Below are 56816 nucleotides of genomic sequence, written 5' to 3'. Positions count from 1 at the left end.
TGCGCAGCCCCCGGCCGGGCCCCGCGCCCCGATGAGCACAAGGGTGACCACCGCGACCATCAGCGGACCGGCAGAGATCCGCCCACATGGCACCTCGAAATCGACGTGGTTATTCTTGGTCTGGGAAAACCGAATTCGGACCGTACCTACTCCGGCGACCGCCTCGAAGATGCCGTTGTATCCGCGAACCGAGCTGAACAAGGGCGGCCGCTGATCCCGGCGGGGTGAATTCACGGCACCACTCCGTGGCCCTGCCACTGGTCCATACACAGTTGCCCGGGAAGCAGGGGATGGTGACTCCCGGTGACGCTTGACGGGCCATGACGTCCCCACTTCCGGGAGCCCTCATGTCTCTACGCCGATCCCGTCTGCGAGCGGCATCCGTCCTCGCGGTCTGCCTCACCGCACTGGCCCCGGCGACGGCCGGTGCCGCCGACGACCCGCCGAGCGACCGGGCACTTCAGCGTCAGCTCGACGCCTTCGTGCACCGCACAGGCGGACCGCCCGGAGTGATCGCCGTCCTGCGGACCGAGAAGGGGACCCGCGTCGTGCGCGCCGGAGTCGCCGACGTGGGCGCGGACCGCCCGCCCGGCACCGACGACCACATGCGCATCGCGAGCACCGCCAAGGCGTTCAGCGGGGCCGTGGCCCTCACCCTGGTCGACCACCGCGCGCTGCGCCTGGACGACACCCTGGGTCAGCGGCTTCCCCAACTCCCGGACGCCTGGCAATCAGTGACGCTTCGTCAACTCCTCAGCCACACCAGCGGTCTGCCGGACTACTCCCGGAGCGACGGGTTCCTCGACGAACTGCGAGCCGACCCCCGCCATCACTTCGACTCCCGGCGCCTGCTCGACTACATCGCCGACGAACCCCTGCTGTTCAAGCCGGGCACGCAGTACCGCTACTCGAACTCGGACAACATCGCCGTAGCGCTCATGGCGGAGGCGGCGACCCACAGGCCGTACGAGGACCTTCTGCGCGAGTTCGTCTACGCGCCGCTCCGGCTGCGCTCCACCAGCCTCCCGCAGGGCTACCGGATGCCGAAGCCCTACCTGCACGGCTACGACGTGAGCCAGGGCGCGGCCCCGGAGGACGTCAGCGAGGTCATCGGCATGTCGGGCGTCTGGGCCTCCGGAGGCATCGTCTCCACGCCGGCCGACATGACCCGCTTCGTCCGGGGCTATGCCGGCGGACGGCTGTACGGCGGGCCGGCCGGGCCGGTCGTCGCGCAGCAGCGGCAGTGGGTCGAGGGCGCGTCCGAGCCGGCCGGGCCGGGCCGCAACTCCGCGGGCCTGGCGATCTTCCGGTACGAGACGCGATGCGGTGTCGTCCTCGGGCACACCGGAAACACGCTCGGATATACCCAGTTGATCGCGGCCACCCCCGACGGCCGCCGTTCGCTGACCTTCTCGGTCACCGCCCAGATCACCCAGTCCGCCGACGCGGACGGGCTGCGGAAAATGCGCGCACTTCAGGAGAACTTCGTCTGCGCGTTGTTGCGCGGCAAGAATTAGTACCCGTTTCCCGGAGTCATTCGCTTTTCAACTCAGCTTTCAACTCAGCACGATTTCCCAGGTGTCGACGGCGTAATGCACCGACATTCCGTGGCGCGCGTACAACGCGGGGGCCCCGGTGGCGTTCTCGGTGTCCACGCCGAGCCCCACGGTCTCCCGCCCGCGGGCCGCGAACGCCGCGAAGGCCTGCCGCAGCAGCAGTCCGCCGAGGCTGCGGCCGCGGGCCTCGGCGACGACTCCCAGGCTGCGGATCCATCCCATGGCCTCGCGGTCGTCGCGGGCGATGAGGAAGCCGGCGTCCCCGAGGCCCTCGGTGGAGACGAGCCACACCAGGGACCAGTCGAGCCGGTCCGCGTGGATGTCGGCCAGCCACTGCTCGTAGGTGCGCGGCTGGAAGTCGAAGTGCTCGGCGAAGGAGGCCTGGTAGAGGGCGTGCACCTGTTTCCGGTCCGCCTCGTCGGCACAGGCCCGCACCCGGACACCCGCGGGCGGCTCGGGCGGCAGGTCCTCGCCGGCCCGCAGCGTCCGCTCCAGCACGTGGTAGCGGCGTACGACCGACCAGCCCCGCGCCCGTATCAGCGCGAGGTCGGTCGTGGGTGCCGCGTTGAGGTGCAGGTGGAGCACGGCCTTGGAGGCGCCGTTCGCCCGGGCCCTCTCCAGCGCCCTGGTCTCGACGGCCTCCAGGAGGAGTTCACCGGCCCGCTGGTGGTCGGGCAGGACGTAGTGGTCGGCGTCGACGCGCTCGCCCTTCGAGTCGTCCCACACCAGGGCGTACGCCACCAGGCGCGGTCCGTCGAAGGCCAACCAGGAGTCATGGGCGAGGTCGACCTCGGGGTGGGCCAGGTCGGACTCCACCGTGTGCAGATCGGTCTCGGGCCGCCCGATCTCGATCCGGTCGATCTCGTTGAGCAACTCGGTGACGGCCGACGCGTCGGTGGGCGCGGCAGCGCGCAGGAGATAGGGCATGGGGCCAGGTTCGAGGTCGCGGGCGGCAGCCGCAAACGAGTTTTGCGTGAGCGGGGGGAAAGCGTTCTCACGGCCTTGGTACGCTGCGGCTCCTGATCATGGACGAGCGGCCGGAACAGGGGATCCCATGCGGCCACCACCGCGGCGACCGCCGCCCTGAGCCGTCCGCCGGCCGGCGCCGCCGTCGGGTACGGGGCCGGAGCGGGGGCGGTGCCGACCACATCCTCGGTCCGCTGACAGCGGCCTGCGGCCTTTGCGGGTTCTTTGTGCAGAGTCGTCAAGTGTGGCGCTTGGTACGCCTGTTGACACTGTGGCGACTGATAAGATCATTACACTTTTCAGTAGGCTGATGACGCGTCATACGCGCGTACGGGGGACAGCCAAAACGGCCCCATCGTGAAGGAGTGACGGTTGGTCCGCCGGTAAGGTCCGCGCCGCACGGCGGGCATTTCCGGGGTCCCATGCACAGTCAGTCTCCCGACGCGAGGCGACTTGAAGAGAGTCTCATGACGTCATTGTTCGAAGATCCACTCCTGTGGATCCTGCTCGTGGTACTCATCGCTGCGATATTCGCAGTGATGCGCGCACGGAGAACCAACATCCAACTCCGCGCGAACAACAACAAACTGCACGGCGACATGGCGAGTGTGCGAGGTCAGCTCGCCGAGCTCCAGACGACCTACTCGTCGGTGAGCGCGCGGCACGCCGCGGATCTGGAAGAGGTGCGCAAGGACGCCGAGTCGGCGACCAAGGCGACCCTGAAGTCGGCCGTCGGCACCCTGGCGACCCTCGCCGAGGAGCAGCTCTCCCTGCTCGACGGACTCCAGCAGAAGTACGGCGACGACCACGCGGTCCTCGCCGACCTGATGCTGGTCGACCACACCGGCAGCCAGTTCAGCCGCCGTACCAAGGGCATCTCCGTGCTCTGCGGCGGGTGGCTCGGCCGGCGCGACCGGGACGCCTCGGTGTACGACGTCGCCCGCAGCGCCCAGGGGCGGATCCGTGACTTCGAGCGGGTCAAGGTCCACTCCCAGGCCAACGTCGCGATCACCAGCCGGGCGGTCGAGCCGGTCGCCATGGTCCTGGCCGAACTGCTGGACAACGCCACCAAGTACAGCGCCCCCGGCACCCCCGTCGAGATCAACATCCAGGCCGTCCCCACCGGGATCTGCCTGATCGTCGACGACGCCGGTCTCGGCATGGACCAGGAGACCAAGGCGCGCGCCGCGTCCCTGCTGACCACCGGTGGAGCCGTGGACATCACGAGCCTGGGCGACCCGCCCAAGTTCGGCTTCGCGCTCTCCGGCAAGCTCGCCGCCCACTACGGGTTCCACGTCTCCGTCGACGCGGTCTCCCCCTACGGCGGTGTGCGTGCCGTGATCCGGGTGCCCGAGAACCTCCTGACGGCGGACGTGCCCGCACCGGCACCCGTCGAACTCGACGACCACGAGGGCGAGCCCGTGGCGGCCAAGCCGACCCCGGTCGCCTCCCTCGTCGTAGGACAGACGGCCGGAGGCCTGCCGAAGCGCCGGCGGCGGCGCAACGGCGCCGTCTCCGTGGTCGCCACGCCCAGCGCGCAGGTGCCCGACCTGGACGCGGCCGGCGAGGAGACCGCCTCGCGGCTCAAGGCATTCGCTCGCGGAACCATGCTCGGGCGGGACTCAGACAACACGGAAGGACCTCAGAACCAGTGAATCCCGACCTGTCGTGGGTGTTGAACGACGTGCTCGAGGTACGCGGAGCCCGCCACGCCATCCTCGTCTCCGCGGACGGCCTGCTGATGCAGCGGTCCGACGGCATCGTCCGTGACGACGCCGAGCGGAACGCCGCCGCGATGAGCTCGCTGCAGTCCCTGTGCCGTAGCGTCGCCCCCTTCGTGGGCGGCGGCAAGGGCCTGTGGAAGCAGACACTGATCGAGTTCGACGGCGGATGGATCTTCCTCATAGCCGGGGGCAGCGGCTCCTACCTGGCCGTCTCGACCGCCCTGGACGTCGACATGGAGGCCATGTCGATCCGGATGCAGAAGACGGTGGGCGCGCTGACCAAGGCGATGAGCGCCACGCCACGCCAGCACACCGGCGCGGACGCATGACCTGGCCAGGCGAGGACGCTCCGGTCACCAGCGACTTCGTCCGCTCCTACGTCATCACGGGCGGCCGTCGTCTCCCCTCCGACGACGATCTGGCCCTGCACACCCTGGTGTGCATCGCCCCCGACCGGACGCTGCCGCTCGGGGCCGGCCCCGAGGTCCGGGCCATCTGGGAGCTGTGTTCGGGCGGCTACCTGTCCGTCGCCGAAGTCGCCGGCCATCTGGGCCTGCCCGTCGGCGTCGCCCGGCTGCTGCTGTCGGATTTATTCGAGCAGGGGCACCTCATGCGCCGCGCCGAACCGGCCCCCGCCCAGCACGTTCCCCGAGCGATACTCGAGAAGGTTCTGCATGGACTCGAAACCCTCAACATCGGCTGACCCCGGGGCGAACGGCTCCATCTACGTCTCCGCCGAGGTGACCACCGCCGCGAAGATCCTGGTGGTCGGACACTTCGCCGTGGGCAAGACGACCTTCATCGGGTCCCTGTCGGAGATCACTCCTCTGCGCACCGAGGAGAAGATGACGCAGGCGTCCATGCACGTCGACGACCTGCGCGGGGCGCCGGAGAAGGCGACCACCACCGTGGCGCTGGACTTCGGCCGACTGACCCTGAGCGACGAGCTGGTGCTGTACCTGTTCGGCACCCCCGGACAGCAGCGCTTCATGCAGCTCTGGGAGGACATGGCCCGCGGCGCGCTCGGCGCCCTGCTCCTCGTCGACCCCTCGCGACTGGAGGAGACGTTCCCGGTCATCGACCTGATCGACGAGTACGGCCTCGAGTACGCGATCGCCGTCAACACCTTCTCGCAGACCAGCCACTTCGAGGAGGAGGAGATCCGCGAAGCCCTCGACCTGCTTCCGGACACCCCCGTCATCTACTGCGACGCCCGCGACCGGCGCTCCTCAGCCCGCGCCCTGATCGCCCTCGTGCGGCACCTCCTCGACCGCGCCGCCTGAACCACCACCCCCCGCCCGGACCGCACGGTCCGGGCCACCAAAGGACACAGACATGGACGTTCACGACACGGCCGCCACCGGTGCGGCCAGATGCCCCATGTACGACGGCTCCTTCGCCGCCGACCCGCAGAAGGTCTACGACTACCTCCGGGCGCACGGCCCCGCCGGCCCCGTCGAACTGGCCCCCGGCGTCGACGCCACCCTGGTCGTCGGCCACGAGACGGCCCTGCGCGTGCTCCAGAACCCGAACCTGTTCGCCCGCGACGGCCGCCGCTGGACCGCCCTCAACGACGGCCGGGTCCCCCTCGACAGCCCCGTCCTGCCGATGATGGCCTACCGGCCCAACTGCCTGTTCACCGACGGTGCCCAGCACCTGAGGCTGCGCAAGGCGGTCACCGAGAGCCTCGACCGCCTCAACGTCACCCGCATCCGCCGCGACGTCGAGCCGATCGCCGCCTACCTCATCGACCAGTTCAGCGAGCGGGGCCGGGCGGACCTGATCAACGACTACGCCAAGCTGCTGCCGATGCTGATGATCAACAAGCTCTTCGGCTGCCCCGCGGCCATCGGCGACCGGGTCACCAGCGCGATGGCCGACATGTTCGACGGCAAGGACGCGCTGAAGGCCAGCGACGAACTGACCGCCTGCTTCATGGAGCTGGTCTCCCTCAAGCGCCGCGAACCCGGCGACGACATCACCTCCTGGCTCGTCCAGCACCCCGCCGGCCTCAGCGACGAGGAGCTGAAGGACCAGCTCGTGATGCTGATCGGCGCCGGCGTGGAGCCCGAGCGCAACCTCATCGCCAACTCCCTGCTCCTGCTCCTGGACCGGGACGGCGAGGACGGGCCGAGCATGCAGATCGAGGACGCCCTCGACCACGTCCTGATCAACAACCCGCCCATCGCCAACTACGCGACACACTTCCCGCTCCAGGACGTCGACCTCGGCGGAGTCGTGGTTCAGGCGAACTCGCCCCTGGTCATCAGCTTCGCCGGAGCCAACAGCGACCCCGCGCTCACCTCCTCGGGCCAGGCCCACAGCCGCGGCGCCCACCTCGCCTGGGGTGCCGGCCCGCACGCCTGCCCGGCCAAGAGCCCGGCCCAGGTCATCGCGGTCACCGCCATCGAGCTGATCCTCAACGCGCTGCCCGACCTGACCCTGAGCGTCCCGGCCCAGGAACTGCAGTGGCGTCCCGGCCCCTTCCACCGGGCCCTGGCCACCCTCCCCGTGCAGTTCAGCCCCACCCCGGCCACCCGGATGGCCTCGGCGTACGGCGTGCCCACCGCGCCCCGCCCGACCGTCGTCCAGCAGCCCCAGCAGGCGGCGCGCGTCCCCGCGCCCGCGGCGCAGAAGCCGGCCAAGAAGGGCTTCTGGAGCAGCTTCCTCGAGATCTTCCGTGTGTGACGGCTTAGCGCCGCCCGGCCGGTGCCGGAGAGAGGACTGACGGCTCCACAAGTCCCCTCTCCGGCACCTGCGTTCGTTCGGGGGACAGATCGCCTCCCACGCGCCCGAATGGCCCTTCTTCGGGCAGAATCGTCTCCCGTGCAGCACAGCGCGCAGTGCGAGGAGCGGCGTATGGAGTACTTCGACCTCGGCTCCCACGGCCGACCCGTCACCACCGACTCCGCCGAGGCCCAACTCTGGTTCGACCGCGGCCTGGTGTGGACCTACGCCTTCCACCACGAGGAGGCCGTGAACTGCTTCGAGAAGGCGGTCGCCGCCGACCCGGACTGCGCCATGGCCCACTGGGGCATCGCCTACGCGCTCGGCCCCAACTACAACAAGCCCTGGGACTTCTTCGACGACCGGGACCTGGCCCGGACCGTGGAACGTACCCATACGGCCGTCGAGTCGGCGCACCAGAGGGCGGCCGTCCGGGCCACCGCGGTGGAGCGGGCCCTGATCGGCGCCCTGCGCTCCCGCTATCCGCAGGCCGAGCCCGCCGAGGACTGCGCGGTGTGGAACGTGCCGTACGCCGACAGCATGCGCGCCGTCCACGAACTCGCCCCCGACGACGCGGACGTGGCCGCCCTGTACGCGGACGCCCTGATGAACCTGACGCCCTGGCAGCTCTGGGACCTGCGCACCGGCGAGCCCGCCGCAGGCGCCCGCACCCGCGAGGCGCGAGCCGTCCTGGAACGGTCGCTCGCCGCCGCCGGCCGCACCCACCCGGGCGTCCTGCACCTGTACGTCCACCTCATGGAGATGTCACCCACGCCCGAACTGGCGCTGCCCGTCGCGGACCGGCTGCGCGGCCTGGTGCCCGACGCCGGGCATCTCCTGCACATGCCCTCGCACCTGGAGGTGCTGTGCGGGGACTACCGGCGCGTGGTGGCGGACAACAGTGCCGCGATCGCCGCGGACGAGAAGGCACTCGCCCGGGCCGGAGCGATGAACTTCTACACCCTCTACCGCTCGCACAACTACCACTTCAAGATCTACGGCGCGATGTTCCTGGGCCAGTCGCAGACCGCCCTGGAGACCGCCGCGCAACTGGAGGAATCCATCCCGGAGGAGCTGCTGCGGGTGGAGAGCCCGCCCATGGCCGACTGGCTGGAGGCCTTCCTCGCAATGCGCGTCCACGTCCTGATCCGCTTCGGCCGCTGGACCGACATCCTGGACCTCCCGCTGCCCGCCGACCCCCGCCTGTACTGCGTGACGACCGCGATGCTCCACTACGCCCGCGGTGTCGCCTGCTCCGCCCTCGGCCGCGTCACCGAGGCGGAGCGCGAACGCGCCTTGTTCCACGAGGCGGTCGGCCAGGTCCCCGAGACCCGGATGCTCTTCAACAACACGTGCGCCGACATCCTGGCGATCGCCTCGGCGATGCTGGACGGCGAACTCGCCTACCGCAAGGGCGAGTTCGACACAGCCTTCGCGGCCCTGGAACGGTCGGTCGAACTGGACGACAACCTCCCCTACGACGAACCGTGGGGCTGGATGCAGCCCACCCGCCACGCCTACGGCGCCCTCCTGCTCGAACAGGGGCGCGTCGCCGAGGCCGAGGCCGTCTACCGCGCCGACCTCGGCCTCGACGACACCCTCCCGCGGCCGCTCCAGCACCCGGGCAACGTGTGGGCGCTGCACGGCCTCCACGAGTGCCTGGTCCGCGGGAAGAAGGATGGGGAGGCGCGGATCGTCGCCCGGCAACTGCGGGTCGCCGCCGCGCTGGCCGACGTACCGGTCGAGACGTCCTGCTTCTGCCGGCTGGACACCGGTGGGCCGGACTGCTGCGGATAGGCTTCGTCAACCGGGCGACGGAAGCGGGGAGTTGCATGCGGAACACGGGCGAGTTCATCGCGGACGCCTACGGCCTCGGCGCGGGAACCTGGACGGTGACGCCCGTCGCCCGCGGCGCCCTGGGACAGATCTGGAAGCTGTCCGGCAACGGCACCGCGTGGGCCGTGAAGGAGCTGCTCTTCGAGAAGGACGAGCCCGACGTCGGCGCCGAGTCCGCACTGCGCGACGCGGCGGAGACGCTGGGCATCTCAGCCCCCCGTCTCCTGCCCGACCGCACCGGCGCCCATGTCGTACGGCTCCCCGAAGGGTCCTGGGTGAAGCTGTACGACTGGGTCGACGGCACCCCGGCCGATCCGTCGGACGCGGAGATCCTGAACTGGTGCGGCCGTACGCTCGCCCTCCTGCACAAGGCGGGCGAGGGAGCGGGCGGGACACCGGCCGACTGGTACGAGCGGTGCAACCCGGCCTCCGACTGGGCCGCACTGCTCGGGAAGGTGGAGCGGGCCGGGCTGCCCTGGGCGGCGGAGCTGGGCCGGTTCGTCGCCACGACGGCCGTGGAACTGGCCCGGCACGTCTCGCCGTCGTCCCCCGGTGACGTGTTGACTTCCCATCTCGACATGCGGCCGCAGAACGTCCTGGTCGGCCCGGACGGCCCGGTCCTGCTCGACTGGGACAACGCCGGCCCCGTCTCGGCGGAGCGGGAACTGGCCCGCGCCGTCTATGTGTGGTCGGGCGGCAACCGTTTCGACGCCGAGGCGGCACGGCGCCTGGTGCGCGCCTACCGGGACGCCGGAGGCCGCGCGGTCGTCAAGGACGTGGACGCCTTCTCGATGCTCTTCGCCACGGACCTCAACTACGTGTACGTCCAGGCCGCGTGCGCGGTCGACCCGACGGTGACCGCCGAGCAGCGGGCCTTCGGGAGCCGTGCGGCCGTGGCCACGCTGCGCGGCCTGCCCGATGTCGGTGCCGTCGCGCGGCTGACACAGGCGCTGGAAGGCGAGTGGTGACGCCGGGACTTCGGCGAGATCGTCCCGGGCCCGGGGGCCCCACCTGGCACTAATGTCCTCCCCATGAGCGAAAACTCCGCGCGGTCCGTCACCGTCGAGCGCACGAGCACCGGTCACTTCGTCGCCACCAACACCCGAGGCGGCACGATCAGCTTCGGCACCGGCTCCGACAGCGAGTTCACCCCGGTCGAGCTCCTGCTCGCCGCGCTCGGCGGCTGCACCGCGGTGGACGTCGACGTCGCCACCAGCCGTCACGCCGAGCCCGACACCTTCACCGTCGAGGTGAGCGGCAACAAGGTCAACGACGAGCTCGGCAACCGGCTGACCGACCTCGCGGTCACCTTCACCGTGACCTTCCCCGACGGCGAGGGCGCGGACCGGGCCCGCACGATCCTGCCCCGGGCGGTGCAGACCTCCCACGACCGGCTGTGCACGGTCAGCCGCACGGTCGAGATCGGCACGCCCGTCACCGCGACCGTCGAGGACGCCTGACCTCTGCGTAGCCTGTCCCCGTGTCCGCCTCCCGCCTTCGCCGCGTCGCCGTTCTCGTCCTCGAAGGCGCCAAGCCCCTGGACGTCGGCATCCCCGCGCAGGTGTTCACCACGCGCGCGAGCATGCCGTACGAGGTACGACTGTGCGGCGCGGCACCCGGGCTCGTGAGCGGCGGGGACGGGCTGTCGTACCACGTCGCCCACGGGCTGGAGGCACTCGCCTGGGCGGAGCTCGTCTTCATCCCCGGCTACCGGTTCCCGGACCGCGAGGACCCGCCGTCGGCCGTCGTCCAGGCCCTGGTCGCCGCCCACGGCGGGGGTGCGCGGCTCGCCGCCATCTCCACCGGGGCCTTCGCCCTGGCCGCGACCGGCCTGCTCGACGGCCGGCGCGCCACGACCCACTGGCACTACACGAGGGCCCTCGCGGCGAAGCACCCCCTCGTCCGGGTCGACGAGAACGTGCTGTTCGTCGACGAGGGCAGCGTGCTGACCTCGGCCGGCGCCGCCTCCGGCATCGACCTGTGCCTGCACATCCTGCGCGGCGACCTCGGCGTGGCCGCGTCCAACCACGCGGCCCGGCGCCTGGTCGCGGCCCCCTACCGCAGCGGCGGTCAGGCGCAGTACGTGCCGCGCAGCGTGCCCGAACCGCTCGGCGAGCGCTTCGCCGCCACCCGGGAGTGGGCCCTGCACCGCCTCGACGAACCCCTGACCCTCGACATCCTGGCGCGCCAGGCCGCGGTCTCGCCTCGCACGTTCTCGCGCCGCTTCGTCGAGGAGACCGGATACACGCCGATGCAGTGGGTCATGCGCGCCCGCATCGACCTGGCCCGGGAGCTGCTGGAGCGTTCCGAGCGGAGCGTCGAGCAGATCGCCGCCGACGTCGGGCTCGGGACGGGCGCGAATCTGCGGACGCACTTCCAGCGGATCCTGGGGACGACGCCGAGCGAGTACCGGCGCACCTTCACCCGGGGCGAGTGACCCTCCCACCCGTTTGGCGCGATCCTTTTGAACCATGGCGATCCCGCCACTGTCAGCGGCCGATGCCACGCGCGAGCCTGGTGGGCATAGGGAAGGGACACCCACTCATGACTCGCATCGCCATCAACGGATTCGGCCGTATCGGACGCAATGTGCTGCGCGCGCTCCTCGAACGCGACAGTGCCCTGGAGATCGTCGCCGTCAACGACCTCACCGAGCCCGCCACCCTCGCCCGGCTGCTCGCCTACGACAGCACGGCCGGCCGCCTCGGCCGTCCCGTGACCGTCGACGGCAACACCCTGGTCGTCGACGGCCGCCGCATCACCGTGCTCGCCGAGCGCGAACCGGCGCAGCTTCCCTGGGCCGAGCTCGGCGTGGACATCGTGCTGGAGGCCACCGGCCGGTTCACCTCGGCCAAGGCGGCCCGCGCCCACCTCGACGCGGGCGCGAGGAAGGTCCTGGTCAGCGCGCCCTCGGACGGCGCCGACGTCACCCTCGCCTACGGGGTCAACACCGACGCCTACGACCCGGACCTGCACACGATCGTCTCCAACGCCTCGTGCACGACCAACGCGCTCGCCCCGCTGGCGTCGGTCCTCGACGAACTCGCCGGCATCGAGCACGGCTTCATGACCACGGTGCACGCCTACACCCAGGAGCAGAACCTCCAGGACGGCCCGCACCGCGACGCCCGCCGCGCCCGTGCCGCCGGCGTCAACATCGTGCCCACCACGACCGGCGCCGCCAAGGCGATCGGGCTCGTGCTGCCGAACCTGGACGGGAAGCTGTCCGGCGACTCGATCCGCGTCCCGGTTCCGGTCGGCTCCATCGTCGAGCTCAACACGACCGTCTCCCGCGACGTGACCCGCGAGGACGTGCTCGCCGCGTACCGCACCGCGGCCGAGGGCCCCCTCGCCGGTGTCCTCGAGTACTCGGAGGACCCGCTGGTCTCCTCGGACATCACGGGCAACCCCGCCTCGTCGATCTTCGACTCGGCGCTCACCCGCGTGGAGGGCCGCCATGTGAAGGTCGTCGCCTGGTACGACAACGAGTGGGGCTTCTCGAACCGCGTGATCGACACGCTGGAGCTCCTGGCCGACGGCTGACGGGTCCGGCGGACGCCGACCCGCGCGTGACCCTCTTGACCGGTGATGAGGCCGACTGGCAGGATCATCACCGGTCGAGCTGGTGATGCCGCTGGGACGGAGAACCGTGATGGCCGTGATCCCCGACATCGAAGTGGTCGTCCTCGACGTCCTGGGCACCCTCGTCGACGAACCGAGCGGGCTACGAGCCGGGATCCGCGAAGCGGTCCCCACGTCCGACGCAGGATGCGTCGACGAACTGCTCGCTCTGTGGCAGCGGCACGGCGAGCGGGAGCGGCAACACATCGCCCGAGGTACGCGCGCCTACGCCAACACCTCGGTCATCGATCAGGAAGCTGCTCAACTGGTCGCCGACCGCGCCGAGTTCACGGATCCGCCGACCCTGGCACGGCTGGCCACGGCGGGGCAGCGCCTACCTCCCTGGGGCGATTCCCTCGCCGGTCTTGAACGGCTGTCCCGGCACTTCCCCGTGCTGGGACTCTCCAACGCCGCACACAGCGCTCTGCTCCGGCTCAACGCCCACGCCGGACTCCGCTGGCACCAGGCCCTGTCCGCGGAGACCGTCCGCGCCTACAAGCCGGCGCCGGAGGTCTACCGGCTCGCCCTCGACACCGCCGGATGCGCGCCGGAGCGCGTGCTCATGGTCGCCGCCCACGCCTGGGACCTGCGCGGAGCCCGGGCGGCGGGGATGCGGACCGCCTACGTCCACCGGCCCGTCGGGGACCCGCCGACGGCCGGCGACGACTTCGACGGACACTTCGGCGGCCTGGACGAACTCGTCACCGCGTTGACGGGAGGTTGATCCCCGCCGCTCCGATGCCTCAGAGGAACGGCGTGCCGGCGTCCAGCCCGGACAGCACCCTGCCGTACAGCTCCAGATTGGCGGCGGGGTTGACGAACGAGTGCAGGTTCAGGGCGTTCAGGTCCCGCACGGCCCGCTGGACCGGGGCCTCCAGGCGCAGTGACGACGCCCCGGATGCGGAACCGATCAGGTCCACGGCCTCCTTGCACAGCCGCGCCACGTAACCGCTCTGGGCCCGGATCCGGGCCCGTTCCTCCGTCGTGTAGGAGTTCCCCTCGGCGACCCGGGCGTCGATCAGCGAGACGTAGTCGGCGGTGAGCAGTTCGGCACAGGAGATCTTCATCGCGGCCTCGGCGAACTGCAGGTGCGTCACCGGGGCTTCGTGCTGGCGCTCGTAGATTGTGTAGGTGATGCCCCGCTGGTGGACGCGCTCGCCGAACTCCGACAGCGCCGCCCTGGCCGGGCCGAGGGCGCCGGCCGCCGTCCAGGCGCAGAACAGCAGGAGGACCGGCATGCCGTAGAAGGGGTCGGCGCTGTTGAGCCGTGACGGGAAGGAGCCGCCCAGCAACGGCCCCAGCTCCAGGACACGGTGGGCCGGCACGTGGACGTCACGGGCCACGACGCTGTTGCTGCCGCTCCCGGCCAGGCCGGAGACGTGCCAGTCGTCGATCACGTCGAGGTCGGCCATCGGGATGGCCGTCCACAGCAGATCCGGTGGGCGGCCGTTCCCCCTGTCCACCACCGCGGTCAGCAGGTGCCAGTCGGAGTCCTGACAGCCGGTGGCGAACGGTGAGGTCCCGTCGACCACGTAACCGCCGTCCACCGGACGGGCCTTCGCCTTCGGGACGAGGGTGCCGCTGACCCGTACGCCGGGATCGGCGAAGATCTCGTCCTGCGCCTCGTCCGGGAAGAGCGCCGCGATGAAGGCGCACCCGGCCTGGATCAGTGCCGTGAACCCGGTCGACCCGCACGCGGCCGAGACCTCGCTCAGCACGTCGACCTGGGTGCGCACCGAGGACTGGTGACCGCCGTACCGGCGGGGCACGTTCATACGATGGACCCCGGCGTCCGTCAGGGCCGCGATGACCTCGGCCGTCACCCGGCGTTCCTGTTCCGTGCGCAGGACGTGCGAGCGGATGAGAGGCTGCAGTTTCCGTACACGTTCGACGAGTTCGGCGTCCGAGTCCGGTGCGGATGAACCAGCCAAGGCGAGACCTCCGGGCCGATGCGCGGCAGAACCCTCACCGTGACGCCGAACCCGACGGGTGTCAACGCCCCCTTCAGAGCCAGCTGTTGACACATACGAAAGGCTTCCGGCCACGCGTCGCCGCGTACTCACCGGCACCTCCGGCGCGGGCAAGACCTCCATCCTGCGCGGGCCCCGGGGTGAGGACGAACCGTGGACGCGGGCGTCCTTCATCGACGACATCGTCACCCTGCAACGACAGCGGCAGCGGGAGGCCGCCGGTGGCGGCGCCGGTGCCGTCCAGATCCTCGACCGCAACCTGGGGTTCTGCGAGTCCACCGCCGCCTGGCGGATCAGCTTCCACGCGTCGCTGGTGTTCGCTCATGCACGAGGACCCGGCCGGGAACGTGGTCGCTCGGTAAGTCCCCGGCAACCTTTTCCGGACCCGGCGGCGACCGTTGATGCGGAAGCTCCCTCCACCGGGGACCCGCACGCACCGCACAAGGACACGCCCGTGGCATCTCGTTCGCACCGCTCCCCCTCGCCGGGCAGGCGACGCACCGCCCTCGTCTCCGCGACCCTCGCCGCCGCCGTCGCACTCGTCGCCGCACTGATCGTCGCGTTCAGCCCCGACGACAAGACGGGCGCCGCCCCCGCCGCGGCCACGCCCGTCGCCGGTATCCGCGCCACACCCACCCCGACGACACCGGAGCCGCGGACCACCCCGCCCACCCCGACGGCGTCACCCCGCACGAGCAGCCCGAAGCCCGCCGCGAGCACCGCGTCACCTCGCCCCTCGACGACGCCGGCCACGAGTGCGCCGCGCAAGGCGTCCGGCGCCGCACCGCTCGCGGGACGGATCAAGCCGGGCGTCTCCTACGACGGCGTGGCCACCTTCTACGACGTCGGCAACGGCGACGGCGCCTGCCTGTACGGCCCCACCGACGACGTCATGACCGCCGCGATGAACCACGCCGACTACGAGACGTCCAAGGCGTGCGGGGCGTACATCCTCGTCCGCGCCGGAAACGGCGCCTCCGTCACCGTCCGCATCACCAACGAGTGCCCGCTGCCCTGCGCCCCCGGCCAACTCGACCTCAGCCCCCAGGCGTTCGCGAAACTCGCGGCCCCCGTGCAGGGCAGGATCCCGATCACCTGGAGCCTGCTGAGTCCCAGCACCTCCGACACGGTCTCCATCAGGTACAAGACCGGATCGACCCGCTACTGGTGTGGCATCCAGGCGATCGGCCACCGCAACCCGCTGGCGCGGCTGGAAGTGGAAACCGCCGCCGGATGGCGCGAGTTGCCCCGCACCGAATACAACTACTTCCTTTCCGAGCAGGGCAGCGGGTGCGGCGGCACGATCAGGATCACCGACATCTACGGTGAGCGACTGGAGATCGGCGGTATCGGCGTCAAGCCGGACGTGATGCAGCCGACCGGGGTCCAGTTCGCCCGGCACTGACCGTCAGTGTCCGTCAGTGCGCAGGCGAGGCTGTCCCTTTCGGCGAGGCGGCGGGCGAGGGCCACGTATTCGTCGAATATCGGCCGCAGCGGCTTCAGGATGAGATGACAGCGGTATTCCCGGTACGCGGCCGACCGGATCGGTCCTTTCGGCCTCCCGCAACTCCTCCAGTTGCTCTTCGATTGGCTTCCTGCCGTCGATGCAGGCCCGCTTGATGTCGGGCGACCACTGGTGACCGGTTCGCACGTGAGGATGGCCAGAGAGGTGCGGTCCTCGGCGCATTCGGCGCGGGTGCGGTCGACGAGTTCCGCGAAGGCTTCCACAGCGGCCTCGCGAAGTCCGGCGCCGTCCAGCGCTGCCACCCACTCGACCCTGTTCCAGAACGACGGTTCCGCCGATTCCCGTCCCTGTTCCTACCGGATCCCTCGGCCCGGCGGCCGAGGAGACAGAGCTGGTACCGGCAGGCGTCCAGGGCGCGGACCAGCAGCTCGGTCCTCTTCGTCTCCTTCGTCGACGGCGCGCGCCGCGGCCACGGCCCCGGTGTGGTGGGCCAGTTGGACCTCGGGGAGATCTCGGATCTCGTGTGCGTATCCGTAGGACAGGAGCGCCTCCGCCAGCTTCGGAAGACAGGTCGAAGGACTCACCGCGGAAAGCACCCGGCACGCCTCCAATCGCCTCCCGATTTCCAGTCGGCCGGATGCGAACAGCATCGTCCGTGCCCGCAACACCGCATCCTGATCGACCTTTTCTGAGTGATCCATGACGGGAATTCTGCCTACGAAAGCGGCCGACGACCTGTCATGATGGGGACGGCTGCACTTCTGAGAGCCGACTCGGCGCCATGGCAGTGGACCCAAGTCGACGGCACCATTGCCGACATGACGCTGTCCACGGTCTTCACGCGGATGTTCGGTGTACTGCATCCGATCGCGTCGGCGCCGATGGGCGGGACAGCCGGCGGTGCGCTGGCCGCGGCCGTCTCCCACGGCGGCGGACTCGGGATGGTGGGCGGCGGGGACCGCGAGTGGCTGGCCCGGGAACTGCCGATCGCGGCGGACGCCGGCAAGTCCTGGGGCGTGGGCTTCCTGTGCTGGTCGGCCTCCGTCGCCGAGGTGGAACTGGCGCTTGAGTTCCGTCCCGCGGCGGTGATGCTGTCCTTCGGGGACCCGAGCCCTTTCGCCGATCGCGTCCGTGCGGCCGGTGCGGCGGTGATCGTCCAGGTGACCGACGTCGACGAGGCGAGGCAGGCACTGGATCTGGGCGCCGACGTGATCGTGGCCCAGGGCACGGAGAGCGGTGGGCACGGCGCCCGCAACGGGATGTCCACCCTGCCGTTCGTGCCGCTCGTGGTGGATCTGGCAGGCCCGGTACCCGTGTTGGCGGCCGGAGGGGTGGCGGACGGCCGTGGTGTGGCGGCGGCCCTCGTCCTGGGTGCCGCGGGGGCGCTCATCGGCACCCGCTTCCAGGCCACGGCCGAATCCGTGGTGGCTCCTGTGATCGCCCGGCAGATCGTGGCGGGACGCGGTCAGGACACGGAACGCAACAGCGTCCTCGACATCGCCCGCGGCTCCCGCTGGCCCTCGCGCTACACGGCCCGCACGCTCCCGCACCCCTACATCGACCAGTGGCGCGACCGCGAGGTCGAACTCGCAGCCGACCCCGAGATCCAGCGGGCCTACCAGGCCGACGTGGCCCGAGGAGCCCTGCCGCCGCTGCCGGTCTGGGCCGGAGAGGGCGTCAGCCTCGTCACCGACATCCCACCGGCGGCCGAACTGGTCGCGACGCTGGCCGCGCAGGCGGAGGACGCGCTGGACCGGGTGCGGGGGAGCTGAGGAGGAGTGGGCGCGGAGTTGATGGGGCACGGGGCGGGGGAGCTGAGACGGATGGCGGGCGCGGGGAGCTGAGACGGAGACTGGGCGCGTCGGCGCCCGCCGCACACCACGGTCCGGGAGCCACGCCGGGCCGGAGCCGCCGCCCATGCCTTCGCCTGCGGAAGGCGCACAGTGGAGGCATGACCGCAGACGACAGGAACATTCTGGCCCGGGGGCGCGTGGCGACCCGGCTGCCCGCCCAGGACCTGGACCGGGCCCGGCGCTTCTACGCCGAGCGGCTGGGTCTCGAGCCCGTCGACGAACGCCCCGGCGGACTGCTCTACCGCTGCGGCGGCACCGACTTCGCCCTCTTCCGGTCGACCGGGGTCTCGCCCGGCACCTTCACCCAGATGGGATGGGAGGTCGACGACATCGAGACGGCCGTCTCCCGACTCCGTGAGCGTGGCGTGGTGTTCGAGGAGGTCGACGTCCCCGGCCTGCGCACCGAGAACGGCATCGCCGACGTAGAGGGCAACTACCCGAGCAAGAACGCCCGGGGAGAGCGCGCGGCCTGGTTCCGCGACAGCGAGGGCAACCTGCTGGGCATCGGCGAGCCGGTGCGCTGAACCGTGCCCGGGACGTGCCGGGTGTCGTGGGCCGGCAACGGTTGTCACTGGCGTGTCACAGCACACCCGGGCCCCACAACTTGTTCCGGGCCGGTCGTGTCGAACCCTGCGTTGCGACCACGTTGCGACCAAGACCAGCCGGTCGGACCAGTCGGCTGACACAGCGTCAACATCCCACGGGGGGACCAGACATGAACATCACCACGCGCACCACCCGGCGTACCGCAGGCTCGGCCGCCGTAGCGGCGGCCTCCTTCCTGCTGCTGGCGGGAGCGGGCATCCTGGCCGCACCGACCGCCTTCGCGGGCGTCCCCGGCGGCACCTCCGCCGTCGACCGCAACAACGACTTCAACGGCGACGGCTACGGCGACCTCCTCACCGGCGTCCCGGAGGGCACCGTCGACGGCAAGGAGGGCGCCGGATACGTCACCGTCCAGTACGGCGCACCCAACGGCATCGGCACGAACAACACCGTCCCCAAGGGCCGGGTCCAGGTCGTCAGCCAGTCGACCAAGGGCGTGCCCGGTACGTCCGAGACCGGGGACCACTTCGGACAGGCCGTCGCGACCGGTGACCTGGACGGTGACAGCTACGACGACGCGGTCATCGGCACGCCCGGCGAGGACGAGGGCTCCGTCGAGGACACGGGCCGGGTGACCGTCGTCCACGGATCCGCGAAGGGCCTCGACTTCGAGCGCACGGAGACCGTCGCCGCCGCCACGCCCGTCGAGGGTGCCCGGTTCGGCCACGCCGTCGCGGCCGCCCGGTTCACCGGAGACATCGCCGGCGACCAGCTCGTCGTCCTGGACCAGAAGGCGGGCCTGCACGTCTTCACGTACCACGCGGGCGTCCTGCGCCAGGTCGGCACCCCGCACTCCACCGGCCGCACCCTCCAGGCCGCCTACCTCACCACCGGCGACTACGACAGCGACGGCTTCGCCGACCTCGTCGTCTCCGGCTACAGCCCCGACGACGACTACACCCAGGGCTGGTCCGCGCTGTACGCGGGCGGCGCCGAGGGGCTGAGCTACCAGCGCGACCTGCACGGGGGCCTCGGCACCGCCTCCGGCGACATCAACGGCGACGGCCACGACGACCTCGTCGTCGGCCAGCTCAGCGGTGTCGACGAGACGGCCGGTGACGCGGACGCGCCCGGCGGCCTGGTCGGCGTCTACTACGGCAGCGCGGAAGGACCCGCCGGTACGGAGGGCCCCGGCACCGGCCCGCAGTGGTGGTCGCAGAACTCCCCGGGCGTGCCCGAAGCGGGGGAGCAGGGCGACGCCTGGGGCAACGACCTGTCCGTCGCCGACGTCGACGGTGACGGCTACGCCGAGGTGGCGGTCGGCGCGCCCGGCGAGGACGCGGACGGCGAACAGCGGGCTGGCGCGGTGTGGCTGCTGCGCGGCTCGCAGGAGGGCGTGACCGGCACCGGCTCCCAGTACTTCGACCAGAACACCCCGGGCATCCCCGGTGCCGCCGAGGCCGGTGACGGATGGGGCGCCCAGGTGCGCCTCGTGGACACCGACGGCGACGGCCGGGCCGAACTGGTGGCCGCGGCGCCCGACGAGAACGCCGGTGACGGCGCGGTGTGGCTGCTGCCCGCGAGCGGCGACGGTCTGCTCACCGACGGCTCCCGTTCCTACGGCGCCGCGGCTCTCGGCGGCAGCGCCCACGGTGCCCACTTCGGCGCGGTCGTCGACGAGTGAGCGTGGCGCTTCCGGCGCGGCTCCGGGGCCGTCACTCGGAGCTGCGCAGCGCGCTCCAGGTGTCGCGCCCCACGACGCCGTCGGCGTTCAGGCCCCGCTCGTCCTGGAAGGCGCGGACCGCGCTCTCCGTGCCGGACCCGAACTCACCGTCCACGCCGCCGCCTCCCACGCTGTAACCGCGCTGGGTGAGGATGCACTGCACCTGCTGCACGCGCTTGCCGCTGTCACCGAGGCGGGTGCGGCCGTTGCCGTCGTAGTAGGTGCATGCGGAGAGCCAGGGTGCGGTGCCGGTCCCGTCGGAGCCGGTGTCGTCGGACGGGTTGTCGGCGGACGCGGTGGGGGACTGCGTGGTGGACGGATCGGCGCCCGAAGGCGGGGCGTCGTCGTCCCGGTCGGCGGCGGAACCCGAGGCGTGGGGCTTGGCCGAGGCGGTGCCCGCCACCACGTCGTGGTCCTCGGCCACGGCGCCGTCGACGTCCGGCCGGCCCGCTCCGCCCGTACCCGGGGAGTTCGAACCCTCGGAGGTGTCACGGGGGTTGGTGCCGTCCGCGCTGGTGGCACCGGCTTTCGGCGAGGCGGCGGCGGGAGGGTCCTGTCGGACCAGCAGCAACGCCATCGCGGCCACGACGCAGAGGGTGACGGCCGCGACGGCGACCAGTAACGCCTTCCTGCGTCTGCGGGCGGGGACCTGCGACGGGTCCAGCGGCTGGGAAAGGGCGCTCGCGGCCTTCGCGGGCGACTGTGCCTCGGGAGGCCGTGCGTTGGGGGGCGCGGGCAGCGGAGCAGGCTGGGGCAGGCGCGCGGACACGGGCAGCGGCAGGTCGCCCGGAGCCCGTAGACAGCCCATGTCGGCGACCGGAAGATCGTGCAGCGCCTCGTACGCCTGCTGCCGGGCGAGCACCTTGCCGCCCAGCGGCTCCGGCCAGGCGGACGCCACGAGGTGGGCCCGGGCGGCGCCGACCAGCTCCTGCGGGGTGGGCCGCCGCGCGGGGTCCTTGTCCAGGCAGGCGGTCAGCAGGGCACCGAGGTCCCCGTCCGCCGTCGAGACCTCACCGAGGACCTCGGGATTGGGGTCCTCGTACGCCACGCGGTGCATCACGTCGACGCCCGTGCCGTCGCCGAACGGGGCACGTCCCGTGGACGCGTACACCAGTGTCCCGGCCAGCGAGAACACGTCCGACGCCGTGTCGGAGCGGCCCTCTCGCAGATGCTCGGGCGACATGTAGGCCGGAGTCCCCACCCGGTTGCCCGTGCCGGTGATCGCGCTCGCGTCGGCGGCCTTCGATATCCCGAAGTCGATCACGTGCGCGCCGCGGACCGACAGCAGCACGTTGGACGGCTTCAGGTCCCGGTGCACGATCTCCTCGACGGCGAGGCTCGCGAGTGCCTGTCCCAGCTCCACCACCAGCCGCCACACCGCGGCCGTCTCCAGGGCGCCGTACTCCTTCACTGCTTCCGCCAGATCGAAGCCCGGGAGGTACTCCGTGGCCATCCACAGCAGTTCGTCCTCGAAGCCCGTGCCGCACAGTCGCGGGGCGTGCGGTGTCCGGAGACGGGCGTGCACGGCTGCCTCACGCTCGAACCGGCGCCGGAACCTGGGATCTTCCGCGTACTCGGGCCGGATCACCTTCACGGCGACCAGGCCCGGGCTGTCGTCCGCGGGACGCGCCAGGTAAACCCGTCCCATGCCGCCGCTGCCGAGCAGCGCCACCGGCGCGTAGGGTCCGACGCGCCGCGGGTCGCCGAGGCGCAGGGGTAAGGCACCGGTCTGCCGCAGCGCGACAGCCGCGTCGTCCGCCGACGCCGGCCGCTGTACCGACAAGAATTCCCCCGAAGTTACGTTCGATGTACGCCAGTTCACCCCCAGTGGGACACGAGCGTAGCTCAGCTCGCGCACGTGTTCAGGGAATCGCTTACCTCCGTCCCCCTCCTGAGTCTGCGGGGCCGGATCGAGAGGCGGGGCCGCGGAGATCCGTGAGCTCTTCCACGGCGGTGTCGACGGGCTCCGCCCGCGATCTCAACAGGCCGAAATCCGGGCCGAGTCGGGAATGAACCCGTGCCGGCCGCATGTTGTCCACCGCCGACCGACTCTCGTGCCCCCGGGTCAGAAAGCAGGCTCATGACGTCCTCGCCCAGCATGATGCGCGCCGTCCGGCTCACCGCTCCCGGCCCCGTGGACAACCTGCGGCCGACCACGCTTCCGCTCCCGCCCGAGAGGGACGGCTGGGTGCGCATCCGCGTCGAGGCGTTCGGCCTCAACCGCTCGGAGCTGAAGCTCCGACTGGGATTGAGCGAGGGCGTCAGCTTTCCCCGGGTACCGGGCATCGAGGCCGCCGGCACCGTCGACGCGGCCCCGCCCGGCAGCGGGCTCGTACCCGGGCAGAAGGTCGTCGCGATGATGGGGGACATGGGGCGCACCTACGACGGCGGCTACGCCGAGTACACCTCGGTGCCGCTGACCCAGGTCATCCCCGTCGACACGGACCTGCCCTGGGAGGTCCTGGGCGCCCTGCCGGAGATGGTGCAGACCGCCTACGGCTCGCTCACCGTCGGCCTGGACCTCCGGCCCGGCCAGTCCGTGCTGATCCGCGGTGGCACCTCCTCGGTCGGCCTGGCGGCCGCCGCGCTGGCCACCTGGCGCGGCGCCACCGTGCTGTCCACCACCCGGCGGGCCGAGCGCCTCGCGCTGCTGGCGCGGCACGGCGTCGACCACCCGCTGCTCGACACCGGCGAGATCGCGCCCGCCGTGCGCGAGCTGTACCCGCACGGCGTCGACGCCGCCCTGGACCTCGTCGGCACGCCGACCCTGCCCGACACCCTGCGCGCGGTGCGCGTCCACGGCACGGCCTGCTTCGGCGGCAGCCTCTCCAACCAGTGGACGGTGCGGGACTTCTCCCCGAACGAGTACCTGCCGAGGGGTGTACGCCTCGCGGGCTACTTCGGCGACGCGGCCGACCTGCCCCGGGCGGCCTTCCAGGAGATCCTGGACGCGGTCGCCGCCGGCCGGCTGGCCTTCCCCGTGGACCGCGTCTACGACGGCCTGGACCAGGTGCCGCAGGCCCACGACGACATGGAACACGACCGCGCCACCGGCAAGCTCGTCGTCCGCGTCCGGCACCAGGATCGTTGAACCGTCGTCGTCCTCCGCGGACCGGGTGGCGGACAGCGGTTCGGCCGCCGCCGGCACCCACCGCGCGGGAGTAGCAGGGGCCCAGGTGGGGACTTGAAGGTCAGGCCGGGCGTGGCGGCGTACCCATGGGGGCCGCACCGGCCAGGCTTCTCCGGTTCAGCCAACGAGCCGGAGAGGCCGCGTTTGGATGCGGCCACCGTCTTCCGGGCGTGGGTGCGAGCGGCGGACCGGCCGACCGCCGCGGGGAAGGCCGGCAACCCGCCGGCCCCGGTGATCGTGTGCACCCGCGCCGCGCCTTGCGCAGTACGTCAGCCTCACGTGGGGCCGAACGGCGCCGCGGGCCCGGGGTGCGGAAGGACCGTACGCCGCGGCCTTGGACGTCGTCGCGCGGCGGCGGGGAGCAGGTGGGCGGTAGGGTGGCCGCACCGGTGGAGGTGGGTGGTGGCGGTGGAGTGGCGGGAGTTCGCCGAGGCGATGGCCCAGCTCGCGCGGAACTTGCTGGCGCAGGACTCGGTGCAGGGCACCCTGGACGAGATCGCCGTGTCCGCGGTCCGACTCGTCGAAGGATGCGACGCGGCCGGGATCCTGGCGGTCCGCAAGGGCCGGGCGGTCACGTTGTCGTCGTGCGGCGACGTCGTGGAAGCGTCCGACCGATTGCAGGGTGAGCTGGCCGAGGGCCCGTGCTTCGATCTCGCGGCCCGCGCCGACGGCGACAAGGGAGAACGCGTCTTCCGGATCGCGGACCTCACCGAGCCGCAACCGGCCTGGCCGCGGTTCGCCGCGGCGGCTCGCGACCTGGGCATCGGCAGCATGACCGGCGTACTGCTCTACACCCACGACAACGACTTCGGCGCCCTGAACCTGTACTCCCGCCGCCCCGGCGCCTTCGGCAAGGACATCGAGACCGCCGGCTGGATGCTGGCCTCGCACGCCGCCGTCGCCCTGGCCGACGCCCGCACCATCGACCAGCTCGAGGACGCCATGAAGACCCGGCACGCCATCGGCGAGGCCATGGGCATCCTGATGGAACGCCACAAGCTGAGCGAGGACGACGCCTTCAGCGTGCTGCGCCGCATCTCGCAGCAGCACAACATCAAGCTGCGCGACGTCGCCCAGCGGGTCCGCGTCGACCGCGCCGGCCAGGCCTGAGCACGCACCGTCCGGAGTGCGGGGGCGGGGGCGCACATCCGAGCCGCCCGTCGCCCGGAGGGTGCCGGAGCGGGTCAGCGACGAATGCCGGCTCACCCCTCGTGGTGTGCGGCGGCAACGAGACGACAGAGCTCCACATGATCATCCCGCTCAGGAAGCAGGCGGCGGATGAGGTGGGCAGGGACGACCATGCCAGGCTGCGCTGTACCGCCGCGGCCTGGGGCCGAGCACACCGCACGCCCTGGAGGCGCGGCGGGATGTCCGCGCCGTCCTCGCCCACGCCCCGCGCGGCGACCACCCTGCCCTCCCCCCCCCCGGGTCCCGCGTCCCGGACGCCGAACTCGTCGTCAGCGAGCTCGTCACGAACGTTCCGCGGCACGCTCCCGGCCCCTGCCGCCTGACGTTGCGGCTGACCGGCACGGAGCTGGCGATCAGCCTGTACGACACCTCGCCCGACGCGCCGGCGGTCCAGCCGCCCGAGCGCGGCCGCGTCGGCGGGCACGGCCTGCACCTGGTGCACTCGATCAGCCACAGGGGCGTCGTCACCCCCGTGGCAGAGGCGAGGAGATCACCGCTCACCTGCGGCTGGTCGCGAGTGACGACGCCGACCAGGGCGAGTTCGCCGACCGGTCCCGGGCCTGAGACCAGGGCATGTCACCGCGCCGACCTCCCGCCGGTGATCAACTCCGGTGGGCGACGACCAGCCAGGCGCGGGAGTCGAACCACACGCCGTCACCGCTGTCGTGCGCGTCGAGAGCCACGCGCAACCGGTCGAGGGCGCGTTCGGCGGACGCGGCGTCCAGCTCGCTGAGCCACTCCTTCGCCATGCGCAGCTCGAGTACGGCGGCGAGCGCGCCCTCGGTGTCCGGGCCGTAGCAGACCGGCTCGCGTACGTCGACGACGTCCACCGCTGTGAAGCCGGCCCGCGTCAGGACCTCGGCCACGATGTCCGGGTCCGCAAGCGTGAAGGGGTCGGCGGCCGCCGAGTCGGACGCCGATGGGGCGAGCCCGTGCGAGAGCGCCGCCCGGATCACGGTGTGCCACTCCTGTCGGTCGGCGGCCTGCCAGACCAGTTGCACGAAGCGCGCCCCTGGGCGCAGGGCCCGCCCGATGTTGCCGAAGGCGGCGACCGGGTCGGAGAAGAACATCGTGCCGAACCGACTGACGGCCAGGGTGAAGTGCTCCGGCGAGAACGCACGGGTCTGGGCGTCGCCCTGCACGAAGTCCACGTTGCGGAGCCCTTCCGCCTCGGCCTGTCGGCGGGCCCGCGCCAGCATCGGCCCCGAGACGTCGACGCCGAGCGCGGTACCCGGCGCCGCCGCCCGGGCCGCGTCCCGGGTGGTCCGGCCGGCGCCGCAGCCGATGTCGAGGACACGATCACCGGGGCGGACGTCGAGGGCTGCCATCAGCCGCTCGTGATGGCGAACGAGCTCGGAGTCGTAGTCGAACACGGGGGACCGCCTCCTCATGCCGCCGGGCCGTCGCGGAGCACACCCCGCACGATGCCATGCCGTCCACCCGGTGCCCACTCCGGCAGCCGGCGCGTCACACGGGCTCGCGCGTACGGTCCGGGACCGAGACCGCGTGCCGGCCCTGCGGCGATGTCGTACGAGGCGATCCGGTCCTGCGGCAGTTCGTGGGCCGCACCGCGGTCCACGACACCCTGTGGGAGCTACGGATCTCCCTTCGCCCGGCAGATCCACCTGCACTCACAGGCCGGACGCATCCAGTCACCACGTGCGCCGTCGAGATCGCGGCGGGATCAAGGGGTGCCCAGATACGTGGTCGCTTCGACGTCGTGCAGGTGGATGAGGATGTCGTGTGCCTGGCGGAGGGCGGTCGTGTACTCCACGGGGTCGGGCCAGCCGGCGCCGATGTTCCAGGTGACGCGCGTCTTGTCCAGCCAGGCACGCGCGGGTTCGGGGGCCGTGCGCAGGTCCAGGATGTAGTCGTCCTGGCGGGCCTTGTCGAGGGTGTGTTCGTTGGAGCCCGGCTTCGCGGCGCCCACCCGGTAGGTGCGCATCACGTTGTCCTCGGTGCCGAAAGCCTTGAAGGCGCCCTCGTAGAAGCTGAAGCCGACGCTGACGTAGTCCTTGCCCAACGCATCGCGCAGGAAGGCGCCTTGGGTCTTGGGATACCTCGCGTCGAACGAGTTGTAGGACACGTGGGTGTTGTGGGCCGACAGCAGGATCCGGTCGCCTGTGTGCTGGTGCCACCACGCCACGTTCTCGGCCATGACCTGGTCACGCAGTTTCATCATCTCCGCCGCCTGCTCCTCGTCGGCGAAGTCGAAGGACATGCCTCTTGCCATCTGATGGATGGCCCTGGCGTGCTGCACCATCCACACGTGGTCCCGCTGGTCGGCACCGGACGCGGGGCGCTGTTTCCGCAGGAGCTCGTACACCTGCCCGGTCCGCTCCGCCCGCTCCCGACGCTCGGCCAGCGGCAGCTTGAAGTACTCCTCGCTGTAGGTACCGGCGTCGGTGGCCGGCGCCAGCCCGCGGTACAGCCCGGTCACGCGCCCCAGCAGGCGCGGGTGCCTTCGCGCCACGTAGTCGGTCACTCGCTCGTACGACTCCGGCCCGGCGTAACCCATGTCGTCGCCCATGAACTGCACCGGGTCGTCCGGATGGTGCAGGTTGAAGTCGCGCATCCACTTGATCAGGTCGAGGTAGTCCTGGTTGTTCCAGATCCGGTACGACCCCTGGAACTCCTCCCGCGCGATGTCCTCCAGATCGCCCTTCCCGTCCAGCACGTACTCGTTGAGCCGCACCCCGCTGCTCCAGGGAAGCTCCAGGGAGAAGGACCGGAAACCCTCTTCCTCGACCAGATGGCGGAAGACCCGGTGCTTCATGCGGAAGAAGTCCCGCGAACCATGGGTGGCCTCGCCCAGGCCGACCACCTCGGCGCCCCGGACCATGCGGTCCAGCGCGCGCAGGTCCCGCGAACCGCCCTCGGGATCAGTGCTCTTCAGCGGGTGGGCACTGCGCTCGATGGCGGCGACCACACCTTTCTCGTACCGCACCGAGGCCGAGGCGGAGGCCAAGCCCGATGCCTTCGACGCCGAGACCGAGGCGGGCGACTCGTGCGTCGGGTCGCCGATGGCTGGAGTGGCGACCGCCACCGTACTGAGGGAGAGGAGGACCGAGGGGATGACTACTGCCTTGATTCGCTTCATGGTTGAAGACTTCCGCGCGCACAGGGTGCGTCACCAACCCACACGCTGCCCACCCGCGGGTACCGCAGGCACTACCGCGGTCCCGCACATCACGGGTCGGAGGATCCGTCAACTGCGGTGACGGCAAAGGCCCCTGCTAAGGTGCGCCGATGTCACCGATCAAGCAGGTCCAGATCACCTTCGACTGCGCGGAACCCGAGCGTGTCGCTCGCTTCTGGTGCGAGGTGCTGGGGTACGTCGTTCCGCAGCCACCGGAGGGGTTCGCCACCTGGGCCGACTTCGACCGGTCCCTGCCTTCTGAGGAGCAGGGCGCGTGGTTCGAGTGTGTCGATCCCTCAGGTGTCGGCCCGCGACTGTTCTTCCAACGTGTTCCCGAGGGCAAGGTCGTCAAGAACCGGGTGCATCTCGATGTGCGGGTCGCTACCGGACTCGTGGGGGAGGAGCGCCTGGCCGCGTTGGAGGCCGAGTGCGCACGGCTGGTCGCGCTCGGCGCCGTACGGGAGCGACTGCTGCCCGCCGATGAGGACAACGAGTCGTGCATCGTGATGCAGGACGTCGAGGGCAACGAGTTCTGCCTCGACTGAGCATCTTCCCGGGGAGGGCGGGACTGGCCGGGGTGCCGTGCGGGAGGCGCGCTGGGAGCGTTGAGCGGGGAACCGCCCCCGCGTAAGTGCAGCGACCGACCGGTCCGGTGCGGCGCGTGGCCGTCACGATCGCGGCGGTGCTGGGGCTGCCCCCCTCACGGCCGTGGCGGCGGTTCCGGCGTCGGCGGCCGACAACCCGTACCAGCGGGGGCCCGCCCCCCATCCTGGCCGGTGACGAGCGCCAAGGGCATGAAAGCCGGCGACTACCTGTTCATCCAGTTCGGCATCAACGACTCCTCGTCGTCCTGCCCGCGGCACGTCGGCCCGGCCCGGTACCAGCAGTCGGCGACCAGGAACCGCGGCTACGGCTCCGGTCCCGTGGGCGCCTTCTTCTGCAACGACCACACCCACTTCGAGATGTACGGGGCCCAGCGGATCGCAGGGCTCGTCGCCGGCGACGTACGACGCGGTAGTCGCCGATCGCGGGGTGCGGGCCGCGCCTACGGACGCGTCGACGGAGACCGGGAGCCGCGAGCGGACCTGTGGTGCGTTGGTGCGGTGGCGCTTACGGTTCGGCCCGTTTGGTCCGGCGTCCGGGCCGGTGTTGTGCGGGATCCGCCTGCTCGGCCTCCTGCGCGTCGCGGGCGAGCTTCGCGACTCTCGTTTGTGCTGCGGAGATACCGCGGAGGATGAGGCGGAGGTGGGTGGTGGACTGCGGTACGGCGGCCTGGAGTTCTTCGAGTCGCCGTCGCTGCACGGCGAGTTCGGCCCTCAGTCGCGCGGCCCGGTCGGGTGGTGGGGGAGGGGTCGCGCCGTTGAAGACGACGTTGTGCAGGGGCCGTTCGTCATGGACGGCCTCGCGTTCGGCCGCGTGGGCGTCGTCGGGGTAGTCGATCCGTATGCCGATGACGTGGGGGGCCCAGGGCTGTTGTTGCAGGTGGGTGCGGATGCGGGTGAGGGGGCACGAGGAGATGCCGACGTACAGCAGGCCTTCGGGCCCGTAGAGCCGGTACAGCGCGGTGCGGCCGGCGGTGTGCAGGCTGCCTTCCTCGTCGAACAGGCTGCGCAGGAACTGCGTGTCGACGTCGGTCATGACGCGGCCTCTTCCAGCTCGGGGCGCGCGGCGACCGCGCGCCGTTCGTCCATCCCCTCACGGTCCCACGGGGGTGTGACACTGCCCCGCGATGGCGACTCCGCAATCTCCGCGGCCCCCTCGGCACGCGGCTCAGGCTGCTGCCAGTAGGGACACGGCCCCCGCCGGCTGCGGCACCGGAGGGCGTGCCGCCGTCTGCTGGCTTCGACGGACGGCGAAGACGTAGAGGCGCAGGACGAGGAAGCGGCCCAGGCCCGCGAGGCCGGAGGCGCTGAGGTACACGAGCTGCTCGCTCAGCAGGCCGGGGGAGGGCTGGGCCAGGTGAAGGACGTATACGGCGGCGGTGGTCGCCAGGTAGGCGACGGCCGCCGAGCCGGCGGACTGCCAGTGCTCCCGCCACCCGGCGCGCCGCCCTGTGCCGAAGGTGAAGCGGGCGTGCAGTTCGGTGCACAGCAGGGTGGAGGCGACGGTGACGACCGCGTTCGAGACCGCCCAGGGCAGGGTCAGGACCGGCAGCCAAACCGCGAGGCAGGACAGTACCCCCGCTTGCATCAGGTGCTCCTGCGTTCGCCGCTGCTATTTCCTATGAACGAAAAGCTCAAGTGCAAATTTCATTGCAACGAAAGAGAAGTCGACGCAACAACCTGACACGTGATCGTTGCAACGAAGTGAAGGTGAAGGCTACGTCGCCACACTCAGCCGCTGCGCGACACCGCCCCGGTGCCCGCCAGGTCAACGGGACCTTCCGCGGCCCCTGTCGGCCGGGTTGTCCGTGAACTCCCCCGGAATTGTCCTTGATCCGTAACGGACGCATCCCGCAGCCGCTGTTCCTCGTCTTGCCGGGTGGTCACAGGGCGACCAGGCAAGCGACGAGGAACTGCACGAGAGCGGGGCGGACATGGCACGGCACGGTGGGCGGGGCTGGAACGGCAAGGTGCTCGGGGCGGCGCTCGGGGTGACGCTGCTCGCCGCCGGTGCCTCCGTGTGGACCGCGCAGGCCGACGCCGTAGGAGGCACGTCGCCCAAGGCGGCCACGTCCGCCACGCCGGGCAGCGCGGTGAAGCCGGTCGCGGTGACCATCGCGCATGCCTCGGACAAGGGGGCGCACGGCGTCAACATCACGATCGACGACGGCCCCGACCCCGTGTGGACACCCCAAGTGCTCGACGTGTTGCGGGAGTACGGCGTGAAGGCCACGTTCTGCATGGTGGGGACGCAGGCGCAGGCCCACCCGGATCTGGTGAAGCGGGTGGTCGCCGCCGGGCACCGGCTGTGCGACCACTCGGTGTCCCACGACACCACCATGGACAAGAAGTCCGAGGCCTACCAGGCCCAGCAGATTCTCGACGCCGAACGCATGATCACCCAGGCGTCCGGTGGCGTACGGCCGATGTACTACCGGGCCCCCGGCGGCGCCTTCACCCCCTACAGCCGCAAGCTCGCGGCTTCCCGAGGCATGCGTCCGCTGGGCTGGAACGTGGACTCCAAGGACTTCGAGCGACCGGGCACGGCCGCCATCGTCACCACCGTCGAACAAGAGCTGCCGGGCGGCCCGACCGTCCTGTTCCACGACGCGGGTGGCGACCGTTCCCAGACCGTCGAGGCCCTGCGCCGGATCCTGCCCCGGCTCAAGGAGCAGGGCCACTCCTTCGGTTTCCCGGTGCGCTGACCCCGGCGGCCGTGGGCGATCCAGCCGCACTCCGCAACCCGTTCTACCTGGGGTACTCCGGCTTCCAGGGCAGGACCCGGAAGTCACCGGTGCCGTTCTTCACCGTCTCGAACGGCGGCGCACTCACGCACGTGGGCAGGTTCTTCGTGTCCGCCGGGCCGCCCACCGTGGCCCAGCTGTAGCCCACACGGTCGTGTCGGCCCCTGTCGTGCACGGTGAAGCCGACCCGATTGCCCTTCGCTCCCGGCAGGTCGGTGTCGGTGATGACGCCGGTGGTGACCGCGACCTTCCCGCCGGTGAACAGGCAGTCGATCCTCCCCTCGGCCCAGGCGCCCTTGCCGTTGAGGTAGTGGCTGAAGCGGAACGTTCCGGTGGCCTTCGCCGGGTCCATGCGGTGCTCGGCGGCGAGGTGCGCGTCGAAGGTGAAGGTGATGTCGTCCCCGAGCGGCCGGTAGAGCTTGGCGGACCCGGTCAGGGCCGCGGCTTCCCGCGGTGTGCCGGGGGAGTCGGTCCCCGTCGGACGGCCGTAGGCCGCGGCGGAGGCGGTGCACGCGACAGTGATCAGGACGGCGGCGCCTGCGGCGACACGGACGCGGGTGGAGGCTGACGCATTGCGGCTCATCGCTGGTCCTTCCTCGTGGTGGACGCCCGTTCCCTGCGGGCGCCCACCCAGAGTCCCGCGGACTGACGGTGCCTCACATCGCCCGCCGAGTTGACGTGTTGCTCCCCTGTCCGGGGCACACGGGTGATCGCCGTGCACCCGCAGAGGTACGCCTGCCTGCACCCCTGGTCTCACACCCCGGCAGCGGAGACGGGTGCGCCGACAGGTGATCGCCTGCCCGAGGCGGGTCACCGCCGCACCGGGGAACCTGGCGGACCCGTGGAGCACGTCATCCGTCCGCGGCGTCCTCGGCCTCCCAGCGCAGCAGGTCGCCCGGCTGGCACTCGAGCACCTCGCAGAGTGCGGCGAGCGTCGCGAAACGAACCGCCTTGGCGCGGCCGTTCTTGAGGACGGCCAGGTTGGCGGGAGTGATCCCGACGCGGTCCGCGAGCTCGCCCACGGCCATCTTCCGCTTGGCCAGCATCACGTCGATGTCGACGGCGATCGGCATCAGATCACCTCGGCCAGCTCGGCCTGCATCTGGGCCGCTTCGGCGTCGCGCGCGACCGCCTGGGCGAGCAGCAGCCGCAGCACGAAGACGATGAGCGCGACTCCCAGGATGGCCACGCCGACCCCGCCCATGATGACGGTGACGCCCGGGTCGTCCCGCTGGCCCGGCGCGTTGACGGCGGTGACCGCGAACCACACGAGGGCGGCCGCCACGATCGCGCCGATCACGCCGTCCACGTACCGGAAGGCGGCATGGGAGAACACGGTCCCGCGTCGCACCATCGTGACCAGTCGCCCTACGCAGACCACGGCGACCTGGACCGACACCATGCCGAGGATCGTGATCACGCGCAGTGCGGTCAGTGGCAGGGACCCGTCCTCCGGGTCCTTCCCACTGACCAGCATCCATGCCATCAACGCCTGTATGAAGACGGTGCCGACGAACACCACCACGAGCACGGCACGCAGTGCGTTGACTGCCAGCTTTCCCATGACTCACCCTCCATCGAGTTGCGATGCAAATCTATCGACTATCGATAGCTTGGGCAAGTGTCGGTGTTTCGCCGGCTCGCCACGCGGCCGTCAATCGGTGGCCCGTGACGCGGTGAGACGCTGAAGCAGGGCGAGGAGGGTGGCGCGCTCCGTCTCGGGCAGGGGGGAGAAGCAGTCGGCGAGTACCTCGTCGGCCACTTTGTGACCGGCCGCCAGGACCTGCTCGCCGGCGGGCGTGAGGTGGTGTTCGATGCGCCGGCCGTGTCCCGGTCGGCGTTCCACGAGGTCCTGGGCCGTGAGGCGGCCGGCGAGTGTTCCGAAGGACTGCTCGGTCTGAAAGGTCGCTGCGGCCAACTCGCGCGCGGACGCCCCGGGGGTACGGCTGATCGCGCGCAGCGCGTCCCACTGGGCCAGCGTCGTGCCGACGGCCTGGAGGGCGCTGTCGAGGGCCCTGTGCTGTCGGTACTGAACCTGCTTGACCGCCCTGCCGAGTTCTTGCAGCTCACCGTGCATGAGGCGAGTCTATGTCATAACCAAGCTAGCTTATATAAGGATGCTTAGTTAGGGTGGTGGCATGTCCACCGACGCATCAGCCGTATACGCCGACCTGCCCCTCACCCTGTCCGAGGCCGGGACGGGAAGACCCGTCCTCGTCCTGCACGGTGGCGGAGGGCCCGCCACCGTCGCCGGCCTGGCCCACCACCTCTCCCGCACCGCCCACACGATCACGCCCGTGCACCCCGGCTGGGACGGCACCCATCGCCCCGCATGGCTCACCGGCATCGACGACCTCGCTCTCGCCTACCTGCATACTCTGCGGGAACGCCGACTGAGCGACGTCCTGGTCGTCGGCTCTTCCCTCGGGGGCTGGACAGCCGCCGAGATGGCACTGCGCGACACCGGGGGAGTCATCACCGGTCTCGTCCTGATCGACGCCGTGGGCGTCCGGGTCGATACGGAACCGATCACCGACTTCTTCGCCCTCGACGCCCGTGGAGTCGCGGAGCACTCCTGGCACGACCCCGACCGCTACCACCTCGACCCCGCCGACATCCCGGTTGAAGAACTCGCGCGCAGACAGGCCAACATGGCCACCATGCGCGTCCTCGCCGGCGACCCGTACATGCATGACCCCGCGCTGCTGTCCCGGCTCGGCCAGATCCAGGTGCCCGCACTCCTGCTCTGGGGCGAGAGCGACCGGGTCGTGACGCCCGCCTACGGCGCCGTGTACGCCGACGCGTTCGGCGACGGCCGACTCGAGGTCATTCCCAAGGCCGGCCACCTTCCGCAGATCGAACAGCCGGACGCCACCTTCGCCCTGATCGACGAGTACCTGCGCCGGACGAGCAGCCCCTCGCGTCAGCGCTGAGCAGTCCCGGTGCCTGCCGGAGGCGGCGGAGAATCACCGCTCACCGAGGGACTCCTGCCGGGCGAGGACTCCTCGAACGCCGCCTTCTGCTTCGGATCCATGAAGCCCTGACGGACGTTGCGGGCCTGCTCCTCGAGCCAGTGCGCCTCGCCGGGGTCCAGGAGCTCGGCGACCACCACGCCTCCGCGAGCCACCGCCGTGCGCCCACCCGCACGACGACGAAAGAGCGTGCACGCTCAGAATCCCGCCGGATGGGCCGGCTCCGGCCCTTCCGTCTCCGCCTGGGCCCCGCCATTCACCTCACTCGGCCGGTAGGCGGCGGGGGCCCAGTGCTCCCAGAGCGCCAGCGTAACCGCCTCGGCCAGGCCGAGTGTCGTGCTGGGCATGACAGTTGGAGAGGCCGGCTTGGTATCGGAGGTGTCAGGCCGTCGTACCCGTGCGCACGAACAGGCAGAACGGGTGTCCCGCCGGGTCGCGCAAGACCCGTACATCGTTCTGGGGCTGGAAGTCCGCCATGGTCGCTCCCAGCGCGAGGGCGTGATCAACAGCTGAGGACAGGTCGTTCACCTCGATGTCCAGATGCATCATCATCTGCTGCTCGGACCCGCGGGCGGGCCACCGCGGAGGTCGGAAGAGCGGCTCGGTCTGGAAGGACAGCCCGGCCGTGCCGTCGGGCGATGCGATCTCGACCCAGTCCGGTTCCTCCTTCCGGGTGCGCCATCCGAGCAGGCCGCGGTAGAACTGCGCGAGCTCACGGGCGTCCGGTGCGTCGAGGGTGGTCGCGGCCAGCGCGAAACGGGGTCGGGGTTCCATGAGGTGCTGCTGCCCTTTACCGCCCCTCTCAGCCCAGGTACGCGCCCGCCGGCTCGACGAGTCCCCGAGCAGGGGTGGGACGGTCGGCCCGGGGTAGCCGGGTCTGTACGAAGGCCTTGTCGTAGAGACACAGAGACGCAGAGACGCTGTCGTCGACCTTCCAGGGAGGACTGTCATGCCTGGCATGTTGGACAAGATCAAGCAGTTCAGCAGGAGCCCGCAGGGGCGGCGTGCCGCAGAGCAGGTGCGCCGTGCCTCGGCCGATCCGCGACGCCGAGAGCAGGCGCGCCAACTGCTCGGCAAGCTCCGGGGCCGGAGCCGCTGAGACGGGCAGAGGTGGCGCCTCCCCACGTTTTCGAGCGGTCCGCGCGAGCGCTGTGCGGGCCGCTCGGAGGCGACCGCACGAGACATTCGCGTGCCCGGCCGCATCCGTACGGACCGCCGCTGCCGAAGACAGATGAGCAGCGTGCACACCAGGGGCCGGGGAAGGAGGTGCGGCGCTGATGTCCGACCTCCGTGATCGGCTGGGCAAGGCCGTGTTCCGGCGAGTGGCCGGCCCGGACGGGCCTGCCAACCGGGCCCGCATACACGGCACCCCCGGCCCCCGGTGGTTCGGTCCGGAACGTCCCATCCGCACCGTCCACGGTGACGCGTCGATGTTCATCGGCGGGCTGAGCGCCCTCCTTCTTCAGTCCCTGCATCCGCTCGCCATGGCCGCCGTGTCCGGGCACTCCGGGTTTCGCGGTGATCCCTGGGGACGGTTGCAGCGCACCAGCACCTTCCTGGCCGTCACGACCTACGGGACCGCTTCCGACGCAGAGGAGGCCGTGGCACGGGTGCGCGGTATTCACGAGCGGGTGCGCGGCACGACGGCCGACGGACTTCGGTACCACGCCGGGGACCCTCATCTGCTGGGCTGGGTGCACGCCGCCGAGACCGACAGCTTCCTGCGCGCGCACGAACGCTACGGGGCCCGGACGCTCTCCGCGGCGGAGTACGACGACTACGTCGCCGACACCGCGCGGGTCGCCGAGGCTCTGGGCGTGATCGACCCGCCCCGCGACCGCGAGGCCCTGGCCGGATGTCTGGCCATGTACCTGCCGGAACTGCGGGCCACCCCGGACGCCCGGGCCGCCGCCCGGTTCCTGCTGCTGCACCCGCCTGTTCCGCTCGCCGTGCGGCCGTTCTACGGCGTCCTCGCGGCGAACGCGGTGGCCCTGCTTCCGCCGTGGGCGCGCAGCGTGCTGCGACTGCCCCGGATCCCGGTCGTGGAGGGTCTCGCGATACAGCCCTCGGGCCTCCTGCTGACGCACACCATCCGCTGGGCCATGACCCCGGGGTCGCGTTCGCGGACGGAGTGAAGTCCAGAGGCGGCCGTCGGGTGCAAGGATCACCGGCACTCCGTGGCCGGCGGCCGTCGCCCCCTCAAAGTCCCTCCGGTCCGGCACTTCCCGTCTCCTGCCGCGCCGACCTGCACGGCGTGGGCCCCGCACCCGATGCGGGGCCCACACGGTCAGCAGGTCGAGTTGGTCTGGGTGAGCAGGCCCAGCCGCCACGGCAGGCTGTTGTAGTCACCGCCAGCGTTGGGGTCCTTCCCCTGGTACAGGTACTGGAGCCTGCACGCGGGGATCGTGAGTGTCTGGTCGTAGCCCGCGCGGATCATCTCGCCGTGACTGATGTCCCGGGTCCAGGTACCGGCGGGGAACGTCACGTTGCCCGACTTGGCGAACGGGTTGCTCTCGGACGCGGCCAGGGGTGACCACGAGCCGGCGAGGCTGCTCGACGTCCAGGAACGGAAGTAGCGGCGGCCGTCCGAGGCGATCGCCTCCACCAGCAGCAGGTACTGGTTGCTGCCTTGGACCTTGTACACGTTGCTCGCTTCGAACATCGCGTACTTGGAGTCCCGGGCCGCGATGACCGTGTTGGTGAAGCCGTTCGGGAACTGGCCGACGGTCGTCTGGGAGCGGTAGAGATGGCCGTTGTCGTCCGAGGAGAACAGATAGCAGTTGGCGCTGTCGCAGATCACCCACATGTCGACCCAGTAACCGTTGCCGATGTTCTGGCGGATGATGTCCGGCATCGACGAGTAGAAGTTCTTCGGGGCGCTCCACCCGTTGGGGTTGCTGATGTCCGGGTTGGTCGAGTAGGACGCGTTGCCGGTCTGGTAGACGAGGTACCACAGGCGTTGCGGGGCGTTGTAGAAGACCTGCGGCGCGGCCCGGTACCCGGTGCCGATGGCGGTGCGGTCCAGGTAGTGGTGGGTGGCCGAACCCGCCTGGGACCAGTCGGAGAAGCTCAGGTAGACCAGGTTGTACCCGGCGGCGTTCGCGGTGCTCGCGAACACGTGGTACTTGCCGTTGTAGTAGACGACCGACGGGTCCTTGATCCCCGCGATGTTGTGCGTCGCGTCCGACTTCGGCCCGATGAGGGCGCCGCTGGAACTCCAGCGGAAGGAGGAGGGGAGCGCCGCGGCGGACCGGGTGGAAAGGGTTCCTGCCCGCTGTGCCGCGGCACTGCCGCCCAACGCGGTGAGCGTCGACTGGTAGGCCGGCTTCTTGTTGCCGTTGCGGTCGAACAGCAGGGGGTTCTCACCGCTGCGCCAGGAGTCGCTGTCGCGGATGCCCCAGACGGTGATGCCGGTGCAGCGCGCCACGTTCATGCAGGCCCGCACCGTGTTCGCGTACGCGCTCGTCGGCGCCTGCGCGATGTCCAGTTCGGTGATCTGGACGTCCACGCCGAGGGCGGCGAAGTTCGACAGCGTCGTCTGGAAGCCGGCCGGCGGTCCGCCCGCCCCGAAGTGGGACTGGAGGCCGACGCAGTCGATGGGCACACCGCGCGCCTTGAAGTCGCGCACCATGCGGTAGACGCCCTGGGTCTTGGCGTCGCTCCAGTTCTCGATGTTGTAGTCGTTGTAGCAGAGCTTGGCCGCCGGGTCGGCGGCGCGCGCGGTGCGGAAGGCCTGCTCGATGAAGCCGGTGCCCAGCACGTCGCGGAAGACCGAGCTGCGCATCTGGCCGCTGCCGCCGTCGGCGAAGGCCTCGTTGACCACGTCCCAGGAGTGGATCCTGCCCTTGTAGTGGTTCATCACCTGGGTGATGTGGTTGTTCATCACGCCGCGCAGGGTGTTGGCGTCCCTGATGGAGCTGACCCAGGACGGCAATTGCTGGTGCCAGACCAGGGTGTGTCCGCGCAGGCGCTGGCCTCGCGACTGCGCCCGGTTGGCGATCTGGTCCCCGGGGCCGAAGTTGAACGAGCCGCGGGAGCGCTCGATGGTGTCCCACTTCATCTCGTTCTCGGGCGTGACCGAGTTGAACTCGCGGTCCAGGATGCCGGTGTACGTGCCGTCGCCGAGCCGTCCGGCAGCCACGGCGGTGCCGAAGTACCGGCCGGACTGGGCCGCTTGGGCGCCCAGGGTGGAGGCGCGGACGTCGTCGGGTGCGGCGGTCGCGGCGCCGGGGGTGACCAGGGCGGCCACGGCCAGCAGGGACAGCACCGAGGCTCGGCGACGGCCGAGCCGTTTCAGAGGGTTCATGCTTCTCCTCGTGCGGGTGAGTGGGGGGTTGCGCTGTGCCGTCGACGGGACGGGGTCAGGGCGTCGACAGTTCGAACCGCGGGACGCGGACCGCGCCGCCGAGCGCCTGGGTGGCGTGGTTGAAGAGGGCGAACCGGTACCCCATGAAGAAGCGCCAGTCGTTGCCCATGGAGAACGCGGGTCCGAGACGGGTGAAGTTGATTCCGTCGGTGCTGTAGGAGAAGGTCCCTGGGCGTGCCGCACCGGGCCGGATGTCCGCGCTCGCGCGCAGCCACACCCTGCTTCCCGAGAGGGCCGCGCTCGCGGCCTCGACGCCGGTGCCGGTGGTGTTCCAACTGCCGTCCATGGTGAGCCCGTTGACCATCACCACCCGTGCCGTCCCGCGGTCGCGCTTGACGCCGATCCACGCGGAGGAGTCACGCAGCAGCGCGAGTCCGGCCCGGTCGCCGTCCCGCATCGACGCGTGGTCGAGCTGGACCGTGGCGGTGGAGGTGGGGCCCTGGATGCGGTGCGTGAGCGTGTTGCGGGCCCAGTACAGGTCGTTGGTGACGGTCGCGGTCCGCAGGGTCAGGCCGTCACCGACGGACCACTTGGTGTTGTCCGGGTTGTGGTTCCACTCCCACCTGGGCTTGAGAGCCGTGCCGTCGAAGGTGTCCACGCCGGTCATGGGGGTGACCTGCCGGGGCGGAGTGGGCACGACCGGGCCGGGATAGGACGTGCCCCAGGCGCCGTTGACCAGTTGTACGACGGGCCAGCCGTCCGAGGTCCAGGTCACGGGCGCGAGGACCGGTACCCGGCCGCCGGGGTACGCGTCCACGAAGGCCATGTAGTACCAGGCGCCGCCCTGGGTCTGCACCAGCCCGCCCTGGTGCGGGACACCACCGCCGGGGATCGGCCCGCGCAGGTCGAGGAGCACCTGGCGCATGGTGTACGGGCCGAAGGGGCCGCCCGACGACTTCAGGACGTACTGGCCGTTGGCCGGCCGGGTCAGGAAGATGTAGTACTGCCCGTTGATCCTGTAGAAGCGGGAGCCCTCGAGGGTGCCGACACTCGACGGTGTGGTGAACACCTGCTGGGCGCGGACCTGGGTGCGGCCGTCGGGTGAGAGCTGGGCCACGCTGATGGTGGTGTTGCCGTACGCCACGTAGAGGGTGTCGTCGGTGTCGACGAGCAACCCGGCGTCGTAGTAGGGGGTGTTGATCGTCGTCAGCCTGTTCCACGGCCCCTCGGCGGCGGGGGCGGTGTAGACGTACGTCCTGGCGAAGTCGATCTGGCCGAGCCAGTAGAACGTCCTGTTGCTCGGACGGTAGGCCAGTGACGACGCCCAGATCCCTCGTACGTAGCCGCGGGCACCGTTCAGGTCGTACTTGGCGCCGAAGTCGAGGACGGGCACCGAGTGACCGGCGATCTCCCAGTTCACGAGGTCGTAGGAGCGCAGGACCGGCGCGCCCGGTGAGTAGTGCATCGTCGAGGCGGAGGCGTAGTAGGTGCCGCCGACGCGGATGACGTCGATGTCCGCGAAGTCCTGCCAGATCACCGGGTTCGTGTACGGCGCGGCGGCCGCGCCGGACGGCCCCCGTGGGGAAGCGGCGGTGGGGGAGGGGCTCGCCAGTGACAGGCAGGCGCCGGTGACCAGGCCGCCGGCGGCGGTCAGCGCCCGTCGACGGTCCATGTACTGACGAGGACATGACATATCCATGTGTCGTTCTCTCTGCGAGGGAGCGCTGTGGGGGCGGGCTGATCCTGCTCGTTCGAGAGTGCGAACGCCGATTGACGTGTCGAGCATCCAGGATCATAGGAGGCTCACACATCCCGTCAATGCCCTTCGCAAAATTCGTTGTTGGCATCGAAATGTTTCGGTGATGCGGAAGGTCTCCGGACGCCCGGTTGGGTAATTCACCACCTATCAGGTGTTGACATGCCCAGTTCCATCTCTAACATCCGTACAGCCATCGATCCGAAAGCCGATCGAAATTTCGAACTGTCGGCGAGGATCCTCCACCCGACACGGGCCGACGCGCGCCACCGTCATCCCCTGTCTGCCACCCTCTAAAAGGAGTTCACGGTGCCCCGACCCTCAGGCAGACGACTGCTCCGAAGCTTCGCGGCCACCGCTTTGGCGGTCACCGCGTCCTTGACGGTCTCTGCCCACTCCACCGCTTCGGCCGCCCCGGGCAGCCCCGCACTCACCCCGCCCCTGGGCTGGAACAGCTGGAACAGCTTCGGCTGCGGGATCACCGAGGCGCAGGTCCGCCAGGCCGCCGACGCGATGGTGTCCTCCGGGATGCGGGACGCCGGTTACCGGTACGTCGTGGTCGACGACTGCTGGTTCGACCCGCAACGTGACGCGGCGGGCAACCTGCGGGCCAACCCCACCAAATTCCCGAGCGGGATGAAGGCACTCGGCGACTACATCCACGGCAAGGGCCTGAAGTTCGGCATCTACCAGGTGCCGGGCGAACGCACCTGCGCGCAGACCACCGGCGCCTATCCGGGATCGACGGGCAGCAGGGGACACGAGAGGCAGGACGCCGCCACCTTCGCGTCGTGGGGCGTCGACTACCTCAAGTACGACTGGTGCTCCTCCAGCGGCACCCGCGACGAGCAGGTCGCGCGGTTCACGCTGATGCGTGACGCCCTGCGTGCCACCGGGCGGCCCATCGTCTACAGCATCAACCCCAACAGCTTCCACGCGATCACCGGCGCCACGTACAACTGGGGCGAGGTCGCCGACCTGTGGCGGACGACCGAGGACCTGCTCGACATCTGGCAGAACGGCAACACCAACAGCTATCCGATGGGCGTCGGCAACGTCCTGGACGTCACCGCGCCGCTGGCGGCACAGTCGGGCCCGGGGCACTGGAACGACCCCGACATGCTGGTCGTGGGCCGCCCCGGTCTCTCGTTGACGGAGTCCCGCTCGCACTTCGCCCTGTGGGCGCTGCTGTCCGCGCCGCTCATGGCCGGCAACGACATCCGCACCATGTCCGCCGACGTGAGCGCGATCCTGCGCAACCCCCGTCTGCTGGCGGTGAACCAGGACCCGCTGGGTGCGGGTGGGCGCAGGGTGCGAGACGACGGCGGCACCGAGGTGTTCGCCAAGCCCCTGTCCGACGGCTCGGTCGCGGTCGGCCTGTTCAACCGGGGAAGCGGCACCGCGACCATCACCACCACGGCGGCCCAAGTCGGCCTGTCGGGCGGGCCGTTCACGCTGACGGACCTGTGGACCGGCGGTACGAGCAGTACGGCGGGGCAGATCTCGGCCAGTGTCCCCGCGCACGGCGTGGCCGTGTTCCGGGTGACCGGCGGCAGCCCGCTGGCCGCCACCACCTCCCGTCTGCGGGGCAACGCCTCCGGGCGCTGCGTGGACGTCGACAACGCCTCCACCGCGGCCGGGGCCACGGCGCTGCTCTGGGACTGCCACACGGCGGCCAACCAGCTGTGGACCACGTGGGCCGGCGGTGAGATCCGCGTCTTCGGCGACAAGTGCCTGGACGCCTACAACCAGGGCACCGCCAACGGCACCCGGGTCATCACCTGGCCCTGCAACGGCCAGGACAACCAGAAATGGACCACCGGCTCCGACGGGACGATACGCAACGTCCGCGCCGGGCTGTGCCTGGACGTCGACCGGTCCGGCACCGCCAATGGAACCCCTCTGGTCCTGTGGAGCTGCAACGGCCAGACCGGCCAGAAGTGGACCCGCGCCTGAGGGCCGCGGGAAGCGCGGTGCCCCGGTCACCGGGAAGGGCGACCGGGGCACCGGCCGTTCAGGAAGGCGGCCGCCAGGGCGGCACCCGGGCTTCAGCCGTCGAGGGGCTCGTAGTCGAACCAGTCGAAGTGAACGGTGCCGACCGAGGCGTACATGCCGATGACCCGGCCGGTGAAGCCGCCGGCGACCTCGGTCGACAGATAACGGCCGTCGAGGCTCGCGAGCTCGGTGAACGTGCCGTCGGACTGCTCGACCCCGAGCGAGACCACGTCGGGTCCGGTGCACGGCCCGTGCGGTGCGGGCGGGTCCGTGACGGCGACGGCGAGGACCACCGGACCGGCGGGCACCGATCGCTCGGCCACGACCGTACGCAGCGAGCCGACGCGTGCGATCACCCGCGCCTGTGTACCGGACACCTCGATCGCGTAGTGGTGCCGCTCGTCGAGCCGGACGGCGAGGCCGCCGCTGCCCTCCGCGGCGTCGACCAGCGTCCGCGCCCGGCACGACAGGTGCTGCTGGCGTCGGCCGGTGAACACCACGTCGGGCTCGTCCAGCGAATCGCCCCGCGCGCGGAGCGTCAGCCAGCCGGGCCGCTCCTCGGTGGTGCAGTGCTCGGCGGGCCGGTCGCGCAGGGAGATCCAGGACGGCCGCAGGTCGGCCGATTCGAAGTCGTCGCGATGCTCTTCGACCGAGCCGGGGGAGAGCGGCCAGGGGAGTTCGGGCAGGGCCGGGCCGACCTCGCCGACGACCGGCCAGCCGTCCACCCAGGTCACGGGCGCAAGGAAGGTCTCACGACCGAGGACGTGCCAGCCGGGGGTGCCGCCGCGCGGTCGTACGCCGAGCAGGACCATCCACCACGAGCCGTCGGGGCCCTGGACCAGGTCCGCGTGCCCTGTGTTCTGGATGGGGTGGTCGGTGCCGCGGTGGGTGAGGACCGGGTTGGCCGGGCACGGCTCGAACGCGCCGTCGGGCGTACGGCTGCGGGCGATCGACACACCGTGGCCGCGCTCGGTGCCGCCCTCGGCGATGAGCAGGTACCAGTACTCGCCGATCCGGTACAGGTGCGGCGCCTCCGGGGCCTTGGCGCCGGGCCCGCCCGACCAGAGCCGGTGCGGAGTGCCGTACGTCTGCCCGGTGGACGGGTCGATGCGGACCTGCGAGACCCCGGCGACCGTGCACCAGCAGGTGCCGTCCTCGTCCCAGGCCAGGTCGGGATCGATGCCGGGCACACCCGGCGCCCAGACCGGATCCGACCACGGCCCCGCCGGGTCGGTCGCCGTGACGATGAGGTTCCCGCCGCCCTCGCTGCAGTTGGTGACGATCAGCCAGAAGCGCCCGTCGTGGTGGCGCAGGGTGGGTGCGTAGATCCCGCCGGAGGACGGCATGTCGGCCGGCAGCCGCAGCTGGCCCGGCCGGTCCAGGACGTTGCCGATCTGCGTCCAGTGCACCAGGTCGCGGCTGTGGAAGAGGGGTACGCCCGGGAAGTACTCGAAGCTGGAGCAGGCGAGGTAGTAGTCCTCGCCGACCCGGCAGATGCTGGGGTCCGGGTGGAAGCCGGGGATCACGGGGTTGGGCACCCGATAGGTCCTCTCGTGGAGTCGTGGCGAGGCTGGAGGGCATGAATCGAAGCGCTTCACCTGGCAGGCGAAGGTAACGGAAGAGATTCGTGCGAAACAAGAGTCTGGCGTGAGGTGGAGGCGGAGTTGATGGGGCGCTTAGCTGACTGAAAGAGACCTCCACCCTTGTCGATGCGCTTCGACAGCAGCGGGACGTCATGAGGTCCGAGCCGGTCAGGACCGTCGCGCCGTACCCGGCGGTGCAGGTGACCTGACGGCGGCGTTGGTTAACAGTTCACCTACCCAGGTAGATCAAGTAAGGCTTGCCTTATATGCTGGCGCAGCCCCTTCGATCCGGCCGACGTGCAGGGGCCTCCTCGCGTTTCCCTCAGCACGACAGGACCCTCATGCGTACGACCTCCCGCCGCCTCGTCGCGGCGCTCGCTCTCACACCGCTGCTCTCCGGCTGTTTCGTGTCCGGCGAGGCGGGCTCGGGTACGGAGGGCGGCTCCGCGGGGCGGCTGAAGGTCGCGCTCGCCGTGCCGCCGGTGCAGGCCCTGTCGCCGTACAGCAACGACGCCACCGTGCTGAGCAAGCTCTCCGTCAGCGAGGGCCTGACGGCGCTGGACAAGAACGGCGCCGCTGAGCCCGCGCTGGCGAAGTCCTGGAAGCAGGAGAACGCCACCACCTGGACCTTCACCCTGCGCAAGGCCACCTTCCAGGACGGCACCGAGGTCACCGCCGACTCCGTCGTCAACGCGCTCGACCACGCGGCCGCCGCCGAGCCCAAGCCCCGCGTCCTCAGCGACGTGACCCTGACCGCGCGGGCCGAGGACGCCGGAACCGTCACGATCAGGACCAAGGCCGCCGACCCCGTACTCCCGCTGCGGCTGGCCAGCCCGGCGTTGAGCATCCTCGCGCCGAAGGCGTACGGCAAGGGCGGCGCGGTCAGCCCGGTCGGCACCGGCACCGGCCCCTTCGAGATCACCAAGCTCACCGACAAGTCCGAGGCCACGCTCGACCGTTACGACGGCTACTGGGGCGGCAAGGCCAAGGCGCCCGGCATCGACGTCACATGGATCGCCGACGGCACCGCCCGCGCCAACGCCCTGCGCGCCGGCGACGTCGACATGGCGGAGTGGATCCCCACCGCACAGGCGAAGCTGCTGGCCGAGAACACCCGCCACGTGGTGCCCTCCGTACGCACCGACAGCCTCGTCCTCAACACCCGCAGCGGCCTCTTCACCGACCCGGCGCTGCGCGCGGCCGCCCGCGAGGCCGTCGACGGCTCGGCGCTCGTCGACTCCGTCTTCGGCGGGTACGCCGATCCCGCGCAGGGCCTGTTCGGTCCCGCCGTCCCTTGGGCCGCCGACAAGCGCGTCGCGGTCACCGGACGCGCCAAGGCCGCGACCACCGCACAGGTGAAGTCCGAGACCAGGAGCAGGACCCTGCGCCTGGCCACCTACACCAACCGCGCGGAACTGCCCGAGGCCGCCACCGTGCTGCAACAGCAGCTGGAGAAGGCCGGGTTCCGCGTGCGGCAGGACGTCCGCGAGTACACCCAGATGGAGGCCGACCTCCTCGCCGGGAAGTACGACGCCCTCGTCTTCTCCCGCGTGACGCTCCTCGACACCGGCGACGCGGTCGCCTACCTCGCCAGCGACTTCGCGAGCGACGGCGTGTACAACATCGCCGGCCTGAAAGACGCCAAGGTGGACCAGGCCATCAGGGCGGCCGCCGAGGAAGGCGACATGGCGAAGCGGCACCAGAAGATCATGGCTGCCGAGGCGGACGTCCTGCGCACCGACGCCGTCGTGCCGCTCGTGCACGAGAAGGTCGTCCAGGGCATCGCTCCCGATGTCGAGGGCGTCCTCCTCGACCCCCGCGAGCGCTCCCTGATCGACGTCGACACCCGTCTGAAGTAGCGGCGATGAGCGTCACATCGGTCGCCGTCGGAACCCGGCCGGCCCGGTGGCGCACGGGCCTCGGCCGCCTGGTCGCCGCGGCCGCGCTGCTGACGGCCGTCGCCCTGCTGCCCTGGCTGTCCGGGAACGACCCCGCGCTCACCGTCCTGCGGGCCCGCTCCGCCGACCAGGATCCGACCCCCGCGCAGTTGGCCGCCATTCGTGAGCAACTGGGCCTGGACCAGGGCCCGTTCACCCACCTCGCGCACTGGCTCGGCGGACTGCTCAGCGGTGACGCGGGCACCTCCTGGGTGTCGGGCGAAGCGGTCCTGCCCCAGGTGGCGGCCGCTTTCGCGGTGTCCCTCACGCTGATGCTCGGAGCGCTCGTGGTGACCGTCGTGGTCGCCGTCCTGGTCAGTGCCCGCGCCTTCTGGCTCTGCTCCCGCCGGTCCCACCGGGTCGGCGGGGCGTCCGCGGCCGCCGTCCTGGCAGCGCTGCCCAAGTTCCTGCTCGCCTCACTGCTCGCCACCGTGTGCGGGGTGTGGCTCGGCTGGTTCCCCTCCAGCGGCTGGGAGGGACCGCGATCGATGATGCTGCCCTCACTCGCCCTCGGTGTGCCGTCCGGGGCGATGATCGGCGGCCTGCTGTCCCAGGCGCTGCCCGCCGCCTACAACGAACCCTGGGCGCGGACCTGGCGGGCCTACGGCCTCCCGGCCGACCGGATCACCCGGCACGCACTGCGCCGGGCGTCGTCCGGGGTGCTTCCGCAACTCCTGCCCACCGTCGTGGCGCTGGTCGGCGGGGCCGTCGCGGTGGAGAAGATCTTCAACATCCCGGGGATCGGCCGCCTGGCCCTGGACGCCGCCATCGCCCAGGACCTCCCGTCCCTGCAGACCACGACCCTGGTCCTGGTCCTGCTCGGCATCACCGCGGGCCTGCTCATCCGGGTCCTGCGGCGCGCTCTGCTGGGCCCGGCCCTGCGGGACGGAGCCCTGCCGGCCCTGCACGTGCCGACCTCGCGGCGTGGGCGCGCCGACCGCTGGATCGTCGTCGTCTGCGCCGCCGCGCTGCTCGCCTTGGTCGTCGCCGGGCTGCTGCGCGATCCCCTGCAGGTGGACACGGCGGCCCGGCTGCTCCCACCCTCCGCCGCGCACCCCTTGGGCACGGACGCGCTCGGCCGTGATCTGCTGGCCCGGCTCGGGCACGGGGCGGTGCGCACCGTGGGCGTGGCGCTCGCGGTGACGGCGGTGTGCACCGTCACCGGATTCCTGCTGGGCATGGCCGCGCACGTGGGCGCCGGTCTGACGGAGGCCGTGTCGACGCTGCCGGCGGTCCTGGCAGGTCTGCTGGTGACCGCGGTGACCGGACCGTCGGCGTGGGGTGCCGCGCTCGCCGTGTGCCTGGTCGGCTGGACCCCGTACGCCGCCCAGGCCGCGGCCCTGCTCGAACAGGAACGGGCCAGCGGCCACATGCTCGCGTCCCTGTCCTTCGGCGCCGGCCCCGGATATCTGCTCCGCCATCATCTGCTGCCCGCGGCGCTGCCGGGAGTGCTGCGCAACGCCCTCCTGCGCCTGCCCACCACCGTCCTGGTGCTGGCCTCCCTGGGCTTCCTGGGCCTGGGCGAGCAGCCGCCCACCGCGGATTGGGGCCGCCTCCTGTCCGAGAACCAGCCGTACGGGGAACTGGCGCCCTGGACCGTACTCGCCCCGGCAGGCGCTCTCGTCCTGCTTTCCCTGCTCGCCGTGTCCGGTACCGCCGTGAGCCGGCGCGGCTCCTGACGAGCGGCCCGGCGCGGGTGGCGGTGGGTGCAGGCGGCCCGGAGCTGGTCGGCGCTTTCACCGGACCCCAGATCGGGACGGCGGTCGCGTGGGCCGTACTGGCGCCCTGGACACAGGGTCTCGGTCACAACGGCCCACCGGGCGACGGCGGTCGGCTTTCGTCGTGCGCGATCACTAGGCCGCGGGGTGCGCATGGGACCACCCTGCCCGCCGCCGTGATCACTCTCCCGAACGCGTCCCACTATCATCAACGTCACCCTCGGTGTGCGGAGTGCGAACAGGTCGGACGACACGTGGAACTCCATGATCAGCACGTCCGGACGGACGCGGTCTGGACGATCTCCGCGCTCAGGGGCTGATCGGGGCGGACGTGCTCGCGGGGCACGGTGGGGGAGGGAAGCGCGGTGTCTCTGACGGACAGGGCGATCGAGCAGATCCGTGAGCTGATCCGGACCGGAGCCCTGCCTCCGGGGGCGAAGCTGCCACCGGAGCCGGACCTGGCCGCCCAGCTGGGACTGTCCCGCAACCTCGCCCGCGAAGCGGTCAAGGCCCTGGCCGTCGCGCGGGTCCTGGAGGTCCGGCGCGGCGACGGCACCTATGTGACCAGCCTGCAGCCCAGCCTCCTCCTGGAGGGACTCGGCGGCGCGGTGGAGCTGCTCCAGGGCGACGCGGTCGCCTTGCAGGACCTCATGGAGGTACGGCGGCTCCTCGAACCGGTGGCCACGGCCCTTGCCGCGACCCGGATCTCCGACGACCAACTGGCCGACGTCGAGCGGCACCTGGACGCCATGCGCGAGGCCCGCGACGACGTCGAACGGCTCAACGCCCACGACGCCGCCTTCCACCGCGCCGTCGTCTCGGCCACGGGCAACGAGAGCCTCCTCGCCCTCCTGGACGGCATCTCCGGCCGCACCCTGCGCGCCCGCATCTGGCGTGGTCTGGTCGACGACAAGGCGGCGGGCCGCACGCTCGCCGAGCACGAGGCGATCTTCAACGCCCTGTCCACTCGTGATGCCGCCCTCAGCCAGGCCGCCGCGCTGCTGCACGTGACCAACACCGAGCAGTGGCTGAGGCAGCACCTGCGCTCGGGGGAAGTCCTCCCCATCGGCACGAAGGCGGGGTGACGAGCGAGGACGGGTCCGGTGCTGCCCGGCCCGCGCGAGCCGCTGCCCTCATGACGCTCCGTCCGACGGCCGACGTGCCCGTCAGTCGCCCGGCTCGGCTGCTTCGCACGCGTCCAGGACCAACACCGCGACGTGCAGGGACGTACGCTCCAGACCGGACTCCAGGTCGCAGCCGAGGAGCCGTTCGATGGTGTGGAGGCGCTGGTAGTACGCCTGCCGGGACATGCCGGCGCGCTTCGCCGCGACCGACTTGTTCCCGGCCGCCGCCAGATACGCGCGCAGCGCCGCGAGCAGGTCGCCGCCGTTGCGGTCGTCGTGCTCGATGACGCGGGTCAACTGCCGCTCCGCGTACCGCTGAAGACGGGTGTCCTCGCGCAGGACGCCCAGCAACTCCGGCAGCCGGACGTCGGCGGGGACGTAGAACCACCGCTCCGGGGAGGCCGGTGTGATCGCCTCGGCCGTCTGCTCCGCCTCCTGCCACGACCGGGCGATCCCGGCGAGGTCGGTCACCCCGGGACCGACGGCGACGACGGCCTGCGCCCCGAGCTCCTCCCGGGCCAGACGGCCGATCCGTTCGGCGACCGGCTGCCAGGCGCTCGCCTGCGCCAGTGCCATGAGCACGCCGATCCGGCCCGGGGCCGTCTCGCCGACCAGGGCGCGGACGCCGGTCTGCGTCAGCGCCTTCGCGATCCGTTCGTCGAGGTGCTCCCCCTCGGTGCCGGTGTAGGGGTGCCGGATGACCACCGCGAAGAGCCGGTGCCCGTAGGCGGGGAGCCCCAGGGCCTCGGCGCGGGCGCGGGCGTCGGCGGGGGAGCGGAAGCGCCGTTCGTACAGGTCCCGCAGCACGGTGCGGTGGGCCCGGCGCTCCCACCAGGCCTGTCCGGCCAGGCGTGCCATGGTCAGCGCGACCGCCGCCCGCTCCAGCACCAGGACGTGTTCCGGGTCGGGCTCGGCGTTCAGCCGTCCCTCCAGCAGGACCAGCCGTCCCCAGGGCCCGTGATGGTCCTGCACCGGCGCGATCAGCCACCCCTCCGGGCCGCTCGGCATGATCCTCTCCGGCGTCGGGGCGGCCCGCGAACGCCGCGACCAGGCCGACACCACCGGCTCGTACGGCCGGCCGAGCAGTTCGCACATCAGGACCCGGTGGGTGAGATCCTCCAGTACCACGGGGGCTCCGGTGAGCTCCGCCGTGGTGTGCACCAGTTCCTCGGGCTCCGCGCCCCGCAGCGTCAGGGCGGTGAAGACGTCCTGGATGTCCCTCCCGCGGCGCAGCAGGGCTCCCTGGGCGTCGAGGATGAGCGCGTGCACCGTCTGCGTGACGTCGATGAACCGGACGCCACGGGCCAGCTCGACCAGCGGCACTTCTCGGGCACGGCAGGCCGCCACCAGTTCGTCGGGCACTTTCCGGTACCGGTAACCGAGCTCCACGACCAGGCCGGCCGCGCCGACGTCGGCGAGCTGGTCGACGTAGCCGCGCAGCTCGGAGGCGTCCTCGGGATACGGCATGCCGGTCGTCAGCACCAACTCGCCGCCCTCGAGGAAATCGGCCGGATTGAGCAGCTCGGTGATGTGCACCCAGCGCACCGCGCCGTCCAGCCGTGACTCGCCGGCCAGCACGCGGGGCATTCCTTCGCTGAGCACGGGCAGGCGCAGTACCTCCCTGACTGTAGGGAAGTGCCCGGGTAGGGGATGTCTGGGAGGCATCGGGGGTGCTTTCATCCAGGGGAATCGGGCTCACCTTCGCACCGGCCACTCACCGTGACAAGGGGGTGGCCGGCATTTTGTGCAGCCCTGGCGGTCCTCGGTACAGACCGTCTCGAGAAGGCCCCAAGGTGGAACACAGTGTGGGTTGACCTGCGGGTTCCGCCGGGCCGAGAGTTGTCGCCATCCCCGGTGGGCCCCTCACCGGAAGCCTCCGCACGGTGTCCGCACCGTGTCGGGGCCCGACTGCCACCCAGACCACACCATCGAGAGGAGCGACCTCATGCGCGTCCCGAAGCGCGTCGCCGTGATCGGTGCCGGCAGCATGGGCAGCCAGGCCATGTGGCGACTGGCCGCCCGCGGAGCCGAGGTCATCGGCTACGACCGCTACGCACCGGGTCACGACCGCGGCGCGGCCGGGGGCGAGAGCCGCATCTTCCGAGCCGCCCACCTCGGCGAGTCCGGGTACATCCCGCTGCTACGGCTCGCCGACGGGCTGTGGGAGCAGCTCCAGGCGGAGACGGGCCGGTCGCTCCGACGCCGCAGCGGCTGCCTCGTGATGGGAGAGACGGTCTCTCCGTCCATGCGCCTCCTCCTCTCCGTCAGCACCGCCCATCGGCTGGATCACGAAGTACTGGACCGGGACGACTTCGCCCGCCGCTACCCGCAGCACCGCCTCCCGGAAGGCCACACCGCCGTACTCGACCGGATGGGCGGCGTCATCAGGCCCGAGGCGTCCGTCCAGGCGGCCGCCAACCGCGCCGAACAGCTGGGAGCCCGGCTGCACCGCTACACCCCGGTGCGGGAGGTCGCCCGCGCGTCGGGAGGCGGCGTGCGGATCGTCACCGATCACGGCACGGACCACGTGGACGCCGCCGTGGTGACCGTGGGCCCCTGGATCAACACACTGCTTCCGGACCTGCCGCGGGCCGTCGACGTCCGCCGGGTGATCTGCTCCTGGCACGTACCCACTCGACACGACTGGTTCGCGGACGGGGCCCTTCCGTTCGTGCGCAGCACACCCCACGACTGCTTCGGGCTCCCGTCGCCCGACGGCCTCTCCGTCAAGATCGGTCTCTCCCACGCACGCCATCTGCCGGTGCCCGAGCCCGAACGGCTCGACCGCACGGTCCGCCCCGAGGAACTCGCCACGTTCCACGAGCTCATCCGTGAGCTCATGCCCGACCTGAACCCCGACCCCATCAGGATGTCGGCCTACATGGAGGGCTACACGGAGTCCGGAAACCCGCTCGTCGGTCATCTCCCCGGCGAGGACGACATCATCGTCATGGCCGGCTTCTCCGGCAGCGGCTTCAAGATCTCGCCCGCGATGGGCGAGATCGCCGCCGACCTGGCGCTCGACGGCGCCACGGCACACCCCGTCGACTTCCTCGCTCCCGCAGGAGTCGGCGCCGCCTGACCCCCGGCGACCGTCGTCGGCATCATCCCCAGCCGACATCTCTGTCATGGGCATGTCGAAAATCGAGCCCACACCCCCGCAACCCGTCCCCCGAGCAAGAAGGAAGTGCACTTCCATGCCCATTCCCTCGTTCCAGTTCCGCCCGAAGTACGTGTCGTTCGACTGCTACGGCACATTGATCGAGTGGCCGATGACCCCCATCACGCGTGAGCTGGTCGGTGACCAGATCCCGGCCGAGCACTGGGACCAGTTCATCAAGGAGTTCCGCGGTTACCGCTACGACTCGGTCCTCGACAAGTACTACCCCTACGAGCAGACGCTGCAGGCCGCCTTCGAGCGGGTCTGCCGCAAGTGGGGCATCAAGGCGGCCCCGGACGCGGGCAAGCGGTTCGCCGACGGCGTGCGCGGCTGGGGCCCGCACGCGGATGTGCCGGAGCCGCTGAAGAAGATGGGGGAGAACTACAAGCTGGTGATCCTCTCCAACGCTGGGGACGATTTCCTCGCGGAGAGCGTGCCCCGGCTCGGGGCGGACTTCCACGCGGTCTTCACCGCGGAGCAGGCCGGCTACTACAAGCCCCGCTTCGCGGCGTTCGAGTACATGCTCGACCAGCTCGACGCGTCCCCCGAGGACTTCGTGCACGTCTCCTCGCACACCCGCTACGACCTGATGTCGATGCACGACATGGGCTTCCGCAACCTTGTCCTGCTGGACCGCGGCTACGACCCGGTCACCCACGGCTACGACTACGTGACGGTGAAGTCGCTGGACGAGCTCAACCAGATGCTCGGCATCTGACGCGCGACGCGCCCCCCCACCCGGCACTTTCGTCCAGGTGGTCCCCCGGGTCTCGCGCCGTCGCGCAAGAGACCTGCGCGTTCCCGACCGCCGACTCACGGCGTCCCGGCCCCCGTCGGGACCCGTACGTCATCCCCTCACCATCAGTTTCCCGCATTCCCAGCGTTCTTCAGGAGGCACCGCCATGGAAAGCAACCGGACAGGCCGCAGAACCGTATTCCGCACCGCAGGCGCTGTGGCCGCCGCCATGCAGGTCAACAGGCACGTGAGCGTCCCGCTCGTCACGACCGCCCTGGCACTCGCGCTCACCGCGTGCGGGGCGGGCGGCATCGCGCAGAACGCAGGGGCGAAGAGCACGACCCAGGGTGGAGGTTCCGGCTCGTCGGCCGAGCACACCGACGACATCTCGATCGGCGTGAAGCCGGACCCGAAGGCGGTGAAGCTGCTGCCCGCGGCCGTGAAGGCCAAGGGCACGATCTCGGTGGCCATGGACCTGGCCTACCCGCCCACCTCGTTCATGGCGTCCGACAACAAGACCCCGATCGGGTTCAACCCGGACATGTCCCGGCTGATCGCGGCCAAGCTCGGTCTGAAGCTGCAGATCAGCAACGTCAAGTTCGACACCATCATCACCGGCCTGCAGGCCGATCGGTACGACTTCACGGTATCCACCATGGGTGCCACGAAGGACCGGCTGAAGGTGCTCGACATGGTCGACTACGTCAACTCCGGAACCGGAGTGTCCGTCCCCTACGGCAACCCGCAGAAGCTGGGCACCCACACCCTGTGCGGGCACCGTGTCGGTGTCGCCTCCGGCACCACCGCGGAGCTGCAGTGGCTGCCCCAGCTGTCCAAGCAGGACTGTACGAGCAAGGGCAAGCCGGCCATCGAGGCGGTGACCCTGCCCAGCGTGAACGACGCCCTCACCCAGTTGGTCTCCAAGCGGATCGACGCGGTGATGAACGACTTCATCGCGCTCGGGTGGGCGGCCGATCAGCAGCCCAAGACGTTCGACGTCCTGCAGCCCATGGTGGCCACCAAGACCGTGGCCGTCGCGCTGAAGAAGGAGTCGCCGCTGACCCCCGCCGTGCAGGCTGCCATCCAGTCGATCATCGACGACCCCAAGTACACCAAGGCGCTCGGCCGTTGGGGTTTCGATGGCCTCGGGATCAAGACCGCGGCCATGGCCGTCCCGCAGGACTGACATGTCCACCGATCTGACCGGTACGAAGACCGGGAGCCGACCGGTGCCAGAACTATTGGCCGAGGACAAGAAACGGATCACGCCGAAGCGTCCGCGCGACTACGTCGCCTGGGCCGTCGCGATCGCGATCGTGGCCGGTCTGGTGTGGACCGCGGTGACGAACGAGAACTATCGCTGGCCGGTGGTGTTCAGCTACTTCACCACCGAGACCATTCTCAACGGGCTGCTGATCACGCTGCTTCTGACCGTGGCGAGCATGGCTCTGGGCACGGTGCTGGGGCTGGTGCTGGCGGTGATGCGGATGTCGCACCAGCGGCCCGTCTCCGGGCTGGCCCAGCTCTACATCGCCTTCTTCCGCGGCACGCCGGTGCTGGTGCAGCTGATCTTCTGGTTCAACATCGCCGCGCTGTATCCGAACCTGTCGATCGGTATCCCGTTCACCGACATCTCCACGCCGGTGAACGTGAACGCGATCATGACGCCGATGACCGCGGCCGTGGTGGGGCTGACGCTGAACCAGGCCGCCTACATGTCCGAGATCATCCGCGGCGGGTTCGCCTCGGTCAGCCGCGGACAGCACGAGGCCGCGGAGTCGCTGGGCATGTCGGGGTTCACCAAGCTGCGGCACGTGATCATCCCGCAGACCATGCCGGCGGTCATCCCCGCGACGGGCAACCAGGTGATCGGGATGCTCAAGGAGACCTCGCTGGTGAGCGTGCTGGGCGTCGCCGACCTGCTGAACAGCGCACAGTCGATCTACGCCCGCAACTACCAGACGATTCCGCTGCTGATCGTGGCCAGCCTCTGGTACCTGATCATGACGCTGGTGCTGAGCGTGCCGCAGTCCATGATCGAGCGCCGTTTCTCCCGCTCGACCAGGACGCGGCTGACCCCGGCCGCCACCTCGGCCGAGCCGGGGGCGGGCCAGCCCGTGCCCACCACGAGGGAGTCCCTGCTGTGAACGCCGACGGAACGATCGTCGCACGCAAGCTGTGCAAGAGCTTCGGACGTCACCAGGTCCTGCGTGACATCGACCTGACCGTCGCGGCCGGCGAGATCTCCTGCATCATCGGGCCCAGCGGATCCGGAAAATCGACGCTGCTGCGGTGCATCAACGGCCTGGAGACCGTCGACCGCGGAGTCCTCAAGGTCAACGGGGAGGACTTCGGCTACGTCGAGAAGGACCACGCCTACCACGCCGTGCGCCCCAGGCGGCTGGCCGAGCAGCGTGCCCGCATCGGCATGGTGTTCCAGCAGTTCAACCTGTTCCCCAACATGACCGCCGAGAGCAACGTCATGTCCGGACCGGTGCTGGTACAGAAGAAGGACCGCGCGGCCAGCCGGGACAAGGCGCGAGAACTGCTGGCCAGGGTCGGCCTGGAAGGGTGCGGCCACAAGTACCCCGCCCAGCTCTCCGGCGGCCAGCAGCAACGCGTGGCCATCGCCCGCGCCCTCGCCATGGACCCCACCATCATGCTGTTCGACGAACCCACCAGCGCCCTGGACCCCGAACGCGTGGGGGAAGTACTGGCCGTCATGCGCGACCTCGCCGGCAACGGCATGACCATGCTGCTCGTCACCCACGAGATGGGCTTCGCCCGCGAGGTCGCCGACGAGGTGCTGTTCATGGACGGCGGCATAGCCGTCGAACGCGGCGACGCCCGCGAAGTCCTGGGCAACCCCCGCGAGAAACGAACCCAGGCGTTCCTCGAAAGGGTCTTGTAAAAGCGGCTGGGACACGCGGCAGCGAGTCCGGAGAAGACGCCGGTCGACCGCGGCTGACGTGATGTGCACACCCTGCCGGTCCCGGTTTTCAACGCCCTCCCGTCCGACGTCGATCCGACCGTCACGGCGCTGACAGCGCCGTCGGCCGGGCCCCTGGTGGCGCCCGGTCGCTCCCCGCTTCGAAACTCCCCGCAAAGGACCCGAAATGAAGACGATTCCCTATTGGATAGAAACCGCTGGGGTGTTTCCCGACCGGTCCGGCAAGCCGTTGACCGAGGACACCGACCTGGTGGTCGTCGGCGCCGGCCTGACCGGTCTGTCCACCGCCCTGCACTCCGCCCGCAAGGGCGCCCGCGTGACCCTCGTCGAGAAGGGCCAGATCGGCTCCGGTGCCTCCGCGCGCAACGGCGGCATGGCCAACCTGGGCTTCACCATCGGCGTGGGCCAGGCCATCCGCCGGTACGGCCTCGAACGGGCCCGCGAGATCTACAACTCCTACGGCGAGGCCGTGGACACCGTCGAGCGGCTGGTGAACGAGGAGTCGATCGACTGCCAGTTCCGTCGCGTCGGACGCCTCGGGGTGGCGTCCCGCCCCGCGCACTTCGAGAGCAAGAAGGCGCAACAGCGGGACCTGGCCAAGTACTTCGGGCACGAGACGACACTCATCAGCAAGGCCGAGCTGCGTTCCGAGATCGGCTCCGACGCCTACCACGGCGGCCTGCTCGACCCGTTCAGCGCCGCACTGCACGTCGGCCGCTTCGTGCGCGGCATGGCCGAGGCGTGCGAGCGCGCCGGTGTCGAGATCCACGAACGCAACGCGGCCATCGGAGTGCGCCGTACCGCCGCCGGCCGGTTCGAGGTCAGCACCGAGCGCGGTGTGATCCGTGCCGGACAGGTCATGATGGCCACCGACGCCTACACCGACAAGAACTTCCCGTGGCTGCGCCGCCAGCAGGTCTGCCTGGGCAGCTTCATCATCGTCACCGAGCCGCTCGGCGAGGACCTCGCCCGGGACATCATTCCCAAGGCCCGCCTCATCGTCGACTCCAACAAGGTCTGCCACTACTTCCGGCTCACCCCGGACAACCGCCTGCTGTTCGGCGGGCGTGCCCGCTTCGCACCCTCCGACCCCACCTCGGACAAGAAGAGCGGTGCCGTCCTGTTCCGTGAGATGTGCGAGATCTTCCCCCAACTCGCCCGTACCAAGGTCGAGTACGTGTGGGGCGGTTCCGTCGGCTTCGCCATGGACCGCATCGTGCACGCCGGGCAGACCGAGGACGGCGTCCACTACTCCATGGGCTACGCGGGCCACGGCGTACAGATGGCCACGCACATGGGGCACGTCATGGCCGAGGTGCTGGACGGCCACCCCGAGGTCAGCCCCGTCCGCGACCTGGCCCCGCCCCGCATCCCCCTCTACAACGGCACCGCCTGGTTCCTGCCCTTCGCGGGCGCCTACTACAAGACGCTGGACCGCATCCGCTGACCGGTCGGCAGCCCTTCCACACCCCTCAAGGAGACACCCACCATGACTGTCGTCCGTGATGTTCCCAAGCAGCTGTTCATCGGCGGTAGTTGGCAGGACGCGGAGTCCGGCCGGACCCTGTCCGTCGACAACCCGGCCACCGGCGAGGAGTTGTGCCAGGTCGCCGACGCCTCGCCTGCCGACGGCCGGCGTGCCGTGGCGGCGGCGGTCGCCGCGCAGGCCGCCTGGGCCGCCACCGCACCCCGGGTGCGCAGCGAGATCCTGCGCCGCGCCTACGACCTGATCGTCGCGCGCACCGAGGATTTGGCGCTGCTGATGACGTTGGAGATGGGCAAGCCGCTG

51 protein-coding genes and 2 pseudogenes are annotated in these 56816 nt (G+C 70.8%); 35 read left to right on the top strand and 18 right to left on the bottom strand.

Annotated elements, in window-relative coordinates:
• Positions 1-347: 347 nt before the first annotated feature.
• Positions 348-1517 (top strand): serine hydrolase domain-containing protein, encoded by a 1170-nt coding sequence (locus ABZ098_RS28055; protein WP_356595719.1) that lies wholly within the window; start codon positions 348-350, stop codon positions 1515-1517.
• 39 nt (positions 1518-1556) lie between these two features.
• Here ABZ098_RS28055 and ABZ098_RS28050 read toward each other — a convergent pair whose 3' ends face one another.
• On the bottom strand, positions 1557-2483 hold the full coding sequence (locus ABZ098_RS28050) for a GNAT family N-acetyltransferase (RefSeq protein ID WP_356595717.1): 927 nt from the start codon (positions 2481-2483) through the stop codon (positions 1557-1559).
• Between the two features lie 506 nt (positions 2484-2989).
• Between ABZ098_RS28050 and ABZ098_RS28045 the strand changes: the two genes are divergently transcribed.
• The 11 genes from ABZ098_RS28045 to ABZ098_RS27995 all read left to right on the top strand — a co-directional run bounded on the left by ABZ098_RS28045 (position 2990) and on the right by ABZ098_RS27995 (position 13154).
• A complete protein-coding gene (locus ABZ098_RS28045) occupies positions 2990-4177 on the top strand; it encodes an ATP-binding protein (RefSeq protein ID WP_356595715.1) in 1188 nt (395 codons plus the stop codon).
• Entirely contained in the window at positions 4174-4575 is a 402-nt protein-coding gene (locus ABZ098_RS28040) for a roadblock/LC7 domain-containing protein (protein WP_037713893.1), read from the top strand. Before ABZ098_RS28045 ends, ABZ098_RS28040 begins: the two co-directional genes overlap by 4 nt.
• The gene (locus tag ABZ098_RS28035) at positions 4572-4949 is read left to right on the top strand and encodes a DUF742 domain-containing protein (RefSeq protein WP_053853025.1); all 378 of its coding nucleotides are present in this window, start codon (positions 4572-4574) and stop codon (positions 4947-4949) included. Before ABZ098_RS28040 ends, ABZ098_RS28035 begins: the two co-directional genes overlap by 4 nt.
• Complete coding sequence (locus ABZ098_RS28030; RefSeq protein WP_356595713.1) at positions 4921-5529, top strand: ATP/GTP-binding protein; 609 nt, start codon at positions 4921-4923, stop codon at positions 5527-5529. Before ABZ098_RS28035 ends, ABZ098_RS28030 begins: the two co-directional genes overlap by 29 nt.
• Positions 5530-5581: 52 nt before the next feature.
• On the top strand, positions 5582-6934 hold the full coding sequence (locus ABZ098_RS28025; RefSeq protein ID WP_356595711.1) for a cytochrome P450: 1353 nt from the start codon (positions 5582-5584) through the stop codon (positions 6932-6934).
• Positions 6935-7105: 171 nt separating this feature from the next.
• Positions 7106-8770 carry a hypothetical protein gene (locus ABZ098_RS28020; protein ID WP_356595709.1) on the top strand — a complete coding sequence of 555 codons (1665 nt, stop codon included), beginning with the start codon at positions 7106-7108 and terminating at the stop codon, positions 8768-8770.
• 35 nt (positions 8771-8805) lie between these two features.
• Positions 8806-9777: an aminoglycoside phosphotransferase family protein gene (locus ABZ098_RS28015; RefSeq protein ID WP_356595707.1), complete on the top strand. Its 972-nt coding sequence runs from the start codon at positions 8806-8808 to the stop codon at positions 9775-9777.
• Between the two features lie 63 nt (positions 9778-9840).
• Entirely contained in the window at positions 9841-10269 is a 429-nt protein-coding gene (locus ABZ098_RS28010) for an OsmC family protein (protein WP_356595705.1), read from the top strand.
• A 20-nt stretch (positions 10270-10289) separates the two neighbouring features.
• Entirely contained in the window at positions 10290-11246 is a 957-nt protein-coding gene (locus ABZ098_RS28005; RefSeq protein ID WP_356595703.1) for a helix-turn-helix domain-containing protein, read from the top strand.
• A gap of 107 nt (positions 11247-11353) precedes the next feature.
• Positions 11354-12352, top strand: coding sequence for a type I glyceraldehyde-3-phosphate dehydrogenase (gap, locus tag ABZ098_RS28000; protein WP_356595701.1), 999 nt, complete (start codon positions 11354-11356; stop codon positions 12350-12352).
• 109 nt (positions 12353-12461) lie between these two features.
• Positions 12462-13154 carry a haloacid dehalogenase type II gene (locus ABZ098_RS27995; RefSeq protein WP_356595699.1) on the top strand — a complete coding sequence of 231 codons (693 nt, stop codon included), beginning with the start codon at positions 12462-12464 and terminating at the stop codon, positions 13152-13154.
• A gap of 19 nt (positions 13155-13173) precedes the next feature.
• On the opposite strand, the gene ABZ098_RS27990 is transcribed toward ABZ098_RS27995, so the two are convergent.
• Positions 13174-14361 carry an acyl-CoA dehydrogenase family protein gene (locus ABZ098_RS27990; RefSeq protein WP_356595697.1) on the bottom strand — a complete coding sequence of 396 codons (1188 nt, stop codon included), beginning with the start codon at positions 14359-14361 and terminating at the stop codon, positions 13174-13176.
• Positions 14362-14434: 73 nt separating this feature from the next.
• Entirely contained in the window at positions 14435-14725 is a 291-nt protein-coding gene (locus tag ABZ098_RS27985; protein ID WP_356595695.1) for a hypothetical protein, read from the bottom strand.
• A gap of 129 nt (positions 14726-14854) precedes the next feature.
• Here ABZ098_RS27985 and ABZ098_RS27980 point away from each other — a divergent pair, with 129 nt between their 5' ends.
• From ABZ098_RS27980 to ABZ098_RS27965, 4 genes are all read left to right on the top strand, one after another.
• A complete protein-coding gene (locus ABZ098_RS27980) occupies positions 14855-15805 on the top strand; it encodes an expansin EXLX1 family cellulose-binding protein (RefSeq protein WP_356595693.1) in 951 nt (316 codons plus the stop codon).
• Between the two features lie 878 nt (positions 15806-16683).
• Entirely contained in the window at positions 16684-17637 is a 954-nt protein-coding gene (locus tag ABZ098_RS27975; RefSeq protein WP_356595691.1) for a nitronate monooxygenase, read from the top strand.
• Between the two features lie 179 nt (positions 17638-17816).
• Positions 17817-18242: a VOC family protein gene (locus ABZ098_RS27970; RefSeq protein WP_356595689.1), complete on the top strand. Its 426-nt coding sequence runs from the start codon at positions 17817-17819 to the stop codon at positions 18240-18242.
• A 191-nt stretch (positions 18243-18433) separates the two neighbouring features.
• Positions 18434-19948: an esterase gene (locus ABZ098_RS27965; RefSeq protein WP_356595687.1), complete on the top strand. Its 1515-nt coding sequence runs from the start codon at positions 18434-18436 to the stop codon at positions 19946-19948.
• Between the two features lie 31 nt (positions 19949-19979).
• Here ABZ098_RS27965 and ABZ098_RS27960 read toward each other — a convergent pair whose 3' ends face one another.
• Complete coding sequence (locus tag ABZ098_RS27960; protein WP_356595685.1) at positions 19980-21770, bottom strand: protein kinase; 1791 nt, start codon at positions 21768-21770, stop codon at positions 19980-19982.
• A 297-nt stretch (positions 21771-22067) separates the two neighbouring features.
• Between ABZ098_RS27960 and ABZ098_RS27955 the strand changes: the two genes are divergently transcribed.
• From ABZ098_RS27955 to ABZ098_RS27945, 3 genes and pseudogenes are all read left to right on the top strand, one after another.
• Positions 22068-23078 (top strand): zinc-binding dehydrogenase, encoded by a 1011-nt coding sequence (locus ABZ098_RS27955; RefSeq protein ID WP_356595683.1) that lies wholly within the window; start codon positions 22068-22070, stop codon positions 23076-23078.
• Positions 23079-23525: 447 nt separating this feature from the next.
• Positions 23526-24227, top strand: coding sequence for a GAF and ANTAR domain-containing protein (locus tag ABZ098_RS27950; RefSeq protein WP_356596061.1), 702 nt, complete (start codon positions 23526-23528; stop codon positions 24225-24227).
• A gap of 202 nt (positions 24228-24429) precedes the next feature.
• Positions 24430-24702: pseudogene (locus ABZ098_RS27945) on the top strand (ATP-binding protein); the annotation flags it as partial.
• Between the two features lie 205 nt (positions 24703-24907).
• Here the strand turns inward: ABZ098_RS27945 and ABZ098_RS27940 are convergent.
• Entirely contained in the window at positions 24908-25678 is a 771-nt protein-coding gene (locus ABZ098_RS27940) for a class I SAM-dependent methyltransferase (RefSeq protein WP_356595681.1), read from the bottom strand.
• A 311-nt stretch (positions 25679-25989) separates the two neighbouring features.
• Entirely contained in the window at positions 25990-27405 is a 1416-nt protein-coding gene (locus ABZ098_RS27935; protein WP_356595679.1) for an erythromycin esterase family protein, read from the bottom strand.
• A 149-nt stretch (positions 27406-27554) separates the two neighbouring features.
• Here ABZ098_RS27935 and ABZ098_RS27930 point away from each other — a divergent pair, with 149 nt between their 5' ends.
• Entirely contained in the window at positions 27555-27989 is a 435-nt protein-coding gene (locus ABZ098_RS27930) for a VOC family protein (protein WP_356595677.1), read from the top strand.
• A gap of 565 nt (positions 27990-28554) precedes the next feature.
• On the opposite strand, the gene ABZ098_RS27925 is transcribed toward ABZ098_RS27930, so the two are convergent.
• Positions 28555-29082 (bottom strand): GIY-YIG nuclease family protein, encoded by a 528-nt coding sequence (locus tag ABZ098_RS27925; RefSeq protein WP_356595675.1) that lies wholly within the window; start codon positions 29080-29082, stop codon positions 28555-28557.
• A gap of 132 nt (positions 29083-29214) precedes the next feature.
• Positions 29215-29634 carry a GtrA family protein gene (locus tag ABZ098_RS27920; protein ID WP_356595673.1) on the bottom strand — a complete coding sequence of 140 codons (420 nt, stop codon included), beginning with the start codon at positions 29632-29634 and terminating at the stop codon, positions 29215-29217.
• A gap of 346 nt (positions 29635-29980) precedes the next feature.
• Between ABZ098_RS27920 and ABZ098_RS27915 the strand changes: the two genes are divergently transcribed.
• Positions 29981-30751, top strand: a complete 771-nt coding sequence (locus ABZ098_RS27915; RefSeq protein ID WP_356595671.1) for a polysaccharide deacetylase family protein — start codon at positions 29981-29983, stop codon at positions 30749-30751.
• 43 nt (positions 30752-30794) lie between these two features.
• On the opposite strand, the gene ABZ098_RS27910 is transcribed toward ABZ098_RS27915, so the two are convergent.
• From ABZ098_RS27910 to ABZ098_RS27895, 4 genes are all read right to left on the bottom strand, one after another.
• Complete coding sequence (locus tag ABZ098_RS27910; protein ID WP_356595670.1) at positions 30795-31373, bottom strand: hypothetical protein; 579 nt, start codon at positions 31371-31373, stop codon at positions 30795-30797.
• Between the two features lie 268 nt (positions 31374-31641).
• A complete protein-coding gene (locus tag ABZ098_RS27905) occupies positions 31642-31863 on the bottom strand; it encodes a helix-turn-helix transcriptional regulator (protein WP_356595668.1) in 222 nt (73 codons plus the stop codon).
• Positions 31863-32354, bottom strand: coding sequence for a DUF2975 domain-containing protein (locus ABZ098_RS27900; RefSeq protein ID WP_356595666.1), 492 nt, complete (start codon positions 32352-32354; stop codon positions 31863-31865). Before ABZ098_RS27900 ends, ABZ098_RS27905 begins: the two co-directional genes overlap by 1 nt.
• Positions 32355-32444: 90 nt before the next feature.
• The gene (locus tag ABZ098_RS27895; RefSeq protein ID WP_356595664.1) at positions 32445-32867 is read right to left on the bottom strand and encodes a MarR family winged helix-turn-helix transcriptional regulator; all 423 of its coding nucleotides are present in this window, start codon (positions 32865-32867) and stop codon (positions 32445-32447) included.
• A gap of 61 nt (positions 32868-32928) precedes the next feature.
• On the opposite strand from ABZ098_RS27895, the gene ABZ098_RS27890 reads away from it, so the two are divergent.
• The gene (locus ABZ098_RS27890; protein ID WP_356595662.1) at positions 32929-33723 is read left to right on the top strand and encodes an alpha/beta hydrolase; all 795 of its coding nucleotides are present in this window, start codon (positions 32929-32931) and stop codon (positions 33721-33723) included.
• Between the two features lie 33 nt (positions 33724-33756).
• On the opposite strand, the pseudogene ABZ098_RS27885 reads toward ABZ098_RS27890, so the two are convergent.
• Positions 33757-34079, bottom strand: a pseudogene (locus tag ABZ098_RS27885) (hypothetical protein); the annotation flags it as partial.
• A 64-nt stretch (positions 34080-34143) separates the two neighbouring features.
• Positions 34144-34536 (bottom strand): VOC family protein, encoded by a 393-nt coding sequence (locus ABZ098_RS27880; RefSeq protein ID WP_356595660.1) that lies wholly within the window; start codon positions 34534-34536, stop codon positions 34144-34146.
• A gap of 175 nt (positions 34537-34711) precedes the next feature.
• On the opposite strand from ABZ098_RS27880, the gene ABZ098_RS27875 reads away from it, so the two are divergent.
• Positions 34712-34861 carry a hypothetical protein gene (locus ABZ098_RS27875; RefSeq protein ID WP_356595658.1) on the top strand — a complete coding sequence of 50 codons (150 nt, stop codon included), beginning with the start codon at positions 34712-34714 and terminating at the stop codon, positions 34859-34861.
• 178 nt (positions 34862-35039) lie between these two features.
• The gene (locus ABZ098_RS27870; RefSeq protein WP_356595656.1) at positions 35040-35897 is read left to right on the top strand and encodes an oxygenase MpaB family protein; all 858 of its coding nucleotides are present in this window, start codon (positions 35040-35042) and stop codon (positions 35895-35897) included.
• Between the two features lie 152 nt (positions 35898-36049).
• On the opposite strand, the gene ABZ098_RS27865 is transcribed toward ABZ098_RS27870, so the two are convergent.
• Both ABZ098_RS27865 and ABZ098_RS27860 read right to left on the bottom strand, forming a co-directional pair.
• Entirely contained in the window at positions 36050-38068 is a 2019-nt protein-coding gene (locus tag ABZ098_RS27865; protein ID WP_356595654.1) for a non-reducing end alpha-L-arabinofuranosidase family hydrolase, read from the bottom strand.
• 55 nt (positions 38069-38123) lie between these two features.
• A complete protein-coding gene (locus ABZ098_RS27860; RefSeq protein ID WP_356595651.1) occupies positions 38124-39740 on the bottom strand; it encodes a glycoside hydrolase 43 family protein in 1617 nt (538 codons plus the stop codon).
• A 393-nt stretch (positions 39741-40133) separates the two neighbouring features.
• Between ABZ098_RS27860 and ABZ098_RS27855 the strand changes: the two genes are divergently transcribed.
• On the top strand, positions 40134-41780 hold the full coding sequence (locus ABZ098_RS27855) for an RICIN domain-containing protein (RefSeq protein WP_356595649.1): 1647 nt from the start codon (positions 40134-40136) through the stop codon (positions 41778-41780).
• 92 nt (positions 41781-41872) lie between these two features.
• Here ABZ098_RS27855 and ABZ098_RS27850 read toward each other — a convergent pair whose 3' ends face one another.
• The gene (locus tag ABZ098_RS27850) at positions 41873-43357 is read right to left on the bottom strand and encodes a glycoside hydrolase family 43 protein (protein ID WP_356595647.1); all 1485 of its coding nucleotides are present in this window, start codon (positions 43355-43357) and stop codon (positions 41873-41875) included.
• A 386-nt stretch (positions 43358-43743) separates the two neighbouring features.
• Here ABZ098_RS27850 and ABZ098_RS27845 point away from each other — a divergent pair, with 386 nt between their 5' ends.
• From ABZ098_RS27845 to ABZ098_RS27835, 3 genes are all read left to right on the top strand, one after another.
• Positions 43744-45261 (top strand): ABC transporter substrate-binding protein, encoded by a 1518-nt coding sequence (locus tag ABZ098_RS27845; RefSeq protein ID WP_356595645.1) that lies wholly within the window; start codon positions 43744-43746, stop codon positions 45259-45261.
• Between the two features lie 5 nt (positions 45262-45266).
• On the top strand, positions 45267-47018 hold the full coding sequence (locus tag ABZ098_RS27840) for an ABC transporter permease subunit (protein ID WP_356595643.1): 1752 nt from the start codon (positions 45267-45269) through the stop codon (positions 47016-47018).
• Positions 47019-47422: 404 nt separating this feature from the next.
• Entirely contained in the window at positions 47423-48142 is a 720-nt protein-coding gene (locus ABZ098_RS27835; protein ID WP_356595641.1) for a FadR/GntR family transcriptional regulator, read from the top strand.
• Between the two features lie 81 nt (positions 48143-48223).
• Here ABZ098_RS27835 and ABZ098_RS27830 read toward each other — a convergent pair whose 3' ends face one another.
• Positions 48224-49846: a PucR family transcriptional regulator ligand-binding domain-containing protein gene (locus tag ABZ098_RS27830; RefSeq protein WP_356595639.1), complete on the bottom strand. Its 1623-nt coding sequence runs from the start codon at positions 49844-49846 to the stop codon at positions 48224-48226.
• Positions 49847-50126: 280 nt separating this feature from the next.
• Here ABZ098_RS27830 and solA point away from each other — a divergent pair, with 280 nt between their 5' ends.
• The 7 genes from solA to ABZ098_RS27795 all read left to right on the top strand — a co-directional run.
• Positions 50127-51263 carry an N-methyl-L-tryptophan oxidase gene (gene solA, locus ABZ098_RS27825; RefSeq protein WP_356595637.1) on the top strand — a complete coding sequence of 379 codons (1137 nt, stop codon included), beginning with the start codon at positions 50127-50129 and terminating at the stop codon, positions 51261-51263.
• 115 nt (positions 51264-51378) lie between these two features.
• Positions 51379-52059: a haloacid dehalogenase type II gene (locus ABZ098_RS27820; protein WP_356595635.1), complete on the top strand. Its 681-nt coding sequence runs from the start codon at positions 51379-51381 to the stop codon at positions 52057-52059.
• A gap of 184 nt (positions 52060-52243) precedes the next feature.
• Entirely contained in the window at positions 52244-53263 is a 1020-nt protein-coding gene (locus tag ABZ098_RS27815) for an ABC transporter substrate-binding protein (protein ID WP_356595633.1), read from the top strand.
• A 1-nt stretch (position 53264) separates the two neighbouring features.
• On the top strand, positions 53265-54224 hold the full coding sequence (locus ABZ098_RS27810) for an amino acid ABC transporter permease (RefSeq protein ID WP_356595632.1): 960 nt from the start codon (positions 53265-53267) through the stop codon (positions 54222-54224).
• Positions 54221-54988, top strand: a complete 768-nt coding sequence (locus ABZ098_RS27805) for an amino acid ABC transporter ATP-binding protein (RefSeq protein ID WP_356595630.1) — start codon at positions 54221-54223, stop codon at positions 54986-54988. Before ABZ098_RS27810 ends, ABZ098_RS27805 begins: the two co-directional genes overlap by 4 nt.
• 205 nt (positions 54989-55193) lie before the next feature.
• Positions 55194-56474 (top strand): FAD-binding oxidoreductase, encoded by a 1281-nt coding sequence (locus ABZ098_RS27800; protein ID WP_356595628.1) that lies wholly within the window; start codon positions 55194-55196, stop codon positions 56472-56474.
• Positions 56475-56516: 42 nt separating this feature from the next.
• A partial coding sequence (locus ABZ098_RS27795) for an aldehyde dehydrogenase family protein (RefSeq protein WP_356595626.1) occupies positions 56517-56816 on the top strand: 300 nt, incomplete at its 3' end.

Source organism: Streptomyces sp. NPDC006335 (genome assembly GCF_040612795.1).
Lineage (GTDB): Bacteria > Actinomycetota > Actinomycetes > Streptomycetales > Streptomycetaceae > Streptomyces.
Note: the sequence above shows the minus strand (reverse complement) of the source record. Positions and strands in the feature narration are given on the sequence as shown.

What these genes read in the sequence shown, in the direction of transcription:
- ABZ098_RS28055 (WP_356595719.1), top strand. Translation starts at nt 348, where the DNA reads ATGTCTCTACGCCGATCCCGTCTGCGAGCGGCATCCGTCCTCGCGGTC.
- ABZ098_RS28050 (WP_356595717.1), bottom strand. Translation starts at nt 2,483, where the DNA reads ATGCCCTATCTCCTGCGCGCTGCCGCGCCCACCGACGCGTCGGCCGTC.
- ABZ098_RS28045 (WP_356595715.1), top strand. Translation starts at nt 2,990, where the DNA reads ATGACGTCATTGTTCGAAGATCCACTCCTGTGGATCCTGCTCGTGGTA.
- ABZ098_RS28035 (WP_053853025.1), top strand. Translation starts at nt 4,572, where the DNA reads ATGACCTGGCCAGGCGAGGACGCTCCGGTCACCAGCGACTTCGTCCGC.
- ABZ098_RS28030 (WP_356595713.1), top strand. Translation starts at nt 4,921, where the DNA reads ATGGACTCGAAACCCTCAACATCGGCTGACCCCGGGGCGAACGGCTCC.
- ABZ098_RS28025 (WP_356595711.1), top strand. Translation starts at nt 5,582, where the DNA reads ATGGACGTTCACGACACGGCCGCCACCGGTGCGGCCAGATGCCCCATG.
- ABZ098_RS28020 (WP_356595709.1), top strand. Translation starts at nt 7,106, where the DNA reads ATGGAGTACTTCGACCTCGGCTCCCACGGCCGACCCGTCACCACCGAC.
- ABZ098_RS28015 (WP_356595707.1), top strand. Translation starts at nt 8,806, where the DNA reads ATGCGGAACACGGGCGAGTTCATCGCGGACGCCTACGGCCTCGGCGCG.
- ABZ098_RS28010 (WP_356595705.1), top strand. Translation starts at nt 9,841, where the DNA reads ATGAGCGAAAACTCCGCGCGGTCCGTCACCGTCGAGCGCACGAGCACC.
- gap (WP_356595701.1), top strand. Translation starts at nt 11,354, where the DNA reads ATGACTCGCATCGCCATCAACGGATTCGGCCGTATCGGACGCAATGTG.
- ABZ098_RS27995 (WP_356595699.1), top strand. Translation starts at nt 12,462, where the DNA reads ATGGCCGTGATCCCCGACATCGAAGTGGTCGTCCTCGACGTCCTGGGC.
- ABZ098_RS27985 (WP_356595695.1), bottom strand. Translation starts at nt 14,725, where the DNA reads ATGAGCGAACACCAGCGACGCGTGGAAGCTGATCCGCCAGGCGGCGGT.
- ABZ098_RS27975 (WP_356595691.1), top strand. Translation starts at nt 16,684, where the DNA reads ATGACGCTGTCCACGGTCTTCACGCGGATGTTCGGTGTACTGCATCCG.
- ABZ098_RS27970 (WP_356595689.1), top strand. Translation starts at nt 17,817, where the DNA reads ATGACCGCAGACGACAGGAACATTCTGGCCCGGGGGCGCGTGGCGACC.
- ABZ098_RS27965 (WP_356595687.1), top strand. Translation starts at nt 18,434, where the DNA reads ATGAACATCACCACGCGCACCACCCGGCGTACCGCAGGCTCGGCCGCC.
- ABZ098_RS27955 (WP_356595683.1), top strand. Translation starts at nt 22,068, where the DNA reads ATGACGTCCTCGCCCAGCATGATGCGCGCCGTCCGGCTCACCGCTCCC.
- ABZ098_RS27935 (WP_356595679.1), bottom strand. Translation starts at nt 27,405, where the DNA reads ATGAAGCGAATCAAGGCAGTAGTCATCCCCTCGGTCCTCCTCTCCCTC.
- ABZ098_RS27930 (WP_356595677.1), top strand. Translation starts at nt 27,555, where the DNA reads ATGTCACCGATCAAGCAGGTCCAGATCACCTTCGACTGCGCGGAACCC.
- ABZ098_RS27925 (WP_356595675.1), bottom strand. Translation starts at nt 29,082, where the DNA reads ATGACCGACGTCGACACGCAGTTCCTGCGCAGCCTGTTCGACGAGGAA.
- ABZ098_RS27920 (WP_356595673.1), bottom strand. Translation starts at nt 29,634, where the DNA reads ATGCAAGCGGGGGTACTGTCCTGCCTCGCGGTTTGGCTGCCGGTCCTG.
- ABZ098_RS27915 (WP_356595671.1), top strand. Translation starts at nt 29,981, where the DNA reads ATGGCACGGCACGGTGGGCGGGGCTGGAACGGCAAGGTGCTCGGGGCG.
- ABZ098_RS27910 (WP_356595670.1), bottom strand. Translation starts at nt 31,373, where the DNA reads ATGAGCCGCAATGCGTCAGCCTCCACCCGCGTCCGTGTCGCCGCAGGC.
- ABZ098_RS27905 (WP_356595668.1), bottom strand. Translation starts at nt 31,863, where the DNA reads ATGCCGATCGCCGTCGACATCGACGTGATGCTGGCCAAGCGGAAGATG.
- ABZ098_RS27900 (WP_356595666.1), bottom strand. Translation starts at nt 32,354, where the DNA reads ATGGGAAAGCTGGCAGTCAACGCACTGCGTGCCGTGCTCGTGGTGGTG.
- ABZ098_RS27895 (WP_356595664.1), bottom strand. Translation starts at nt 32,867, where the DNA reads ATGCACGGTGAGCTGCAAGAACTCGGCAGGGCGGTCAAGCAGGTTCAG.
- ABZ098_RS27890 (WP_356595662.1), top strand. Translation starts at nt 32,929, where the DNA reads ATGTCCACCGACGCATCAGCCGTATACGCCGACCTGCCCCTCACCCTG.
- ABZ098_RS27880 (WP_356595660.1), bottom strand. Translation starts at nt 34,536, where the DNA reads ATGGAACCCCGACCCCGTTTCGCGCTGGCCGCGACCACCCTCGACGCA.
- ABZ098_RS27875 (WP_356595658.1), top strand. Translation starts at nt 34,712, where the DNA reads ATGCCTGGCATGTTGGACAAGATCAAGCAGTTCAGCAGGAGCCCGCAG.
- ABZ098_RS27870 (WP_356595656.1), top strand. Translation starts at nt 35,040, where the DNA reads ATGTCCGACCTCCGTGATCGGCTGGGCAAGGCCGTGTTCCGGCGAGTG.
- ABZ098_RS27865 (WP_356595654.1), bottom strand. Translation starts at nt 38,068, where the DNA reads ATGAACCCTCTGAAACGGCTCGGCCGTCGCCGAGCCTCGGTGCTGTCC.
- ABZ098_RS27860 (WP_356595651.1), bottom strand. Translation starts at nt 39,740, where the DNA reads ATGGACCGTCGACGGGCGCTGACCGCCGCCGGCGGCCTGGTCACCGGC.
- ABZ098_RS27845 (WP_356595645.1), top strand. Translation starts at nt 43,744, where the DNA reads ATGCGTACGACCTCCCGCCGCCTCGTCGCGGCGCTCGCTCTCACACCG.
- ABZ098_RS27840 (WP_356595643.1), top strand. Translation starts at nt 45,267, where the DNA reads ATGAGCGTCACATCGGTCGCCGTCGGAACCCGGCCGGCCCGGTGGCGC.
- ABZ098_RS27830 (WP_356595639.1), bottom strand. Translation starts at nt 49,846, where the DNA reads ATGCCTCCCAGACATCCCCTACCCGGGCACTTCCCTACAGTCAGGGAG.
- solA (WP_356595637.1), top strand. Translation starts at nt 50,127, where the DNA reads ATGCGCGTCCCGAAGCGCGTCGCCGTGATCGGTGCCGGCAGCATGGGC.
- ABZ098_RS27820 (WP_356595635.1), top strand. Translation starts at nt 51,379, where the DNA reads ATGCCCATTCCCTCGTTCCAGTTCCGCCCGAAGTACGTGTCGTTCGAC.
- ABZ098_RS27815 (WP_356595633.1), top strand. Translation starts at nt 52,244, where the DNA reads ATGGAAAGCAACCGGACAGGCCGCAGAACCGTATTCCGCACCGCAGGC.
- ABZ098_RS27810 (WP_356595632.1), top strand. Translation starts at nt 53,265, where the DNA reads ATGTCCACCGATCTGACCGGTACGAAGACCGGGAGCCGACCGGTGCCA.
- ABZ098_RS27800 (WP_356595628.1), top strand. Translation starts at nt 55,194, where the DNA reads ATGAAGACGATTCCCTATTGGATAGAAACCGCTGGGGTGTTTCCCGAC.